This is a genomic window from Thermobacillus sp., from assembly GCF_003390775.1.
GTDB classification, from domain to species: domain Bacteria; phylum Bacillota; class Bacilli; order Paenibacillales; family Paenibacillaceae; genus Thermobacillus; species Thermobacillus xylanilyticus.
The window spans coordinates 1-55,855 of sequence record NZ_QEWA01000044.1 but is presented as its reverse complement, the minus strand read 5'-3'; the positions used below and the strand labels follow the sequence as shown (position 1 = coordinate 55,855).

The following is a 55,855-nucleotide window of genomic DNA, read 5'->3' as shown; positions in this document are numbered from 1 at the left end:
CGAACACGCGAAGGAGCTGCTGGCGCGGGTGCAGGAGAAGTTCGACGTCCGGAGCGTCCGCCATGTGCTCATCGGCGGCGTCATCGGCGCGCATGTCGGACCCGGCACGTCAGCCGTCTTCATGTACAAGGCGTGAACGTGATGAATATCAGGCTGGACCAGATCCCGGTACGGCAGATCAAAGGCGTGAGCGCCCGGAAAGAAGAGGAGCTTCACGCCTTTGGCATCCGTACGGCGGCGGATCTGCTGGAATATTTCCCGTTCCGCTACGAGGATTACCGGGTGCGGGAGCTGGAAGAAGTCGGAGATGGAGAGAAGGCGACCATACAGGGCAAAATCGCGGCCCCGCCGGTCGTGCAGCGCTACGGCGGCAAAACCCGCATGTCCTGCCGCGTGGCGGCGGGCCGGATGCTCATTACGGCTGTCTGGTTCAACCGGCATTTCCTGAAGGATCAGCTGACGCCCGGACGGGACATTACGCTGACGGGCAAATGGGACCGGCACCGGCGCCAGCTCACGGTGGCCGAATCGGAGTTTCCCGACCGCGGGGCGTCGAAGACCGGCACGCTGCAGCCGGTCTACTCGGTCGGAGGCGGCATCACGCAAAGCTGGATGCGCAAGACGATCGCGCAGGCGCTGCAGCAGTTCGGCCATCTCGTGCCGGAAGTGCTGCCGCACGAGCTGATCCAGCGGCACGGGCTGATGCCGCGCAGGGAAGCGGTAATGCGGATCCACGCGCCGGGCAGCGCGGAAGAAGGCCAGGCCGCGCGCAGGCGGATGGCGTATGAGGAGCTGTTCCTGTTCCAGCTCAAGCTGCAGGCTTACCGCGCGCATACGCGCCGCAAGCGGGACGGCATCGCGCATACGGCGGACAACGCGGCGATCCGCGCGTTCGCGGCGGGACTGCCGTTCGAGCTCACCGACGGGCAGAAGAAAGCGGTGAACGAGATTCTGCACGACATGCGCCAGCCGTATTGCATGAACCGGCTGCTGCAGGGTGACGTCGGCTCCGGCAAGACGGTCATCGCGGCTATCGCGCTCTATGCCGCCGTGAAGAGCGGGCATCAGGGGGCGCTGATGGCGCCGACCGAGATATTGGCCGAGCAGCATCTGCGCACGCTGGAGAAGCTGTTTGCGCCGCACGGCATCCAGGTGGCGCTGCTGACCGGCAGCCTGACCGAGCGGCAGCGGCGGGACGTGCTCGCCGGGCTGCAGATGGGCATGATCGACGTCGTCGTCGGCACCCATGCGCTCATTCAGGAAGATGTCCATTTCCGCAGCCTCAGCCTGGTCGTGACGGACGAGCAGCACCGGTTCGGCGTCGGCCAGCGCAGCATTCTGCGCCGCAAGGGGATCCATCCGGACGTGCTGACGATGACGGCGACGCCGATTCCCCGGACGCTGGCGATTACGGTGTTCGGCGACATGGACGTCTCGACGCTGCGCGAGCGTCCGAAAGGGCGGGTGCCGATCAAGACGTACTGGGTCAGGCACGACATGCTGGACCGCGTGCTCGGCTTCATCCGGCGGGAAGTGGCGGCGGGGCGGCAGGCTTACATCATCTGCCCGCTGATCGAGGAATCGGACAAGCTGGACGTGCAGAACGTCATCGATCTGCATCAGCAGATGCAGCAGGCCTTCCCGGATCTCAAGGTCGGGCTGCTGCACGGCCGGCTGACCGCGGCGGAGAAAGACGCGGTCATGCGCGAGTTCGCGTCCGGCGAAGCGCATGTGCTCGTCGCGACGACCGTCGTCGAGGTCGGCGTCGACGTGCCGAACGCGACGCTGATGGTCGTGATGGACGCCGACCGGTTCGGCCTGTCGCAGCTGCACCAGCTCCGGGGACGCGTCGGACGCGGGTCGTACGCGTCCTATTGCGTGCTGATCGCCGATCCGAAATCGGAGACCGGCCTTGAGCGGATGCGGATCATGACGGAGACCGACGACGGGTTCGAAGTGTCGCGGCGCGACCTGGAGCTCAGGGGACCGGGCGATTTCTTCGGCACGAAGCAGAGCGGCCTGCCGGATTTCAAGGTGGCGGATCTGTCGTCCGATTACGCGCTGCTGGAGACGGCGCGGGACGACGCGGCGGAGTTGGTGTCGCGGGAGGCCTTCTGGCACGATCCCGCCTGCGCGCGGCTGCGCGAGATGTTGATGCGGGATCCGGTCTTTCAGGGCGAACAGCTCGATTGAATTATTTTCGGCCGAAATTTGCGGCGGATGACAACTGCGCGGTGCGGACGTCATATCCTGAAATGACGGCCCCGGCCCGGCCGGACCGTCAATGCGATGGAGGTGCCGCGCGTGGGTTATCAGCAGTACGGCATTCGGCCCGAGTTGGTCGAGCGCGTCAAACGGAAGATGAAAAATCCGGCAACCAAGGAGCGGATGAAGGCGCTGCTTAACGGCGTGACCAAGTACGACCTTCAGGATCGGGCGAAGGTGCGCCGTCTTGTGCGCTCGGCGGCCGCCATCCTGAACGAGCCGCTCACGTCCGACCTGGAAGAGCGGATCATCGCATTCGTGATCGCGCAGCGGATCGATCCGAACAACACGCTGCATCTGCTCCGGCTGTGGAGCATGTTCCGTTAGGGCGCTGCGGGTCAAGCGGGTCGGACAGCGAAAAAACTTCCTCTGTTCCGGGATTCGTCACACGGATCCGCGGACGGAGGAAGTTTTTCCTTTATATGCCCTATGCCGTCCGTTCTCAGGATTTGGCGAGCGGCTCGATCAGGGACGGATCGTCGACCTTGACGCTGCCGACCGCTTTTCCGACCGGATACGCTTCGAGCTCGGACGCCGGATAAGGCGCGTACAAATGCCGCAGCGCTTCGGGATCGCGCACGCTGCGGTCCAGCCAGAGCGCCTCGTCTTCCGGACGCAGGATGACCGGCATCCGGTTGTGGATGGGCGCCATCAGTTCGTTCGGTTCCGTCGTCAGGATCGCCACCGTGCTGATGCGCCGCCCGTCCGGCGCGGTCCATGTCTCGTACAGGCCGGCCATGCTGAAGATACCGCCGCCGCGCAGCACGATGCGAAGCGGCTGCCGGCTGCCGTCCGGCTCCGTCCGCCATTCGTAGAAGCCGTCCGCCGGCACGAGGCAGCGCTTCGTTCGGAGCGGCCCGCGGAAGGCCGGCTTGTCCGCGGCCGTCTCCGCGCGGGCATTCAGCAGGCGGCTGCCGATTTTCTCGTCCTTCGCCCAGGACGGGATGAGTCCCCACCTCAGTTCCCCGAGCCGGCTCGTCCGGCCGTCGCTGATGACGGCAGGCACCATCTGCCCCGGCGCGACGTTGTATTTCGGCCGGTGGTACGGAATGTTCGTCACGCCGATCATGTACCGCACCATCAGCTCTTCCAGCGTCACCGTGATCGTGTAGCGGCCGCACATGCGCGATTCTCCTTTGCGTTCTTCTCTTGAGGCCATTATAGCGTCTTGCGGCGTGCCGCCGCCACTGCCTGCGCATGCGCGCCCGCTGAACCTTACAGAAAAATACTGTTGATACACAAACATAAGTTCGTGTATTTTGAATATGATAAGAACATACGTTCTTGTCTCGGGGGAGGACGGGGCGATGGCGCGGAAACAGCGGGTGATCATGCTGGCGGACTGCCAGTCGTTCTATGCCAGCGTCGAGAAGGCGAAACATCCCGAGTACGAGGAGAAGCCGCTTGTTGTGGCGGGCGATCCCGAGCGCCGTTCGGGCATCGTGCTCGCCGCCTGCCCGCTCGCGAAGGCGCGCGGCGTCACCACCGCCGAACGGCTCGGTGAAGCGCTGGGCAAGTGCCCCGACTTGATCGTGGCGAAGCCGCGCATGCAGGAATACATTGAGTATTCCCTGCTCATCACGCGCATCTACGAGTCGTTCACGGACATGGTCGAACCGTACAGCATCGACGAGCAGTTCCTCGATCTGACCGGATCGGCCCGCCTGTTCGGCGGACCCGAGGAGGCGGCCCGCCGGATCCAGAAGCAGGTGCTGGAGCAGACCGGCGTCTACGTCCGGTTCGGCATCAGCACGAACAAGGTGCTGGCGAAGATGGCGTGCGACAACTACGCGAAGAAGCATCCGACCGGCATTTTCCGGCTCGATCCGGATCGTCTCGAGCAGACGCTGTGGCAGCTGCCGGTCGGCAAAATGTTCATGATCGGCTCGCGCATGACGGCGCACCTGAACCGGATGGGCATCGAGACGATCGGCGACCTGGCGCGGGCGCCGCTTTCCCGGCTGCGGGCGCGTTGGGGGATCAACGGCGAGATGATCTGGCGCATCGCGCGCGGGTGCGACGATTCGCCGGTGACGCCGGACACCCACATCGGGCAGAAAGGCATCGGCCACCAGATGACGCTGCCGCGCGATTACGAGACGCGGGAAGAACTGCGGGTCGTGCTGCTCGAGCTGTGCGAGCTCGTCTGCCGGCGCATGCGGGCCAAGGGGAAGATGGGCCGGACGCTGGCCGTCGGCTGCCAGGGCGCCGACTTCGACCGGCCGAGCGGGTTTTTCCGGCAGATGACGCTGCCGTATCCGACCCAGGCGACAAACGACGCCTACCGGTTCGCGTGCGAACTGTTCGACCGGCATTGGGACGGCCTGCCGGTGCGGAAGGTCGGCGTCGCGATGACCGGTCTGCAGGACGACCGGGAATATCAGCTGCTGCTGTTCGACCACCGGGAGAAGTACCGCGCCCTCGAACAGGCGACGGACCGGATCAAGGACAAGTACGGCGACGATTCGATCATCCGGGCCGTCTCGCTCACCGAGGCCGGGCAGGCGAGGGACCGGGCGCGCAAGATCGGCGGCCATTACAAATGACGCCGGAGCGGCATGCGCAGGGCGGCGGAGCACGGTCGGCGGCCTCGCGCAGACGGCGGTCCGGAAAGTTCGGGCCGGCTCCCGGGAGCGGAAAGGCGACAGGAGCGGGTCGGAAGAAAGGCGGCAAGTGCGGGTCAGACGTCGGCTAATCATCAACAGAGGATCAGACATCGAAGAGAGGATGGCGGACAGCAATGGCAAAACCGCGCGTGAACAAATTGACATCCGGGTACAATCTGCTCTGGGAATCGAGCCGGATGATGCTGCCCGAACACAAGGAGCGTATCAATGGCCACCGGGAGTCGCTGAACCGCAAAGAGCGCCCCGTGCTTGACGAACAGGAGATGGAGGAGCTGGCGCTTCGGATCGGCGAATCGCTCGAGACGGGCCGGCCGGTCACGCTGAAGCTGTACGGCGAGTATGCGGACCGGGAGGTGACGGGCGTCGTGACGAAGGTCGATCCGCAGGCCGGACGGATCCGGCTGCGCACGGCGCTGGGGGACATGTGGGCGAAGATGCGGGATGTGATCGGCGCGGAATAAAAAAATCCTCATTTATCCTCCATAGTTTGTCTATACCGCTTAGCACCAAATCCCATAGACTGTAGCATCTCAGGCAAGCAGGGGGTGAATGGGATGGGAGTTTTCCTCGATCAACGCAGCTCAATGAACTCCAACACGGTCGGTGCTCCGAACGTACCGCTGAGCGCTACGCCGACGCTGTTCGGCATCATCGGGCTTCAGACGCAGAACGCGCCGAACACGATTATCGCGCTGGACGGCATGGTCGGCATCAGCGGCGACATCGGCGACACGTTCACGGTTGACATCGTCCGCGGCTCGACGTTCAACCCCGCCAATGTCATCTTCACGTTGACCGGGACGGTGAGCGTAACGGGCACGACGGAAGTGCACTCCTTTACGGCACAGGATCTGCTGGCGCCGCCGGCTGCGGAGACGGTCTACACGGCCTTTATCTCGGGCACGACGACGGCCGTGCGGAACGGCCCGGAAGTGTTCCGGGGCATCGCCTCGACCGCCTGAGTGCGCCGCCCTGCGCAAGAACCCCGGTTTTCGGGAAGAACCCCGGCTCCCGGGGTTCTTGTTCATATTGCCAAGCGCAAAAGGACGCCCGATTCAGTTCGGGCGTCCTTTTGTGATGATATGGAGCGCTTTGCCGAAGTCGAGCGCGACTTTGCCGGTCTGTTCGGCGGTGCGCTGAGCCAGCACGACGGCGTTGACGCCGCAGGAGAACAGCGCGATGTCGTACAGGTTGCGGTTGTCGGAAAGAAATTTGAGCGCCTGTTCCATCTGGGAATAGTCGGAGAACGGATAGGTCAGCGTGACGCGGATGCCCCGGAAACGGTTCTCGATGACCCGCTTCGCCGCGTCGGCATGGTGCGTCACGACCGCGATCCGCTTGCCGGCAAGCGTCTTCCAGAACATCGGATCCGTCGCCAGCATCCGGTTCACGCAGGCGTGGCAGACCGCTTTCGGCACGATGCGGAAATGTCGGAATACGCGATCCGTCAACTTGCGCTTCAGGTAGTCCGGCGCGTGGATCGTCCGGTCGCCGAAGGGCAGAATGCCAACGATGTCGGCTTTGCGGATCGACTCGGCGACGGCGTCGCGCAAGGGCAGGTTCGGCAGCCGCAGCCCTTTCTTGCCTTCGTTTGCTTTCACGGCCCACGGCTCTTTCAGCACGGCGTCGATCGGCCAGACGGTCTGCTGGGCGAGCACGAGATTCTCGCCGTCCCCTACGCGGACGAGCGACAGCGGCGATTTCGTCTTGAGCGCATGCGCAATGCGCTGCAGCACCTGCGCTTGCATCAGCTGCGTTCGATCCACGATGTATCATTCCTCCCGAAGGACAGAGATGGTGCGGGATTCATTTTTCAGTATATGTCCGGCTTGCCGAGGGGCATGGATGTCCGCCGCCGACTGCGGCCTGCGGCCGGATTTGGACGAATGGACGAGATCAATCAACCATGCGGCCGGCGCCTTGCATTCATACATTGAACGAGGAACAAGCAAGGAGGTTGAACATGGCCAGGCGAGTCGTCATCGAGATCAATTTCAACAACTACGGCATTGTCCCGGATCGGCTCAAGCCGGTATGGATCCGCAACCGGATCGCCATCTTCCGGCGATATACCCTCCGCTGTCTGCAGCGCCAGACGAACCCCGACTTTCTCGCGCTGCTGAAAGTTGCGGAAGAATCCGAGCCGCTGCTGAACGGACCGCTGCGCAAAGACTGGGAGGACTTCCCCCCGAACGTGCGGTTCGGCTCGGAGCGGACCTGCGTCGAAGCGATACGCGCGTTCACATCCGGTTGTGACGAATTGTTCGTGGCGCGGCTCGATTCCGACGATCTGTACCGCAGAACGTTCGTGCAGCTGCTCATGGACTGGAAGCCGAAGCCGGGCACCGTCGCCCTGATCAATCAGAACGGCTACATGTGGGACACGATCGAGAACGTGATGGCCGAGGTGTACCATTTTTCGCCGCAGTTCTATACGTACATCTACAAGACGAAGGACTATCTGGACGGTTACCGCGTGAAGCTCCCCGGCAAAGGCCACGGCTTTGTCATCAAGCTGCCCCACGAGCTGCTGCCGGGGCGGAACTACGTGAACATCGTGCACGGCGCCAACGCGTCGAGGAAAAAAGTGCCGGCAAAGGGCAGGCTGAGCGAACAGCAGATGAAAGCCGTGCTGAGCGAATTCATCTAAGCCGCCCGCCGGCTGAGAAGGGAGACGAGGGCATGTACAGCGGCAGCACCATCCTGGTGACGGGCGGGACGGGGTCCTGGGGACGCCATCTCGTCCATACGTTGCTTCACAAATACGACCCGCGGGAAGTTCGGGTGTTCTCCCGCGGCGAGCATCGGCAAGTCGAGATGGAACGGGAGCTCGGCTCTGACGGGTGCGTCAGGTTCATCATCGGCGATGTGCGGGATTACGACGCCGTTCATGACGCCTGCCGCGGCGTCGATATTGTCTTCCATCTCGCGGCGCTGAAGCATGTGCCGATCTGCGAACGGCAGCCCGACGAGGCGTTCCGGACGAACGTGCTCGGAACCGAGAACGTCATCCGGGCTGCCATTGCGCAGCGGGTCCGGAAGGTTGTGGACGTATCGACGGACAAGGCGGTCGACCCGGTGAACGTGTACGGCATGACGAAGGCGATCGCCGAGAAGCTGACGCTCAGGGCGAACAGGCTGACCGACGCAACGCGGTTCGTCTGCATCCGCGGCGGCAATGTGCTTGGCACGAACGGCAGCGTCGTGCCGTTCTTCCTGGAGCGGATACGCCGCGGCGAGGATCTGCCGATTACGCACCCGGAGATGACGCGTTACTTCATGACGCTGCCCGAAGCGATCGGCCTGCTGCTGCGCGCGGCGGAGGCGGCGCTGGGCGGCGAGACGTTCGTCATCCGCATGCCGGCCTGCCGCATCCGCGATCTGGCGGAGGTGATGATCGAGCGGTCGGGCGCGGATGTGAGAATACGGGAAATCGGCATCCGGGAGGGCGAGAAGCTGCACGAGACGCTCGTGTCCGCGCGCGAAGCGCTGCATGCGCGGCATTACGACGACGAAGTGCTCGTCATTCTGCCGCCGTCCCCCGAACCCGAACTTGCGCGCAAATATGCCGCCTGCCGGCCGGCGAAGCCGCAGCCGTACCGCTCGGACGACGAACTGCTGGACAAGGCGGGCATCGCCGGACTGCTGGATGCCGGCGGGTTCTGAGGCGGCATGGGGACTGACGGCGCCATCAAGGCGGAGAGGAGGCGCGATATGGATACTCATGATCGGCCCGCTGCGGCCGTGGTCGGACTCGGCTATGTCGGGCTTCCGATGGCCGTGGCGCTGGCGAAGGCCGGATACCGGGTGTACGGACTGGATGTCGACGAGGAGAAAATCAACCGGCTGAACGCGGGCAAGTCGACGGTGATCGGTATCGACGACGAGACGATCCGCTCCGTCCAAGGCGAATTCACCGCCGGCGGCGACTACGCTGCCGTTTCACGGGCCCAGACGATTGTGATCTGCGTGCCGACGCCGCTGACGGCGGAGCGCGAGCCGGATCTGACGTTCATCCGCTCGGCGGTCGCCGCCATGCTGCCGCATCTGAAGCGGGGAACGCTGGTCGTGCTCGAGAGCACGACGTACCCGGGCACGACGGATGAGCTCATCCGCCGCGTCGTCGAAGAGGCACGCGGCTGGCGGGTCGGCGAAGATTTCCATCTCTGCTACTCGCCCGAGCGGATCGACCCGGGCAACCGCGTCTATCGGCTGGACAATTCGCCGAAGATCGTCGGCGGCGCGACGCCGGCCTGCCTCGAAGCGGGCGTGAAGTTCTACCGCTCGATCGTGCAGCAGGTCGTGCCCGTCAGCTCGACGGCGGCGGCCGAAGCCGCCAAGCTGTTCGAGAACACGTTCCGCAATGTCAATATTGCGCTCGTGAACGAATTTGCGCTGCTCTGCGAACGGCTCGGCATCAGCGTATGGGAAGTGGTGCGGGCGGCGGCGACGAAGCCGTTCGGCTTCCTGCCGTTCTGGCCGGGTCCGGGGATCGGCGGCCACTGCATACCGGTCGACCCGATCTACCTGAACTGGACGGCGAAGCGATACGGCCGGCCGATGAAGCTGATCGAGCTGGCGGACGAGGTGAACCGGCGGATGCCGCAGCACGTCGTCGAGCGGGTGACGGAGCTGCTGAACCGGGAAGGGAAGCCGGTGCGCGGCGCGCGCATCGCGCTGATCGGCATCGCGTACAAACCGGATGTCGACGACGTGCGGGAATCGCCCGCCCTGGACATTCTGGACGAACTGGCCGCCCGGCAGGCGGACGTCGTCTGCTGCGATCCGCTCGTGCCGTCGTTCCGCCATCGCAGACGGACGTTCCGGACGGTGAGCCTTACGCCCGAACTGCTGGCCGGCCTCGATCTGGCGGTTATCCTGACCCGGCATGCTTCGGTCGACGTTCGCCTGATCGCGGAGCATGCGCCGCTCGTGCTGGATACGAGGAATGTGCTCGACGGCTTCGAAAGCGGACATATCGCCCGGCTGGGAGAGCCGTCTCTCGGGCTGCCCGCCGCGCAGGGGTGAGATCCATGGTCAATGAAGATCAAGTCAACCAGCGGTACTACGGTAAGGCGGGCTCCAGCGCGTCGCACGAAGCGACGCGCGCCCGCATTCATTGGATGTGCAGGCATGCCAGACGCAAAAGGGTGCTGGATGTCGGCTGCAGCCAGGGCATCGCCTCGATTCTTCTTGGCCGCGAAGGGTATGAGGTGCTCGGCATCGATCTGGAAGACGAGGCGATCCGCTATGCGCGGGCGGAGCTGGCGAAGGAGCCCGCCATCGTCCGGTCGAACGTCCGCTTCATGACGGCGGATGCGACAAAGCCGCACGACTGGGGCCCGTTCGACACGGTGCTGCTCGGCGAAGTGCTCGAACATTTCACCCAGCCGGAGCGGGTGCTGGCCAATGTCTCGGGCTGGCTGGCGGACGGCGGCGTCTGCATCATCACCGTGCCGTTCGGCCTGCACGCGTTCCATGATCACAAGCAGACGTTCTACGCGGGACGGCTCGCGGAACTGACCGACCCGTATTTCGACGAGCTTACGATGGAAGTGCATCACCGCTACCTCTGCTATGCCGGCCGCAAGCGGTCGCTCAGGTTCCGCAGACCGGACAACGCCGACCGCTTGAAGCGTCTGATCCGGCTGGACGAGGAACATTTCCTCGCCTACGAGCGGCAGTATCAGCAGGGGGCGGGGAAAATGAGAGGCATGATCCAGAGCCAGAACGCGCGCATTCAGGCGCTGGAGGAGCAGTTGAAACAGAAGGACGGCCGGATCGAAGGGCTCATCCGCCAGCTGAGGGACCTGCAGCGGCAGCTCGCGGAAGCGCGGAAGAAACGGTCCGAACCCGGGAAAGGAGGGAGGACGTGACGACGATCAGTCTGTGCATGATCGTCCGCGACGAGGAAGCGGTGCTCGGCCGGTGTCTCGCATCGGTCGCTCCGGTCGTCGACGAGCTTGTCATCGTCGATACCGGTTCGACGGACCGCACGAAGGAGGTGGCGGCCTCCTTTGGCGCGCGCGTCTGCGATTTCGAGTGGGTGGACGATTTCGCGGCGGCGCGCAACTTCGCGTTCGACCAGGCGTCATGCGAGTTCATCATGTGGATGGATGCGGACGACGTGCTGCCCGACGGGGAGCGGGAAAAATTCGCGGCGTTCAAGGCGCAGATTCCGGATCACGCCAACGCCGTGCTCATGCCGTACTGGCTGGCGTTCGACGCGGCGGGAAGGCCGACGGTCGCGACGCGCCGCTGCCGGCTCGTCCGGCGGGGCCGGGGCTATCGCTGGCACGGACGGGTGCACGAGTATCTGGACATCTCAGGCGCCCATGCCATCGCTGTCGATATCGGCATCGCGCATTATCGCACCACCCGGGACCATTCGGACCGGAATCTGCGCATCTACGAGCGGATCGCGGCCGAAACCGGCGGTCTCAAGGGGCGCGATCTCTATTATTACGCGAACGAGCTGGCGGACGCCGGACGTTTCGGGGAGGCGGCGGAAGCCTATCGGGCGTACCTGGCTGAGCCGGCCGGCTACCGGGAAGACAAGGTGACGGCCGCGCTCAGGCTGTCCGACTGCTGCCGGCGTCTGGGCGATCCGGCCGGCCGGATCGACGCGCTGCTCCGCTCGTTCCTGTTCGACGCGCCCCACGCGGAAGTGTGCTGCGCGCTCGGCGGATGGTTCGAGGAAGCGGGGGACTGGCGGACGGCCGCCTATTGGTACGAGCGGGCGCTGGACGCGCCGCTCGCCGAAGGCTGGCTCGGCGTCGTCAACAACGCCTGCCGCACGTGGCTGCCGCATGCGCGGCTCACCATCTGCTACGGGCAGCTCGGCCGCTGGGCGGATGCGGCAAGACACAACGAAGCCGCGCTCGGGTGGCTGCCGGACGATGAAGGGCTGAAGGCCAACCGGCGCATTCTGGAGGAAAAGCTGCGGGAAGGCGCCTGATACTCCGCCCGCACTTGCGCATTCGCGCCCGTCTGCTATAATGAGCGTGACGACAACCGAACAGAAGCCCCGGGGAGCTGGGACAGCCGGCTGAGAGGGTATCCGGACGCGATACCGACCCTGTAACCTGATCTGGATAATGCCAGCGTAGGGAAACGTCAAGCAGCGCGCCGCATGCGTCAGACCGCATGCCGAGCCGCAACGCTCATGCGCACCGAATCGAAGGCGCCTTCCGGTCAGGGGGGCGCCTGTCGTCTGTTGTCGCGACAACAGATGCAAGGACGGGAGAGGACCGGAATGCGAAGGAAAAGAAGAAAAAGCTGGGGTCTGCTCGCACTCGCGCTGCTGCTTGTTCTGGCCGGCTGCGGCGGGGGAAGCGGCAATGACGGAGGAAACGGCGGAAACACCGAAAACGGCGGTAATGCCGCCAATGCGGGCGGAGCCGCGGACGGATCGGACAAGCCGCTCCAGAAGGTGCGGGTCGTGCTCGACTGGTCGCCGAACACGAACCATACGGGGCTGTATGTCGCGCGGGACAAGGGATTTTTCGCCGAGCAGGGACTTGATGTCGAGATCATCCAGCCCGGCGAAGCGGGCGCCGATCAGATGGTCGCCTCCGGCGAAGTCGAATTCGGTGTCAGCTACCAGGAAGCGGTCACCCTCGCGCGGACGAACGGCGTGCCGATCGTGTCGATCGCGGCCGTCATCCAGCACAACACGTCCGGCTTCGCTTCGCCGGCGGAGAAGAACATCAAGACGCCGAAAGATTTCGAAGGCAAGAAATACGGCGGCTGGGGTTCGCCCGTTGAGGAAGCGGTCATCGACTCGATCATGCAGGAAGACGGCGGCGACGTAAGCAAAGTCGTGTTCGTGAACGTCGGCGACACCGATTTCTTCACCGCGGTGAAGCGGGACGTCGATTTCTTCTGGATTTTCTACGGCTGGACCGGCATCGAGGCGGAGCTCCGCGGCGAGGAACTGAACATGATCTACCTGACCGATTACAGCGAAAAGCTCGACTATTATACGCCGGTGCTTGCAACGAGCGAGAAGCTGATCGAGGAGAAGCCGGATCTGGTGAAGGCGTTCGTCGCCGGCGCGGCCGCGGGGTACAAGTTCGCGATCGAAAGTCCCGAGGAAGCGGCCGACATTCTGATCGCCGCCGAGCCCGACCTGAACGCGGAGCTCGTCAAGGCGAGCCAGAAATGGCTCAGCGCGAAGTATCAGGACGATGCGCCGCGCTGGGGCGAGCAGAAGCTGGAAGTATGGAAAAACTACGCCGAATGGATGGCCGAGCACGGCGTGATGGAAGGCGAGTTCGATCCGGAAGCGGCATTCACGAACGAGTTCCTGCCGGAGTAAGTCGGTGAGGGCGTTCGAAGCACAAAGGAAGAAAGCGGGGAATCCGGCATGGCCGACGCACTGTTGAGCATTCAGATTCTGCCCCACACACCCGGCGGGGAAAGCGTCATCCCTTACGTGGACCGAGCGATCGACGTGATCAAGGCATCGGGGCTGCCCTACCGGGTCGGGCCGCTCGAGACGACGATCGAGGGCGATCTGGACCGGCTGCTTCCGCTCGTGAAGGCGATGAACGACGCGCTGATCGAGGCGGGATGCCCGTCCATCATTTCGCAGGTGAAGATTTACTACAATCCGACCGAAGGCGCCTCGATGGCGCGCCTGCTGGAGAAATATCCCGATGGGCAATAAATGGATGAGAGGATGGCCGCCGCTGGCGGTCATCGCATTATGCGCCGCCGCCTGGGAAGCGGCGGTCCGTCTGTTCGCGATTGAGCCGTACATTCTGCCGAGCCCGTCTGCGATCGTGCGCGAAGCGATGCAGCCGAACGTCTGGCCGCGGCTTCAGATGCACACGCTGGCCACCGTCTGGCGGACGCTGACGGGCCTTGCGCTCGGCGTCCTCGGCGGCATTGTGCTGGCTGCTGCGATTCACCTGACGCCCGGCGCCCGGCGGGCGCTGGCGCCGCTGCTCGTCCTGTCGCAGAGCGTGCCGGTCATCGTGCTCGGACCGCTGCTTCTCATCTGGCTCGGGTTCGGCGAGGAGCCGAAAATCGTCCTCATCATGCTCGTCTGCTTCTTCCCCGTGACGGTCGCGATGCTGACCGGGCTGCGCGAGAGCGACCCGGCGCTGCTTAGCTATCTCGCGATGATCGGCGCCGGCCGGTGGACGATCTTCACGAAGCTGGAGCTGCCGAACGCGGTGCCCTACCTGTTCTCGGGCTTCCGCATTGCGGCCGCATACAGCGTGACGACGACGGTCGCAGCGGAGTGGCTCGGCGCAAGCAGCGGGCTCGGCTATTACATCAAACTGTCCTACAGCGGGTTCGAGACGGCGCGCATTTTCGCCGGGACGATCATCATCATCGCGTTCAGCATGCTGATGTTCGGCGCCGCGGCGCTCGCCGAGCGGCTGGTCGTCCGCTGGCGGCCCAAGGCGGAGAGGAGGAATGACCATGCCTCCGGCGCTTGAAGTGCGCGATGTCGTGAAGCGGTACGGAGATACGGAGGTGCTGGCCGGCGTCTCGCTGACGGTCGAAGACGGCGAATTCGTCTCGCTGATCGGGCCGTCCGGGAGCGGCAAGAGCACGCTGTTCCGGGTGATCGGCGGGCTGGAGCCGGCTCAGCGCGGGGAGATTTTCATCGACGGACGCCGGACGAACGGGGAGCGCGGGCTGATCGCCTATATGCCGCAGCAGGCGTCGCTCTTGCCGTGGCGGACGGTCGCCGGCAACATCGAGCTGGCGCTCGGCATCGCCGGCGTTCCGCGCGGCGAAGCGAAGAGCCTCACGCGGGAGTGGCTGGGCCGCGTCGGCCTTGCGGACTATGCGGACGCCTGGCCGCACACGCTGTCCGGCGGCATGCAGCAGCGCGTCTCGTTCATCCGCGCGCTGCTCAGCCCGCAGAAGCTGATGTGCCTGGACGAGCCGTTCGGCGCGCTGGACGCGCTGACGCGGCAGCATATGCAGGAGTGGCTGCTGTCCATGTGGGAAGCGAACCGGCGCGCGGTGCTGCTGGTGACGCACAGCATCGAGGAGGCGCTGCTCCTGTCGGACCGGATCGTCGTCCTGTCGGCGCGGCCGGCGTCCGTGCTGCGCGAGTTCGCCGTGCCGTTCGGACGGCCGCGCGGCGGGAAGCTGTGGAAGACACCGGAATTCGCCGAGCTCAGGGACGCGATTTACGATTTGCTGAAGCCGGCTGCTGCGGGCGGACCGGACGGAGCGTAAGCGGATCTGCAGTCTGGAAAAGATGCGGGTCGGTTTTTGCGGATCAAGTGCCGGGGATGCGGGTTCCGTTTTCCGGCGCAAGGTGTGAAGGAGGCGGAAAGCATGGCGAAGGAGCGGGAGGCGTTTGGCTGGATCGACGCCCATATTCATGTGGACAAGTACGAACCTGAGGAGCGGGAACGGCTGCTGGCCGAGGCGTATGCCGCGGGCGGCGAGGCGGTCGTGGGCGTGTCGATGAATCTTGAATCGAGCCGCGAGAACCGGAAGCTTGCGCTCCGGCATGCCGGCCGGTACATGCCGGCCTACGGCCATCATCCGGAAATTCCGCTGCCCGAGCCGGACGAGGAAAAGGAGTTGTTCGCCTGGATTCGCCGTCTCCACGAGGCGGGCGAACGCTTTGCGATCGGCGAAGTCGGCTTGCCGTACTACACGCGGACCGAAGCGGAAGCGGCCGGCCGTCCGTTCAACGAAGGCCCGCACCTTGCGCTGCTCGACCGGTTCGCGGCGCTCGCAGCGGAGCTGGACCGGCCGATCGTGCTGCACGCCGTCTACGAAGATGCGGAGAAAGCGTGCGACATTCTGGAGCGGCATGGCATGAAGCGGGCGCATTTTCACTGGTTCAAGGGTCCGGAGGCGACGATCCGCCTGATGATCGCACGCGGCTGGCATGTGTCCGTGACGCCGGACGTCGTGTACGAGCCGGAGATTCAGGCGCTGGTGCGCGCATATCCGCTGGAGCTGCTCATGGCGGAGACCGACGGACCGTGGCAGCACGAAGGGCCGTTTGCCGGCCGGCCGACGACCCCCGCGATGGTGCGGGATGTCATCCGCGCTGTCGCGGAGCTGAAAGGCCTGGGTGTGGAGGAGACGGCCGCCGCGATGCTCGCGGTCACGAAGCGGTTTTACGGTATTTGACGTGATTGGAGACGGTGAGCGCGCCGAAATGGGCCGTCACTTCATGAACAGGCGCACGAGGTACATGACGGCCGACAGCACGACGCTGATAAGGATGCAGGTGACGATCGGGAAATAGAACCGGACGTTCTCCTTCTCGATCGCAATGTCGCCGGGCAGCCGGCCGAGCGGAATCGATTTGCCGACGAGCATCCAGATCAGCCCGACGAGGAACAGCACGGCGCCGGCGGCCATCAGCAGTTTGGGCATGGATGGCATCGTTTTTTTCCCTCCCGACGCAGATGATTCTATCCGCTATCAGCATAACGGATGCCCGGAGCGGTTGCAATTCCGCGGGATCTCGCCGGATCGCGGAAGGGGAATCTTCGACGGATCGTTCTGCAACAAATTGTAACGCAATTGTTATCCATCCGTAACCTTCGATTCCACAGGGCGACAACTTCCGCACATGCGCCTATTTATAATGAAGGAGCAGGAAATCCATGGAATAATAGATGGAGGGATTGCGATGGGCGAACAAGAACCGGCAAAGATCGACCTCGAGCTCGAAGACGCCGCGGAAGAGGCGGCGGAAGCCGAACAAGCCGCTGCCGAAGCTGAGCAGGCCGCTGCGGAAGCCGAACAGGCTGCGGCGGAGGAAGCGGGCGACTCCGGGGAAGCGGAAGAAGAGGAGGGCGACGGCGCGGAAGAGGCGTCCGCCGACGGCGATGACGCCGGCGACTCCGGCGAATCTGGATCCGAATAAGAAAGCGCTTAAATTACATTGCAGCCGAGTCCATCAATCCCGAACCCCGCGGCATTTGGGCCGCGGGGTTTTGTCGTGCTTGGCGAAGCCGGTCAGGGCGGGCTCGTGAAACACAAAACGTGTGAAAAGCAAAAAAAGCGGGGCTCCCTCACGAGAGCCCCAGCATGGGAGAGGAGAAACCGGACGAAGAGCTTATGGGGAAACGTAAGTCTTCTCCGCGGTTTTCGCGGCATCTCTCGACGCCGCTGTCTACATGATGTCCCGTACGGGGCAAAATATACATGCCGGACAAAAATTTTTTTCGCGCGGCGCAAATCCCCGTCGTTCCCGTTTCCCTTGCGCGGGAGTGATTTTGTGGTACGATTAGGACAGACTGCGGACTTTCGGGGGGCGTAAGACGTGAGGGTCATTGCGGGCACGGCGAAGGGAACGCCGCTCAGGGCGGTACCCGGCATGAACACGCGCCCGACGACAGACAAGGTGAAAGAAGCGATCTTCAGCATGATCGGCCCGTATTTCGACGGCGGAGCCGCGCTGGACCTGTTCGCCGGAACCGGCGGACTCGGCATCGAGGCGCTGAGCCGCGGCGCGGACCGGGCCGTCTTCATCGACGCGGACCGGCAGGCCGTCGCCGTCATCCGCCGCAATGCCGAGGCGGCGCGCATGGCGGAGCGGTCCGAAATCTACTGCAACACGGCGGAGCGGGCGCTGCGCATACTCGCCAAGCGCGGGGCGGTGTTCCGCTACGTTTTTCTTGATCCGCCGTACCGGATGAAGAGCGCCGGCGAGCTGATGGCCGAGATGGAGGAGCGCGGGCTGCTCGAGGACGGCGCGATCGTCGTCGTCGAGCACGAGGCGGATCATCGCTATCCGGAAACCGTCGGCGGCTTGACGCTGCGCAAGCGGGCGACATACGGCGAGACCGCCGTCTCGATCTATCACTACACGAGGGCTGCGGATGCGGCCGAGGAGGAAAGCGATGAAGGATCATGAACCGACCCGGCGGACTGCCGTCTATCCCGGCAGTTTCGACCCGGTGACGCTCGGTCACATGGACATTATCCGGCGGGCGGCGAAGCAGTTCGACAAGCTGATCGTCGCGGTGCTGAACAACACGAGCAAAAATCCGCTGTTCTCGGTCGAGGAGCGCAAGGCGCTGCTGGAAGCGGCGACGTCGGATCTGCCGAATGTCGAGGTCGACAGTTTCCGCGATCTGCTCGTCCGCTACATGAAGACGCGGAACGCCGACGTCATCATCCGGGGCATCCGGTCGGTGTCGGATTTCGAGTACGAGCTGCAGCTGGCGTCGACCAACCATCAGCTCGACAGCAGCATCGAGACAATTTTCATGATGACGAATCCGAAGTATTCGTACCTGAGTTCCAGCATTGTGAAGGAGATCGCGATGTTCCACGGGGATGTCGGCGATCTGGTGCCGCCCGAAGTGGAAGCGGCGCTGAGGACGAAGTTCGTGTCCGCAGCACCGCCGTCGGACAAGCCGAGCTCCGGCTGAGGGCGGACAGGAAGGCCAGGCCGTCAGCGGCCTGGCCTTCGCGCAGCCAGCAGCCGGGACGCCGCCAGCATCAGCAGCAGGGTGAGCGCGAGCACGGAGGCGCAGGCCGGGATCGCCCGCCAGAGCAGCGGCGCAAGGCGGGCCGCGCCGGACGGTTCGGCCAGCAGGCGGAATGCGGCCGACGCATCGTCCGCGCCGAGTCCGGCCAGCCAGACGAGCGGTTTCCATGCCAGCGCGGCGGTCAGGAAGGCGAGCGCCGCATGCAGCAGCTTGGCCGCGGCCAGATGCAGGAACCGGAGGCCGGCCGAAGCGGCGATGCCGTGGGTGGCGAGCAGGCCGGTGATGCCGGTCCAGCTCAGGACGGCGGCGATTACCGCGGCGCCCGCCGGCGCGCCGAACCGCTCGATCATCCCGGCGGCCGCGAAAGCGCCGAGATGCGCTTCGTAGATGCCCGGGAACGCGGCGAATTCGAGCAGGTCCGGCAGCACCCGCTCGAGCAGGCGGATCATCACCGACCCGAGGATGACAAGCCCGCCGACGGCCATCAGCTGCTGCACGCATTGCGCGATCGATTCGCCCATCGCCTGGCCGAATCCGCGGCCGTCCCGCCGGCGCGCTTCGCGCATCGCGGCGGCGGCCCGGGCCAGGAGGTGCCGGCCGTCCTCCGGTGCGCTGCGGACGGCGGCAGAACCGGCCGCCCGGTCGAGCCTTGCCAGCAGCCATCCCGCGGCCAGGGCGGACAGCCAGACGGAGACGGCGATGGCGGCGCCGAATTCGGGGCGCTTGAGGAAACCCGCCCCGACGACGATCAGCATCAGCATCGGATTGGGCATGTGGGACAGCGCCAGCAGGCGCTGGCATTCGCGGTCGGTCAGGGCGCCGTCCCGATGGAGCCGCGCCGCTGCGCCGGCTCCGGCGGGAAAGCCGCTCGACCAGCCGACCGCGGCCGCCCAGCCGGCGCTGCCCGGCAGACGGAAAACGCGCCGCATGACCGGCTCGAGCAGCACGCCGGCCGCATGGACGACCCCGAGCGCAAGGAGCAGTTCCGACAGCGCCAGGAACGGAAGCAAGCCGGGAAACACCAGGTTCCACCAGATGGACAGCCCCTGCAGCGCGGCCTGGAACGAATCGCCGGGATAGCGGACGATCAGCAGGGCAAGCGCCAGCAGGGCGGCGCCGAGCGCGGCGGATCGGTACATGCGTCCATCCTCCTTCGCGGATGCGGGTGTGCAGCCATACGGCAAAATGACGAGATTAGTTCAATGTACGTGGACAGGCAGGCGAATAGACCATGCGGAGAGGGGGAGCGGTGATGCCGGGGTCGGACGCATCGGGCGCGGCGAAGGCGGCGCTGCGATGGGGAATTGCCGCGGCGGCGGCCGTGCTGCTGTTCGCGGTGCCGGTGCCTTACGTGCTGTACGAGCCGGGCGTGGTCGTGCCCGTCGACGGGCTGGTGACGGTGGACAAAACGAACCGCCAAGACCCGCGCCTCAAGCCGGATCAACCGGACCTGCGCGCTCCATCGCACGGGGACGTTCAAGGCGAATGGCTGCTGACGACGGTGTATCTGGAGCCGCGCGCCACGTTATGGTCGGTTGTAAAGTCCGCATGGCAGGCGGACCGGGAAGCCTACACGAAGAAGTCGGTGTTTCAGGGCGGCAGCGCGGAGGAATACAAGGCGCGGATGGACGTGCTGATGGCGGAATCGCAAAGCAAAGCGGCGGAGGCGGCCTTCAGGCTGGCCGGCGTGCGGTATGAATCGGAGCCGGTCGGGGTGTACGTTGCGCGGGGGGCCGGACCGCTCAAAGCCGGCGACCGGATCGCGGCCGTGGACGGCGCCGATGTGGACGGGCTGGCCGCACTGACGGATGCGCTGCGAAGCCGCGCAGGCCGCGAAGCAGAGCTGACCGTGCAGCGCGGCGGCACCGAGACAGCCGTGCGGCTGGCCGTGGACGGCGCCGATGCGGAGACGCCGGCGGACATGCTCGGCGGCGCGGAGCTGACCGAAATCATCGCCGTCCGGCCGGCGGATCCCGCCGTAAGCGTCACAATCGATGCCGGCCAATTCGGCGGGCCGTCCGCGGGCCTCGTGCTTGCGCTCCATATCTATGAGCGGTTGACCGGGGAATCCCTGACGGGCGGGCGGCGCATCGCCGCCACCGGCACGATCGGGCCGTCGGGCGAAATCGGCGCGGTAGGCGGCATCAAGTTGAAGGCGATTGCCGCCTCGCGCGCCGGCGCCGACCTGTTCCTCGTGCCGGAGGAAAGCGCAGCGGCAGCCGCCGCGGCAGCGGAAGCCGCGGGCGGCGGCATGGCCGTCGCCGGCGTCAATACGCTGGAAGAGGCGGTCCGCCTGCTCCGCAATTATGGCGATCAGGAAGACCGCACGATGATCGGCGGCTCATAGTAATCGCGCAGCAGCGCCCGCGGATCGGCGGCGCCGGCGGCGAGGGCGTAGACGCCTGTCGCTCTTGCGTCCAGCTCCAGATAGCGCGCCCCCGCGCCGCCCAGCCCAGCGCCTTCGCCGCCCGCCGCGCTCAGCAGGACGGGCAGCTTCGCGGCTTTCCGCATCCGCTTGAGCAGCTCCTGCCCTTTCGGCGTGAAGCCGAGCACGCGGATGTAGGCGAGCCCTTCCCGCAGCGCGGCCGGGCGCCAGTCGTCCTTGCGGATGCCGAGCAGGACGGCGGTGAGCGCGCGCTGCAGCCGGGTCCGGGTGTAGCGCTTCGTCTTGAGCAGACCGATCAGCTCGTCGACTTCGAGCCGTTCCAACGCCGGCAGCGCGCGCCGGATCCGGTGCTCGAGCCCTTCGCCGATGTCGCGATAACCGGCCAGCTCCTCCGCGCCCAGGCGCACCAGCAGGTGGAACAGCTGCTCCTTGAGCGCCGGCCAGCCGACCGGCGCCCGGCCGGCTTCCCATTCGCGCCGGAGCACGTCCAGCGTGACCGGCGGCACGTAAGAAGCGATCGCCTCCGGCCGTCCGCGCCCGAAGATGAGCCGGCGCAGCGCCGTCGCGCTCGCGATGGAGCCGGCCGGCGCATCGGCGTCGTGGTAGCCGGCCTGCACGCGGCGGATCGTATGCGGCTCCATCCGGCTGCCCAGGCGCCTCCATGCGATCAGGTAATGGAGGCCGAGCGTGTTGTTCGGCTGCTCCAGCGGAAACGCGGCAGCCTCGCTGTCGCCGCGGGCCGCGAGACAGAAGCGCAGCGCGGCGCTGTACGCGTCCGGGAAGCTGAGGCCTGCGGAGAGCCCTTCGGCGATCCGGCCGCGCAGATCCGCGGGCTCGTCCGCGGCGAGTTCCGCGATGCGCCGCAAGGCGTCGATGTCGCCGCTCTCGCTGCCGAAGCAGAAGCAGTCGACGACGCCCGTCGCGTCGAGCAGGCCGACGGCGCCGTATGCGAACCATTCAGCCGCGCTCGTCGCGTAGGCGACGGGCAGCTCGATGACGAGGTCGCACCCGCCGCGCAGCGCCGTTTCGGCGCGGGCCCATTTGTCCATCAGCGCGGGCTCGCCCCGCTGCAGGAAATGGCCGCTCATCACCGCGACGACCGCATCCGCGCCGGTTGCGCGCACGGACTCTTCCAGGTGATGCCGGTGGCCGTTATGGAACGGATTGTATTCGACGATGACGCCGACGGTCCGCATCGTTTTCCCCCTCGCGACGCATAACAAGACTTGATCTGCTATAACAATATCACGCGGTGAAAATGTTGACAAAACGCGAAGCGGATCGCTATAATTACTTTTGTTTGTTTGGAGTGATCCTGTGAGAATTCATGTGCATGAGCTGATCACAAGCGGCGCTTCGCGGACGATCCGTGAGACGCTGGACGCGTCGGCCCTGTTCGCGGGAAGACGGGACGTGCTCTCCGCCGGTCCGCTCCATGTCGATCTTGAGGCGCGGGGCGTCGAAGAAGGCATGGCCGTCGTCGAAGGCGGGCTGGCGATCGACGTGACGATGCCCTGCTCGCGTTGTCTGAAGCCGGTTCGGGTCAGCGTCACCGTACCGTTTCAGGAGCACTTCAAGGTAAGCACGGGACCGCAGACCGAAGAAGAAGAGGATCGGTTCATTGCGGTCAAGGACAATGATGTCGATTTGACGCCGTATGTGGAGGAAGCCGTGCAGCTCGAGCTGCCGCTCGTTCCGCTCTGCGCGGAAGACTGCAAAGGCCTCTGTCCCGAATGCGGCAAGGATTTGAACGAAGGGGAGTGCGGTTGCGACCGCACGCCGATTGATCCGCGGCTGGCCGCGCTGAAAGACCTGTTCCCGCGCTGACGGGGAAGTCCGGCACGCCGCAGGCGGATCATCCCGATTGGCGCGTCATTCGAAGGAGGTGGGACAGATGGCAGTACCATTCAGGAAAACGTCCAAAGCTCGCCGTGACAAGCGCCGCACGCATTTCAAGCTGGCGGTCCCGGGCATGGTCAAATGCGATCAATGCGGAGAGCTGAAGCTCGCGCATCACGTTTGCAAAGTGTGCGGTTATTACAAGACGAAAGAGATCATCAAGCAATAATGAACGAAAAGCAAGCACTTCATCAGCCGGTGAGGTGCTGTTTTTTTGACATCCGCGCCGTTTTGGGGAAGCGGTTTTTCCGGATTGCTTCCGGCGCGGCTTTTCATTATACTGATTTAGTACCTGGTTTTAAGAGGGGCCCTCAGTCGGATGGGCTGCGCCCATTCCGCAACAAACGCAGACCAAAAAGGCGGTGCTTCCCTGTGGAACGTCTGCCCAAGAAGGAGCGGCACCAGCGGCTGGCCCGTCTCATCGAGGACAATCCGTTCATCACGGACCGCGAGCTGACGCGGCTGCTGAAAGTCAGCATCCAGACGATCCGCCTCGACCGGCTGGAGCTCGGCATCCCCGAGCTGCGCGAGCGGATGAAGCTGATGGCCGAGCGGTCGTTCGACGCCGTCCGCTCGCTGCCGCTGCACGAAGTGATCGGCGAAATCGTCGATCTCCAGCTCGACAAGAGCGGCATCTCGATCTTCGAAATCCGGGAAGAACACGTCTTCTCCCGCACCGGCATCGCGCGCGGCCATCATCTGTTCGCGCAGGCGAACTCGCTGGCCGTGGCCGTCATCAACGACGAAGTGGCCTTGACGGCGACGGCCGACATCCGGTTCATCCGCCAGGTGAAGCTGGGGGAAAAATGCATCGCGAAAGCGTACGTGCGTTCCTCGGGCAAACGGAAGGCGAGAGTGGAAGTGTTTACCTATGTCGGGGAAGAGACGGTTTTCCAGGGCGATTTTCTGATCGTTCGATCTGCCGGAGCGCTGCAGGATGGAGGAGGGGATCGGCTTGCGGATCGCGATTGATGCCATGGGAGGAGATCTTGCGCCGGAGGAAGCGGTGCGGGGCGTGCTGGAGGCGGCGGCCGAATGGCCGGACACGAAGCTTGTGCTCGTTGGCAACGAAGGGCGGGTGAAGCCGCTTCTGGCAGGCCAGGCGCCGCCGAACGTGGAACTGCGCCACGCGTCCGAGACGATCGGGGCTGACGAGGAGCCGGTGCGCGCGGTGCGGCGCAAGAAAGACGCATCCATGGTCGTCGCGGCCCGCATGGTGAAGGAGGGCGAAGCCGACGCCATGCTGTCCGCCGGCAACACCGGCGCGCTCATGACCGCCGGGCTGCTCGTCGTCGGACGGATTCCCGGCGTCGACCGGCCGGCGCTCGCGCAGACGATCCCGTCGGCGGACGATGTCGGCGTGCTCGCCCTCGATCTCGGCGCCAATGTGGACGCGCGCCCCGAACATCTCCACATGTATGCGGTGATGGGCAGCCTGTACCGGCAGCTCGTGCACGGCATGGAGCGGCCGCGCGTCGGCCTGCTCAACATCGGCACGGAGGAAGGCAAGGGCAGCGAGCTGGCGAAAGAAGCGTTCGCCCTGCTCAGCGGCGAGGCCGGCATCCGTTTCACCGGCAACGTCGAAGCGCGGGACGTCCTGCAGCGGGCGTGCGATGTGCTCGTATGCGACGGATTTTCCGGCAACGTGATGCTGAAATCGTTTGAAGGCGCGGCCGCGCTCATCATGGGCGAGGTGAAGCAGGCGTTTACCAAAAACCTCCTCACCAGGCTGGCCGCGGCCGTCATGATGCCGGGACTGAGAGGGCTCCGGCGCAAGATGGACTACAAGGAATACGGCGGCGCGCCGCTGCTGGGACTCAGCGGCGTCGTCGTCAAATGCCACGGCTCGTCAGACGCGCGGGCGTTCCGCAACGGCATCCGCCAGGCGCGCGACGCGGTCCGGCACGGGCTGATCCGCGCGATCGCGGACCATATCAGCGGGAAGGAAGGATCTGGCGGATGAAGGCAGTAGGCATACTCGGCACGGGCAAGTATGTGCCCGACCGGATCTTGACGAACCACGACCTCGAGAAGATAGTCGAGACGAACGACGAATGGATCGTGACGCGGACCGGCATCCGCGAGCGGCACATCGCGGCGGAGAACCAGGCGACGTCCGATCTGGCCTATGAGGCGGCTGTCCGGGCGCTGGAAGCGGCGAAGCTGGCGCCGGAGGACCTGGACCTGATCATTGTCGCGACGATCACGCCGGACATGTTCTTCCCGTCGACGGCCTGCATCCTGCAGGACAAACTCGGGGCGCGCAAGGCCGCGGCGTTCGACCTGTCGGCGGCCTGCTCCGGCTTCATCTACAGCCTGGCGACGGCGACCGGCATGCTGAAGAGCGGCATGTACCGGAACGCGCTCGTCGTCGGCGCGGAATGTCTGTCGCGCATTACGGATTATACGGATCGGAACACCTGCATCCTGTTCGGCGACGGCGCGGGGGCGGTCGTGCTCGGCGAAGTGCCGGAAGGCCGCGGATTCCGCTCGTTCGAGCTGGGCGCGGACGGCTCCGGCGGACCGCTGCTCAAGCTCGCCGGCGGCGGCTCGCGCATGCCGGCATCGGCCGAGACGGTGAGCAGCAAGGCGCATTACATCTACATGGCCGGCAACGAGGTGTTCAAGTTTGCGGTGCGCATCATGGGCAGCGCTGCTGAAGAAGCGCTCCGGAAAGCGGGTATCGACAAGAAGGACGTCGACCTGCTCGTGCCGCACCAGGCGAACATCCGCATCATCCAGGCGGCGCTCAGCCGGCTGGAGCTGCCGGAGGAGAAATGCATGATCAACCTCGACCGCTACGGCAACGCCTCCGCGGCTTCGATTCCGATCGCGCTGGCGGAAGCGGTCGAGCAGGGACGGGTAAGCGAAGGGGATTGCCTCGTGCTGGTCGGATTCGGCGGCGGGCTGACCTGGGGCGCGTCCGTCCTCATCTGGTAGGAAGCGAGGGTTACCGAGATGGGCAAAATCGCATTCGTGTTCCCCGGCCAGGGCGCGCAGGCGGTCGGCATGGGGAAGGACGCGTACGACGCGTCCCCGGCGGCGCGCGCCGTCTTCGAAAGGGCGGATTCTGCGCTTGGATTTGCGCTCAGCCGGATCATTTTCGAAGGTCCCGAGGACGAGCTCAGGCAGACGGAGAACACGCAGCCGGCGCTGCTTACGGTGAGCGCTGCGCTGCTTGAGCTGATCGCAGGCCGCGTCAGGCCGGACTATGTGGCCGGCCACAGTCTGGGCGAGTACAGCGCGCTCGTCGCGGCCGGCGTCCTGTCCTTCGAGGACGCGGTGCGCGCGGTGCGGCTGCGCGGCGAATTCATGGAAGCGGCCGTGCCGGGCGGGCAGGGCGCGATGGCGGCGGTGCTCGGCGCCGAACGCGAGGCGCTGCGGTCGCTGTGCGAGGCGGTCAGCGCCGAGACGGGGCTCGTCGTGCTCGCCAATGTGAACTGCCCCGGACAGATCGTCGTATCCGGCACGGCGGAAGGCGTGCGGGCGGTCGCGGAGCGCGGGAAGGAAGCGGGCGCGAAGCGGGTCATCCCGCTGGAAGTGAGCGGCCCGTTCCATTCGCCGCTCATGCAGCCGGCGGCGGACCGGCTGGAGCAGGTGCTGGCGGAGCTGACGATGCGGGACGCCGAAGTGCCGGTCATCGCCAACGTGACGGCGGAGCCGGTGACGTCGGCCGAAGAAATCCGCGGCCTCCTGAAGCGGCAGGTCACCGCGCCCGTCCTGTGGGAGGACACCGTCACCCGCCTGGTCGGCCTCGGCGTCGACACGTTCGTCGAGATCGGCTCGGGATCGGTGCTGACCGGGCTTATCCGGAAGACGGACAAGTCGGTAACCGTTCATACCGTGAACAGCCTGGCCGCGCTGGACGCCGCGCTGGCCGAACTGGCGCCCTGAGCTGACGAAGGCGCCCGAAATCCGAGAGGAGGGTCCGCATATGTTCGCGTCTCTGGAAGGGAAGAAGGCGCTCGTGACGGGCGCATCCCGCGGCATCGGCCGCGCGATCGCGATCGCGCTCGCGGAAGCCGGCGCCGACGTGGCGATCAACTATGCCGGCAGCGCGCAAGCCGCGTCCGAGACGGCGGCCGCCGTGGAAGCGCTCGGCCGCAAAGCCTTGCTCGTGCAGGCGGATGTCGGCAAGCTCGACGCGTTCGAGCAGATGGTTGCGCAGGTTCTGGAAGCGTTCGGTTCGCTTGACATTCTCGTGAATAACGCCGGCATCACGCGGGACAATTTAATGATGCGCATGAAGGAAGAAGATTTCGATCAGGTCATCGAAACGAACCTGAAAGGCGTGTTCAACGGCATCAAGGCGGTGACCCGGCCGATGATGAAGCAGCGCTCGGGGCGGATCATCAACATTTCGTCCGTCGTCGGCGCGATCGGCAACGCCGGTCAGGCCAATTACGCCGCCGCGAAAGCCGGCGTGATCGGCCTGACGAAGTCGGCCGCGCGCGAGCTCGCTGCCCGCGGCATCACCGTCAACTGCGTCGCGCCCGGCTTCATCGAGACGGACATGACGGACAAGCTGCCGGAGGACATCAAGAACCAGATGTTCGGTCAAATTCCGCTGGCGCGCTTCGGGCAGGCGGCGGAGGTTGCATCCGTCGTCCGGTTCCTGGCGTCCGACGCCGCATCGTACATGACCGGCCAGACGATTCATGTCGACGGCGGCATGTACATGGGCTGAGTCCGGACAGGCTATGGCAATTTGCCGGACAATCCCTTATAATACCGAGAAGAGGAGGTGAGCCGGATGTCCGACGTTTTTGAACGCGTGAAGCGTATTGTCGTGGATCGGCTGGGCGTGGACGAGGCGGAAGTAACGCTTGAAGCAAGCTTCAAGGAAGACCTCGGCGCGGATTCCCTGGATGTCGTAGAGCTTGTCATGGAACTGGAAGACGAGTTCGATATGGAAATATCGGACGAAGACGCGGAGAAAATCACCACGGTGGGTGAAGTCGTCCATTACATACAATCGCATTCTTAGTTCCGCAAGTCCCGTTGACAAGACGGGACTTCGCTCCATTTCCGACAGTCCGTCCGCGCATTGCGGTATGCGCTTGCAGTATGCACACGGTCGGCGCGGCTCAGCGCACCCGCGGCCAACGCGCCGCCTTTTGGATAGATGCCGTTGACAGAGGTGAAACATTTGAAGCACAGAGTTGTCGTTACCGGCATGGGAATCGTAACCTCGCTCGGCAGCGATCTGGAGACGTTCTGGAGCAATCTTGTCGCCGGCAAGTCCGGCGTATCGCGGATTGAATCGTTCGACGTGTCGGAATATCCGACGCAGATCGCTGCGGAGATCAAGGATTTCAACCCGGAAGACCATATCGACAGGAAAGAAGCGCGCCGCATGGACCGGTTCGTGCAATTCGCCGTTGCGGCGGGCAAGATGGCGGTGCAGGACGCGGGTCTGGAGCTCGGCGTCAACGTCGATCCCGAACGGGTCGGCGTCATTGTCGGCAGCGGCATCGGCGGGCTCGGCACCTGGGAAGAACAGCACAGCATTCTGCTTGAGAAAGGGCCGAAGCGCGTCAGCCCGTTCTTCATTCCGATGATGATCGCGAACATGGCCTCCGGCCAGATCTCGATGAGCATCGGAGCGAAGGGCCCGAACACCACGGCGGTCACCGCATGCGCGACGGGCACGCACTCGATCGGCGATTCCTTCAAGCTGATCCAGCGCGGCGACGCGGACGCGATGATCTGCGGCGGCGCGGAGGCGACGATCCGCCCGACGGGGCTGGCCGGCTTCTGCTCCATGCGCGCCATGTCGACCCGCAACGACGAGCCGGAGAAGGCGAGCCGCCCGTTCGACGCGGAACGCGACGGCTTCGTGATGGGCGAAGGCTCCGGCGTGCTCGTGCTCGAATCGCTTGACCATGCCGTCAAGCGCGGCGCCCGCATCTATGCGGAAGTGATCGGTTACGGCATGAGCGGCGATGCGTATCATATCACCGATCCGGATCCGGACGGCGCCGCGCGGTGCATGCAGCGCGCGCTGAAGGATGCCGGCATCGAGCCGGAGGCGATCGACTACATCAATGCCCACGGAACGTCGACGCCCGTCGGCGACCGCTCGGAGACGATTGCGATCAAGAAGGCGTTCGGCGATCATGCGTACAAGCTGGCTGTCAGCTCGACGAAATCGATGACCGGCCACTTGCTCGGCGCGGCCGGCGGCATTGAGTCGGTCATTCTGGCGCTGACGCTGAAGAACGGCGTGATCGCGCCGACGATCAATCTGGAGCATCCGGATCCCGAATGCGACCTGGACTACGTGCCGAATGCCGCGCGCAAGTCGGACGTCAAGACGGCGCTTTCGAACTCGTTCGGCTTCGGCGGCCACAACGCGACGATCGTGATGAGGAAATATGAAGCCTGACCGATTCGATCAGCTGCAGCAACAGCTCGGCATCCGGTTCAAGCGAACCGGACTGCTCAAGCAGGCATTCACCCATACGTCCTATGTGAACGAGCACAAGAGCGGCAACGCGCAGGACAACGAACGGCTCGAATTTCTGGGCGACGCCGTCATGCAGCTTCTGGTGTCCGAACATCTGTATCTGATGCATCCCCGGCGTCCGGAAGGGGAACTGACGCGGATGCGCGCGTCGATCGTCTGTGAGCCTTCGTTCGCGAAGTTCGCGGAGACGCTGGACCTGGGGCGGTACGTGCTGCTCGGACGCGGTGAAGAGCAGCTCGGCGGACGCACGCGGCCGGCGCTGCTTGCGGATCTGTTCGAGTCGTTCATCGGCGCGCTGTATCTCGATTCCGGGCTGGAAGCGGTGCGCGAGTTTTTGAAGCGGCACATCTTCCCGCTGATCGACGGCGGCGACTATCTGCCGGTGAAGGACTACAAGTCCAGGCTGCAGGAGCGCGCGCAGCATCGGGCGCTCGGACCGGTCGAATACGTCATTGACGAGGAACGCGGACCGGCGCACGACCGGGAATTCGTCGTCGGTGTACTGGTCGGCGGCGTCCGGTACGGAACCGGCGTCGGACGCACGAAGAAGGAAGCGGAGCAGCAGGCGGCGGCCGAAGCGTGCCGCTTGATCGGAAGCGGCGAGACTTGAGGCGGTCCGTCTGACCAGCGGCGGTACCCCCGGCATGCCGGCGAACGGCTTCGAACGATTCGTTCGAAGCCGTTCGCCGGTTCATGGCGTCCGCACGCGGCGTGCCGGTCTTGAGCGGGCTGTGTTACACTTGATGCCAGAGGTGAAGGCACGGACATGTTCTTGAAACGGATCGAACTGGCCGGATTCAAATCGTTCGCCGACCGGACGGAAATGGAATTCGTTCGCGGCATTACGGCGGTCGTCGGACCGAACGGCAGCGGGAAGAGCAACATCTCCGACGGCATCCGGTGGGTGCTCGGCGAGCAGAGCGCCAAAAGTTTGCGCGGCGGCAACATGCAGGATGTCATTTTCGCCGGCAGTGACTCCCGGAAGGCCGTGAACTACGGCGAAGTGTCGCTGACGCTCGACAACACGAGCCGCACGCTGCCGCTCGAATACGACGAGGTGACGGTCACCCGGCGCGTTCACCGAAGCGGCGAAAGCGAATATCTCATCAACAAGCAGAAGTGCCGGCTGAAAGACATCACCGAGCTGTTCATGGATACCGGCATCGGCAAGGAAGCCTATTCGATCATCGGTCAAGGACGGATCGAAGAAATTTTGAGCACGCGGTCGGAGGACCGGCGGGGCATTTTCGAAGAAGCGTCCGGCATTGTGAAGTACAAGGCGCGCAAGCGCGAGGCGCAGAAGAAGCTCGAAGATACGGAGCAGAACCTGCTCCGCATCCACGATCTCGTGTCCGAGCTGGAGGGACAGCTTGAACCGCTCCGCGAACAGTCGGAGAAAGCGCTGCGCTACAAGGATCTCCGCGAACAGTTGAAGTCGAAGGAGATCTCGCTCTACGTCCATCAGATCGAACATGTTCATGCTAACTGGAAGGAACTGGGTGAAAAGTTGGAGCGGCTGCAGCAGGAGCAGGCCGAACTGATGGCCGTCGTCAGCAAGCATGACGCGGTCCTCGAACAGGATCGGCTCAAGCTGCGGCAGATCGAAGAAGAAATTGAGCGGCTGCATGCGGATCTGCTCCGCATCAGCGAAGAATACGAGAAATGCGAAGGCCACGGCGAAGTGCTGCGGGAGCGCCGCCGCAACCTCGAACAGAACCGGAAGCAGCACGAGGAGACGATCGCTTCGCAATCGGAGCGGATCGCGGCGCTGACGAAGGAAGAGGCGGACCTTCGGGCGAAGGCCGCCGCCCTCGAGGAGACGCTCCGCGGGCAGCGCGAGAAGCTGGCGCAGGAGGAAGCGAAGCTGTTCGGCGCAAGCGGCGCGGCCGACGCGGACGCGGAAGAAAAGCTGAAGAGCGAGCTTCTCGATGTGCTGTCCACGATGGCTTCGCTGCGCAACGAGATCCGGTATGCGGAGCAGCAGCGGGAAGCAGCGGAGCGCCGCCTGCAGCGGCTCGGCGAGGAAGAAGCCGAGGGCGCCGGCGAGCTGGACAAGCTGGCCGCCCGGCGGGAGGAGCTCTTGGCGCTCGTTCGGGAGAACGAAGCGGCGCTCGAGACGCTCCGGAAACGGCTTATCGCCGAGACTGAGCGGCGGCAGGAGCTGCAGCGCTCGCTGGAGGAGACGCAGACGCTGCTGCGCCGATGGGAGCAGAAGCGGGATGCCAGCGCGTCCCGGCGCGACACGCTGAAAGAGATGCAGGACAGCCTGGACGGCTTCATGCAGGGCGTGCGCGAAGTGCTGAAGGCGGCGCGCCGCGGCGCGGGCGGCCTGGCCGGCGTGCACGGCGCGGTGGCTGAACTGATCCGCGTGCCGGAGAAGCTGGAGATCGCGGTAGAAACGGCGCTCGGCGGGGCGCTGCAGCACATCGTCATGGATGACGAGCGGTCGGCCCGCCAGGCGATCGCCTACCTGAAGCAGCGCCAGCTCGGCCGGGCGACGTTCCTGCCGCTCGACGTCATCCGCGGGCGGAGCGTGCCGGAGCAGGACCGGCGCGCCGCGGAATCGGTCGAAGGCTACGTCGGGATCGCGTCGGAACTCGTCGAATGCGATGCCCGCTATGCGCAGATTGCGGCGAACCTGCTCGGCAACGTCCTGATCGCGGAGACGCTGGAGCAGGCGAACAAGATCGCCGCGCGCTGCGGCTACCGGTTCCGGGTCGTTACGCTCGAGGGCGACATCGTGAACGCGGGCGGTTCGATGACGGGCGGCAGCCTGCAGAAGCGGGGCGGCAGCCTGCTCGGCCGTCAGCGGCAGATTGAAGCATTGAACGAGGAAATCCGCGAAGCGGAGACGCAGCTGGAGAAGCTTCGCGGCAAACTCGACGATCTGCGCAAGGAACTGTCCATTTGCACCCAGAACATCGAGGATGCGCGCGGGCAGTCCGAGACGCGTCGGATCGAGGAACAGCAGTTCCGGTCGGCGTTGCAGCAGGTCGAGCAGGATGAGCAGCGGCTCAGGGAGCAGCTCAAGCTGAAAACCGACGACCGCGGCAGCCAGCTCAAGGAGCTGGAAGCTTTGGATGCGGCCAAGGCGGCGGCCGAAGCGAAGCTCGCGGAGATGGCGGCCGAAGAAGCGCGCCTGCAGCAGGCGATCCGCGATGCGGAAGAGCGGCGCCGGGCGAACGAGTCCGCGCGGGAGGAGCTGCAGGGGCAGCTTACCGAGCTGAAGGTTGCCGTCGCGAAGACGGAACAGGAGAAGCAGTCGCTCGCCGAACAGACGGCGCGGCTCCGCGGCGAAATCGCGCGCGGCAAGCAGGAGCTGGCCGCGCTGCGCGAGACGGAGGCGCTGCAGGCGGACGAGCTGCAGCGGCTGGAAGAAGAAACGGTGAAGCAGACGGAGACGCTGAACGAACTGCGGCTGCAGAAAGAGCGCTGCGCGGAGACGATCGATCTGAAGCGCGCGGAGCGGGCCGAGAAAGTGCGCATCCTCGAAGAAGGGGAGAGCGAGACGAAGGAGCAGCGCGCGAAGCTCCGTCAGGTGGAGGAACAGGTGCGGCAGACCGAGATTGCCGCGAACCGGCTTGACGTCGAGCTGGACAACCTGCTGCGCTCGCTCAGCGAGGAATACGAACTCGGGTTCGAGCTCGCGAAGGAGCGGTATCCGGTGCCGGAAGATCCGGCCGCCGCGCAGCAGGAGGTCCGCGAACTGAAGCGGCAGATCTCGCTGCTCGGGGAAGTGAACCTCGGCGCCATCGAAGAATACGAGCGGGTGAAGGAACGGTATGAGTTTCTCAGCGCGCAAAAGGACGACCTCATCGAAGCGAAGTCGGCGCTCTACCAGGTCATCCGCGAGATGGACGAAGAGATGGGCCGGCGCTTCCGCACGACGTTCGAGGCGATCCGCAGCCATTTCGGCATCGTGTTCAATCGGCTGTTCGGCGGCGGCCGTGCGGATCTCGTCCTGCTCGATCCGGACAATCTGCTGGAGACGGGCATCGACATCGTCGCGCAGCCGCCGGGCAAGAAATTGCAGAACCTGCAGCTGCTCTCGGGCGGCGAGCGCGCGCTGACGGCGATGGCGGTACTGTTCGCGATTCTGCACGTCAAGCCGGTGCCGTTCTGCGTGCTCGACGAAGTCGAAGCGGCGCTGGACGAAGCGAACGTGACGCGGTTCGCGCAATATCTTCGTGAATTCTCCGAGCAGACGCAGTTCATCGTTGTCACGCACCGAAAAGGGACGATGGAAGAAGCGGACGTGCTGTACGGGGTGACGATGGAGCAGGACGGCGTGTCCAAGCTCGTCTCGGTGCGGCTGGAGAACGGCGAGCCGGTATCGGCGTGATCCGGGCATTTGCCGGAACCGCGGCCGGGCCGTCCGGTCCGGGTGAAATGGAAAGGTGGTACAACAGTGAGCTTTTTCAAGAAATTGCGCGAGAGCATCTCGGCGAAGGCCGAAGCGGTCACGAACAAGTTCCGGGAAGGGCTCGGGAAGACCGCTTCCGCCATCGCGGGCAAAGTGGAAGAACTGGTGCTCCGGCGCAAGAAAATCGACGAAGCGTTCTATGAAGAACTGGAAGAAATTCTGATCGGCGCCGACGTCGGCGTGACGACCGTCATGCGGCTGACCGACGAGCTCCGCGAGGAAGTGCGGAAGCGGAAAATCGAGGATGCGTCCGAACTGCAGCCGATCCTGTCCGAGAAGCTGGTCGCCCTGCTGCGCGAGGGCGCGGACGAAGGCCTCAGAATGGCCGAGTCGGGCACGACCGTCATCCTGTTCGTCGGCGTGAACGGCGTCGGCAAGACGACGACGATCGGCAAGCTGGCGCACCGCTTCAAGAGCGAGGGGAAATCGGTCCTCATGGCGGCGGGCGATACGTTCCGTGCCGGGGCGATCGACCAGCTCGAGGAGTGGGGCCGGCGCGTCGGCGTCGAAGTGGTGAAGCAACAGCCCGGAGCCGATCCCGCTGCCGTCATGTACGACGCGATCCGCGCCGCGAAGCAGCGCGGCGTTGACGTGCTCTTGTGCGACACGGCGGGCCGTCTGCAGAACAAGACGAATCTGATGGAAGAGCTGAACAAAATCTATCGCGTCATCCAGCGGGAGATGCCGGGCGCGCCGCACGAGGTGCTGCTCGTGCTCGACGCGACGACGGGACAGAACGCGCTCAGCCAGGCGAAATTGTTCGGCGAGAAAAGCGGCGTCACGGGCATCGTGCTCACGAAGCTGGACAGCACGGCCAAGGGCGGCATCGTCGTTGCGATCCGCAGCGAGCTCAAATTGCCGGTGAAGCTCGTCGGCCTCGGCGAGAAAATGGACGATCTGCAGGAGTTCGACGCGGAGCAGTTCGTCCATGCGCTGTTCGCCGGCGCGATCGACAAGGAAGCCGAAGCCGGAAGCGCGGGTTGAGCGGCCTCGGCGGCCAACGCCCCGAAACAGACGCAGGGCCTTCGGATATTTCAGCGAAAATCGCAAAAACCCGTTTTTCGAGCGAATAGAGGAATTGATTTCCTCTATTTTTGCATTTGCCGCAGTTTCGGTGCGGCAAAGTGCGGTTGCTTTCCGGCATTTCACCTGACAAGGTGATCGGATTGACACGCCGGGCGCCTTGAGGTATGATGAGGAAGTTGATCAAGGTGTAAAGGTCTTTTCCTTGAAAGACAGGATTGGCGCCCGCCCGGGAGGACGGCGCCTGCCGTTTGCCGGAAAGGAGGGGCTGACTTCGGCGATGCGCGAGTCGGAAGCCCTCGAGAAGACGAACCGGATCAATATGTTGTTCGACTTTTACGAACCGCTGCTGACCGACAAGCAGCGGATGTTTCTGAAATATTACTTTCACGACGATTACTCGCTGGGCGAGATCGCGTCGGAATTCAGCATCAGCCGGCAGGCCGTCTACGAGCATATCAAGCGGGCGGAAGAGATGCTGGAAAACTATGAAGGACGGCTCGGGCTGCTCGCCCGCCATGAACGGCTGACGTCGCTGCTCGAGGAGCTTGAGCGGGCGGTGGCGGCACTGCCGGAAGGGGCGGGCGCGGAAGCCGTTCGGACGGCGTTGGCCAGACTTCGTCTGGCCGTCGAGAACGGCTGAGGATTCATACGGCAGGGGGCGAAGCGGATGGCCGCATTCGAAAGTTTGACAAGCCGGCTGCAGAGCGTGTTCGGGAAGCTGCGGGGCAAAGGCAAGGTAACCGAAGATGACGTGAACGAGGCGATGCGCGAAGTCCGGCTGGCGCTGCTGGAAGCCGACGTCAACTTCAAGGTGGTCAAAGACTTCATCGCCAGGGTGAAGGAGCGCGCGATCGGCCAGGAAGTGGTCAAAAGCTTCACGCCCGGCATGGTCATCATCGATATCGTCAACAAGGAATTGACCGAACTGATGGGCGGCACCCAGGCCAAGCTGGCCAAGGCCGCCAAACCGCCGACCGTCATCATGATGGCGGGGCTGCAGGGCGCCGGCAAGACGACGGCCAGCGCGAAGTTGGCGCTGATGCTGCAGAAGGGCGGACAGAAGCCGCTGCTCGCGGCGTGCGACATTTACCGTCCGGCGGCGATCAAGCAGCTGCAGGTGCTGGGCGGTCAGATCGGCGTGCCGGTGTTCTCGCTCGGCGACAAGGTGAATCCGGTGGACATCGCGCGGCAGGCGCTGCAACATGCGAAGGATGAAGGCCGCGATTATCTGATCATCGACACGGCCGGCCGGCTTCATATCGATGAAGCGCTCATGGAGGAGCTGCGACAGATCCATGAGGCCGTGAAGCCGGATGAAGTGCTGCTCGTCGTCGACGCGATGATCGGGCAGGAAGCGGTCAACGTCGCGCAAAGCTTCCACGAACAGCTCGAGCTGACGGGCATCGTGCTGACGAAGCTCGACGGCGACACGCGCGGCGGCGCGGCGATCTCGGTCAAGGCCGTCACCGGCTGTCCGATCAAGTTCGTCGGCATGGGCGAGAAGATCGAGCCGCTCGAGCCGTTCCATCCGGACCGGATGGCTTCCCGCATTCTCGGCATGGGCGACATGCTGTCCCTCATCGAGAAGGCGCAGATGGCGATTGACGCCGAGAAGGCGGCCGAGATGGAGCGCAAGATGCGCGCCGCCGAGTTCACGTTCGAGGATTTCCTCGAACAGATGGCGCAAGTTCGCAAGCTTGGTCCGCTCGACCAATTGCTGGAAATGCTGCCTGGCATGGGCAAGCTGAAGCAGCTGAAAGACATCCAGATCGACGAGCGGCAGATCGCCCGCGTCGAAGCGATCGTGAAGTCGATGACGACCGAGGAGAAGCGCAATCCGGAGATTCTGAACCACAGCCGCCGGAAGCGCATTGCGGCGGGCAGCGGCACCACGGTCGCGGATGTGAACCGGCTGATCAAGCAGTTCGACGACATGCGCCGCATGATGAAGCAGTTCTCGACGATGATGGGCCCGAAAGGCCCGAAGGGCGGAAAAGGCCCGAAAGGCTTGAAAGGCATGAAGGGCATGCTCGGCCGGGGGCCGCGGTTCCCCTTCGGCTGATCCTGCGACCCGAGCTTTTGAAGGAGGTGAATTCGCATGGCAGTCCGCATTCGTCTGAAGCGCATGGGTGCGCACAAGAAACCGTTCTACCGCGTTGTCGTATCCGATTCCCGTTCGCCGCGGGACGGCCGTTTCATCGATGAGATCGGCACGTACAACCCGGTTGCCCAACCGGCTCAACTGAACATCGATGAAGAGAAAGCGCTGAAATGGCTGCAAAACGGCGCGCAAGCGTCCGATACGGCGCGCAGCCTGCTCAGCAAGGCCGGCGTTCTGAAGAAGTTCCATGAACTGAAGCAAGGCAAGTAAGCTAGCCTCACGGGAGGAGGCCGACGATGAAAGAATTGATTCAGGTGATCGCCAAGTCACTGACGGACCATCCGGACGATGTGCGGGTCACGGTCCGGGAAGAAGACCGCGGCACGGTGTACACCTTGTCCGTCCATCCCGACGACATCGGGAAAGTGATCGGAAAGCAGGGCCGAATCGCGAAGGCCATCCGAACGGTCGTCTCGTCGGCCTCCGCAAGGGATAAACGCCGCGTCATTGTGGATATTGAATCTTGATCTCAGGTTCGGCTCGTCTGGTGCCGGATCGGTCAGGGGCCGGGACGCATGAGTCCCGGCCTTTGCACGCGATCGGCCGCGGATCAGACGGGCCGCCCGTGCGAAAGGAGCGGCCCCACGCGTGTCAGACAAGTGGCTCAAGGTCGGCAGACTGGTGAACACCCACGGCATCCGGGGCGAGGTCAAGGTGCTGCCGTCGACCGATTTTCCCGGCGAGCGCTTCTCTCCCGGCAGCCGCCTGACGCTGCATGCCCCCGATTCGTCCGCCGCCGTGGAAGTCGAAGTCGCATCGGCGCGGGAGCATAAAGGGCTGTACATCGTAAAGTTTAAACAATACGACAACATCAACCAGGTGCTCCCGTACAAAGGATGGACGGTCAAAGTTCCGGCATCGCGCCGCGTTCCGCTCGCGGAAGGAGAATACTACTTCCATGACATCATTGGTTGCACGGTCGTGACGGAGGAAGGCGAGGAACTCGGCCGGATCAGCGAGATTCTCCGTCCCGGGGCGAACGATGTCTGGGTCATCGAACGCCCGAAGGGCCGCCCGGTGCTCATCCCGTATATCGCCGATGTGGTGCTGGATGTCGACGTCGAGGCAAAACGGGTGACGATTCACCTGATGGAAGGGCTGATCTGACCGATGCGGATCGATGTGCTCACGCTGTTTCCCGAAATGTTCGAGGGCGTGTTCGGAGCGAGCATCATCGGCAAAGCCCGGGAGAAGGGGATCGTCGAGCTGAACACCGTCAATTTCCGCGACTATGCGAACAACAAGCACAACACGGTGGACGATTACCCGTACGGCGGGGGAAGCGGCATGGTGCTCAAGCCCGAGCCGATTTTTGCCGCGGTCGAAGATCTGATCCGGTCGGACGAGCCGCGTCCTCGCATCATCCTGATGTGTCCCCAGGGCGAGACCTTCACGCAGCGCAAGGCGGAAGAGCTCGCGGCCGAGCGGCGCCTTGTGTTCATCTGCGGACATTACGAAGGATACGATGAGCGCATCCGCGAACATCTCGTGACGGACGAACTGTCGATCGGCGACTACGTGTTGACCGGAGGCGAGCTGCCCGCGATGGTCGTCATCGACGCGATCGTGCGGCTCTTGCCCGGCGTGCTCGGCAATGAGTCGTCCGCGGCGACGGACTCGTTCCAGGCCGGTCTGCTCGAATATCCGCAATATACCCGGCCGGCGTCGTTCCGCGGCTGGGATGTGCCGGAGGTGCTGCTCTCCGGCCATCACGGGCGGATCGAGGAGTGGCGGCGCAGGCAGTCGCTGCTGCGCACGCTGAGACGGCGGCCGGATCTGCTCGAACAGGCCGATCTTACGCCGGAGGAGCAGCAATTCATCGAGGAAGAGCGGCGCCGGATGGCGTCTGAATCCTTGAGCGGCCGGGAAACGGAGCGGGACCGGGGTCAGTGAAAAATGGTTGTATTTGCAGCCGCGCTGTGGTAAAATTTCAAATGTTGTTTGCGATATCAGGACGGTCCGCTGTCAGCGCAGACCCGGCACGGGAAGATGCCGGCGAGCTTGCATGAACGTCCTTGGGGAAGGAGGTACGTCCGATGAATCTCGTACAAGCGATTACGCAAGAGCAGCTCCGCAAGGATATTCCGGACTTCCGCCCGGGCGACACCCTGAAGGTGTACGTCAAGGTTATCGAAGGTTCGCGCGAGCGGATTCAGCTGTTCGAAGGTGTGGTCATCAAGCGCCGGGGCGGCGGAATCAGCGAAACGTTCACGGTCCGCAAGATTTCGTACGGGGTCGGCGTCGAAAGAACGTTCCCGCTGCACACTCCGAGGATCGAGAAGATCGAAGTAGTGCGCCGCGGCAAAGTGCGCCGTGCCAAGTTGTACTATCTGCGCGACCTGCGCGGCAAGGCAGCGAGAATCAAAGAACGTTGAGCATGGTGAAACGGAGGGGGCTTGCTTTCGACAAGTCCCTTTTGCTTTAGAAAGATAAGCTTGTGACGGACATTTCAAGGCGCCGAAAGGTGGTGGGCGGATGGACCGAACCGAAACGCATGACGCCGAATTGCCGAAGGCTGAACAGACGGGAAGCGGGCAGCCGGATCGCGGGCAGGATCAAGCCGAACCGCGGGAGGGAAGCCGGTTGTACAAGGAAATCGTGGAGTGGATCAAGGCGCTCGCGATTGCCGGGCTCCTGGTCTTTGTCATCCGCTGGTTTCTTTTCGCGCCGTTCATCGTGGACGGTCCGTCGATGCAGCCGAACTTTGAAACCGGCGAGCGGTTGATCGTGAACAAGATTCTGTATGATTTTCGGGAGCCGAAGCGCGGCGAGGTCGTCGTGTTCCACGTGCCGGAAGAGAACCGCGATTTCATCAAGCGGGTCATCGGCGTGCCCGGCGACAGCGTACGGCTTGAAGGCGACGATCTGTACATAAACGGCGTCAAATTCGAGGAGCCTTACATACGTGAAGCGATCGAGCGGGCGCGGGCCGCGGGCGAACCGGCGTTCAACCTGGGAGACGATTTCCCGAATGCGATCGTTCAGGAAAGCACCGTGCCGGAAGGGATGATTCTCGCTTTCGGCGACAACCGGCGCAACAGCAAGGACAGCCGGATGATCGGATTCGTTCCGCTCGAGAACGTGATCGGCAGGGCCGATTTTGTCTTCTGGCCGATCGGCAAAATCGGGTTCATCGATCATTCGGCTCCGGTTCCGGCTGCGGAGTAAAGCGGCGGTCTGCATGCGCGCGCCGCTTTCTGCCGCCAGCGCTGAAAGAGTGGGGGCAGCATGACGATCCAATGGTTTCCGGGCCACATGACCCGGGCAAGAAGGCAGATTCAGGAGAAATTGAAGCAGATTGACGCGGTGATCGAACTGCTCGACGCGCGGGTGCCGCATTCGAGCCGCAATCCGATGATTGACGAGATTCTGCGCGGCAAACCGTGTCTCGTCGTGCTGAACAAGGCCGATCTGGCGGACCAGCGGGCGACGGAAAGATGGATCGCCGCGTTTCGCGAAGACGGGCTGGACAGCATCGCCGTGGACGCCGCAGGCGGACAGGGCATCAAGGAAATCTCCGCGCGGGTGAAGAAGCTGGTCGCGCCGCAATGGGAGCGCATGGTTGCGCGGGGCGTCGTCAAGCCCCGGGCGGTGCGCGTGCTGATCGTCGGCATCCCGAACGTCGGCAAGTCGACGCTGATCAACCGGCTGGCCGGCCGAAGCGTCGCGGCGACCGGCGACCGCCCCGGCGTCACCAAAGGCCAGCAATGGATCAAGGTCGGCGGGGAAATGGAACTGCTCGACACGCCGGGCATTCTGTGGCCGAAGTTCGACGACCAGACGGTCGGCATGCGGCTGGCGGTCATCGGCTCGATCCGGGAAGAGATTTTGAACCTGGAGGAAATCGCTTTTTTTGCCGTGCGGACGCTGGCCGGGAAGTATTGGGACGCGTTCGTGCAGCGGTTCGGACTCGAAGGCGGTCCGCCGGAAGATCCGGACGATCCCGAGCAGATCGTCGATGTGCTGGAGCGAATCGGCCGGAAGCGCGGCTGCCTTGTGAGCGGCGGACGCGTCGATCTGGAGAAGGCGTCCGGCGTGCTGCTGCGCGATCTGCGTTCGGGCAAGCTCGGCCGGATCACGCTGGAGGAACCGGAAGAGTTCCGGTGACCGGCACCGCGGGCGGACGTCCGGATTTCGGATGGGACCGGAGGGCGTCCGTTTTGCTTGAAAGATAAGAATTTATAAGCTGCTCGCTTATAAATGGGCTTATCTTTTTACGCAAAACGGGTGCATCCGCCCATAAGGTGCGGCGCCGGCCGTTTTGCTTAGGAGAGGAGAGGCGCTGTCCATGGAACAGACGGATATGCTGGCGCAGGAACGGGAGCTTGCGCAGCGAGGCTACCGGGCGATCGCCGGCGTCGATGAAGTCGGCCGCGGCTGCCTGTTCGGCGACGTGGTGGCGGCCGCCGTCATTCTGCCGCCGGATCTGCATCTTCCGGATGTGAACGATTCGAAGAAGCTTACCGCGAGACAGCGCGAGCGATGCTATGACGCGATCGTCGAGCAGGCGGTGGCTTGGTCGGTCGCCCGCGTCGGTCCGGAGGAGATCGACCGGATCAACATCCGGCAGGCGTCCCGGCTCGCGATGAAGCTGGCGGTGGAAGCGCTGAGCGTGAAGCCGGACCATTTGCTGGTCGACGCCGAGACGATCGACCTGGACGTGCCGCAGCTCGCCGTCGTCCATGGCGACGCGCGCTGCCAGTCGATCGCCGCCGCGTCGATCATTGCCAAGGTGACGCGCGACCGGCTGTGCACGGATGAATGGGACCGCATGTATCCGGAATACGGCATTGCCATACATAAAGGTTACGCGACGAAGCTGCACCGCGAACGATTGCTGGAGTTCGGACCGAGTCCGATGCACAGGCGGTCGTTCCTCGGCAAGCTGCTGGACGAGCAGTTGACTTTGTTCTGATTGCAATCCGCCTGCGGGCGGCCGAAAACCGCCTGCGGGCGGTTTTTGTATTCTTCAGCCCGAAGCCGGTTCAGCCGATATAGAAACCATAAGAAAGAAGGGGGATGCTGACGATGTTGGTGAGCCAATTGATGCGCGGCATGCTCGGCGAGCCGCAGCCGGACCAGGCGAAGGCGCTGGAACTGCGGATCGGCCAGGTCGTGCGCGGCGTCGTGCTGCAGCTGCTGGACGGGCAGGATGCGCTCGTGTCGCTCGCCGGCGTGCAGGTGCGCGCGCGTCTGGAGTCGCCGCTGGCTCCCGGGCAGTCCGCGCTGCTGCAGGTGATGCCCGAATCGTCAGCCGGCACCATCGTGCTCCGGCAGGCCGACGCCGGCAACGCGCAGCCGACGGAAGCGACGCTGCGCGAGCTGATGCGGCTGCTCGGTCTGCCGGACAAGCGGTGGGCCGCGGAACTTGCGCTCGACTTGCGCCGCGGCGGCTATCCGGTCAACCGCGAGACGGGGGAGGCGCTGAAGCAGGCCGCGGCCGCCCGTCCGTCGGATGTGCCGGAAGCGGAATGGATGCAGGCGGCGGTGACGGCGTGGAAGCGCGGGCTTCCCGTGACGGAGAGCACGGTCGCCGCGCTGCGGCAGGCGATGTTCGGCAAGCCGCTGGGCGAGCTGCTGGCTTCGCTGCGCGGGCAGCTGGAGGCTTTGGCCCGGCAGGGATCGGCCGCGGGCGGCGCAGCCGGACCTGACGCCGGCGGGACGCTGCCGGCAGCGGCGGCGCGCGTGCTTGCGCTGCTTGCCGAAGGCGAGGCGCTGCTCGCCGGCCCGGCCGGCCGTGCGGGCGTGCAGGCCAATCCGGCAGGCGTGGCGATGGCCGGCGGGGCGGCCGGTTCGCCCGGCGCGGCGGGCGCTGCGGGAGCGGGCGCGTCCGTGCCGGCCGGACAAGCGCAGGCCGGACAGGCGTTGTCCGGCCAGATGCCGCCCGGTCCGGCACCGCAGGGAGGCGGTGCACCCGGCGGCGCTCCGGCGGGAACGGGCGCCGCTTCCGGCGCGGGGCAGCCTGTGTCTGCGTCGGGAGCCGCCGGCCACGCCGCAGGCGGAGGCGCGCAGCAGGCGTCTGCCGCGGCAGGGAACGCGCAGCTGCAAGGCGCTGCCGCAGGCGCCCGGACCGCCGCGGGCGCCGCGCAGGCGCAGCACGCTGCCGCGCCGCAGAGCGGCAACTGGATTCACGGCCTGCTGAAATGGCTCGGCGTCGATTACGAGAAGCAGCTGTCGCAGCTGACCGGCGCGCGCGGTGAAGCCGCCGGCGGGCGGCAGGATGCGGCGCCGCGGACGGCGGGAGATGCACAATCCGGCGCTGCGGCGGCCGGCAGAGACGCGGCGGCCGGGCCCGGACCGGGCGCCGGCCTGCCGGGCACCGCTGAGCGGATGGCGCCGCAGATCGGGCGGGGTGTCGTCCCGTTCCTGCCGCAGAACGCCGAGCAGCAGCCCGCCCCGGCCGGTGGCGCGGGCGAGACGCTGAAGCAGGCGCTGCTGTCGCTTGCGGCGTCCGACGATGCGCCGGCCGCGCTGCGCGAAACCGCGCAGCAGCTCGTGCAGCAGATCACCGGCCAGCAGCTGCTGCTTGCGCCGGAGAAGAACGGCGCGCTGTTCTCCCATATGACGCTGTTCATTCCGTTCCAGGGGGAAGACGGCGGCACGACGGCCCAGATCACGATTCAGTCGCGGCGCGGGCGGAAAGGGGAACTCGATCCCGACAACTGCCGGCTGCTGTTCGACCTCAGGATGAAGCATCTCGGCGACACGGTCGTCGACGTGCAGGTGGTGGACCGGTTTGTCAGCCTGAACCTGTGGAACGACCATCCGGCCGTGAGCCGGCTGGTGGAATCGGCGCGGGATGAGGCGGCGGAGGCGCTGGGCCGGGCCGGATATCAGCTTTCGTCGATGCGCGTGAAGCCGTTTCCGGACACGGCAAGCCGGACCGCCGCGAAAGAATCAGCCGCGAGTGCGCCTCCCCCGGACCCGGCGGTTTACGCAGGCAAGCCGTACAAAGGGGTGGACTACCGCGCATGAAGAAGCCTGATCATCAGCCGCTGCGTAAAGCGGTGGCGCTGAAATATAATCCGGCCGAACATTCGGCTCCCGTCGTAACCGCCAAGGGGCAGGGACATGTCGCGGAGCGCATTCTGGAACTGGCGCGCGAAAACGGCGTTCCGATCCAGGAAGAACCTTCGCTCATCGAGGTGTTGTCCAAGCTCGACATCGACCAGGAGATCCCTCCCGAACTCTATGCGCTTGTCGCGGAAGTGCTCAGCTTCGTCTACCGGGCCGACCGCCGGATGAAAGCATGGGAAACCGCGCATGGATAAGCGGAGAGAGACCGGCAGGCGCGGCGAGGAAGCGGCCGCCCGCTATCTTGCGGCGAAGGGCTATCGCCTTCTGAACCGCAACTGGCGGTGCCGGCTGGGCGAACTGGACATTGTGGCGGAGGACAAGGGGACGATTGTCTTTGTCGAAGTCCGGACGCGCGCGGCGCACGGCCGGTTCGGCACGCCCGCCGAATCGGTCGATATTCGCAAGCAGCGCAAGCTGGCCGCGGTCGCCCAGGTGTATCTGGCGCAGACGGGACGACAGCACGCGCAGGTCCGATTCGACGTCATTGCCTGCACGGTCAGATCAGACGGGGAGATGGACATCGAACATATTCCGGGTGCAATGTAGCCGCCGGTCCGCATGCGGACCGGCGGTGATTGCACATTCAGAAGTCTGTCTTGCGGTCGAGGAAGCGGTAATGGATTGCCTCCGCGACATGATCCGCGCCGACGGCGTCCTGGTCGTCAAGATCCGCGATCGTTCGCGCGAGCTTGAGGACGCGTTCATGGGCGCGCATGCTGAAGCCGAGGGCGCGGTATGCGGAATCGAGCAATTTCGCGGTGTCGGGCCGCAACTTGCACGCATCCCGCAGGGCGCGGCCGGTCAGATCGCAGTTCCACCTGACGCCGGTCGCCGCGGCGCGTGCCTGCTGCCGCTCCGCGGCCGCCATGACGCGCTCGCGCATCTTCGCGGTCGTCCAGCCGTCGGGCTTGGCGGTGTGCAGCACCGGCCGGGGCACTTCGACCTGCAGATCGATCCGGTCGAGCAGCGGCCCGGACAGCCGGGAGCGGTAGGCCGCGATGCGTCCCGCCGAGCACGTGCAGCGCTGGTCCTCCGTCTCGTGCAGATGGAAACCGCACGGACACGGATTCATCGAAGCGGCCAGCATGAAGCGGGCCGGGAACCGGAACACCGCCCGGGACCGGGCGATCGTCACCTCGCGGTCCTCCAGCGGCTGGCGCAGCGCTTCAAGCGCCTGGCGCGAGAACTCGGGCAATTCGTCGAGGAACAGGACGCCCTCGTGCGCCAGCGTCACTTCGCCGGGCCTCGGCACGGACCCGCCGCCGATGAGCCCGCCGGCCGAAATCGTATGATGGGGCGAGCGGAACGGCCGGCTGCGGATGAGCGACACGTTGCCGGTGCCGAGCTTTCCGGCCGCGCTGTAGATTTTCGTGACGTTCAGCGCTTCTTCTTCCGTCAGCGGGGGCAGGATGCCGGGCAGACGCCTCACGAGCATCGTCTTGCCCGTCCCGGGCGGTCCGGACAGCAGCAGATTGTGCCGCCCGGCCGCGGCGGTCAGCACCGCCCGCTTCGCCGTCGGCTGGCCGATCACGTCGGCGAAGTCGAGATCCGCCTGCAGCGGGTCGTCGCCGCCGTTCGCACGCATCTGCCCAAGGCCGGGTCGCTCAGCGGCGAATCGCAGCGCATCCCAATCTTTGCCTGCGAGCTGCGACAGGTGCGTGACGGCGTACAGGTCCATGCCGCCGATCAGCGCGGCTTCGGCCGCGTTGCCCGCGGGCAGCAGCACCCGCCGGATGCCGCGCCGCTTCGCCTGCTCCACCATCGGCAGCACGCCGGGAACGGGCCGCACCTCGCCTGACAGCGCCAGCTCGCCGATGACGAGCGTGCCGGCGAAGGGGCCGCCGTCCAGCTGGCCGCTGACGATCAGAATGCCGGCGGCGATCGCAAGATCGAACGCCGTCCCTTCCTTGCGCTGATCGGCCGGCGCAAGATTGACGGTGATGCGCTGCAGCGGGAACTGAAAGCCGCAGTTCTTCACGGCGGCGCGCACCCGCTCCACCGATTCGCGGACGGCGGGATCGGGCAGTCCGACGACGTTCACCTGCGGCAGGCCGGGCGAAATATCGGTCTCGACGTCGATCCAGAGCGCCTCCACCCCCTGGACGGACGCGCAGCATACGTTCGCATACATGCAGAAAAGCACCCCCATCTCCGGATGAAGGTGCTTCCTTACGCTCCGTACGTATTTCATCAAATTCCAATTCGATTCCAATTTAGCGGATGCGCGCTGTCTTGTCAATCCGCCCTCTGCATCAAGCCTTCCGGCTTCTTCTTGTTCATGGCGGCTTTCCGAATTTTTTTGACAAACTTGTCGACTTTCATGTTTGCAACCGATCGAACAGATGCGGCTCCACCGTGCCGTACATGTGATAAGGCCCGGATGCCGCGCGGCCTTTTTTCACCTTCCAGACGCCCACTCCGGGGTTGTATGGCCAATAAAAACCTTCGGTCGTTTCCGTCAGCAGCAGAACCGCCATCCGAAGCGCCCGCGGCCAACGGTTGTTCCGGCAATTGCGAGCCTGCACATCCGCCCAGCCAGACGGCGAGTCCCGGAACCGCCGTCAAGGTGATGACAAAAATTTCATCGCATGGCCTCCGGAAGAATTTGGTTCTCTCACCGATTATAACATGCGGGCAAGCGGCGGTTTCTTTTCACCTGTGGCGTTTTCGTGTCAAATTCGTTCTCCCTTTTGTTCGCGCAATGAGATCATTCCGATAGCAAAAAGTGTTCGTTCGCCCCGACAAAAATAAGGCAACCGAGGCGAATTCGTGATACAATAGGGTTGTTTGTGTACATACTGTGACTTGTATTTCGGCTGCGGCGCGCCTGCTTCCGGATCATCCGGACCGTAAGCGCTGCCGCTGACGCTCAAGGAGGATTTCGGCATGAATATTCACGAGTATCAGGGCAAGGAAGTCTTGAAACAGTACGGCGTCGCCGTGCCGGAAGGCCGCGTGGCGTTCACGGTCGACGAAGCCGTCGAAGCCGCCAAGGAGCTCGGAACGTCCGTCGTCGTCGTGAAAGCGCAGATCCATGCGGGCGGCCGCGGCAAAGCGGGCGGCGTCAAGGTGGCGAAGTCGCTGGATGAAGTGCGCCAGTACGCGTCCGAACTGCTCGGCAAAGTGCTCGTCACGCATCAGACCGGGCCGGAGGGCAAGGAAGTGAAGCGGCTGCTCATCGAGCAGGGCTGCGACATCAAGAAGGAATACTACATCGGCGTCGTCGTCGACCGCTCGACCGGCCGCGTCGTCATGATGGCGTCAGAAGAAGGCGGCACGGAGATCGAGGAAGTCGCCGCGCGCACGCCGGAGAAGATTTTCAAGGAAGTGATCGACCCGGTCGTCGGCCTGCAGCCGTTCCAGGCGCGCCGTCTGGCGTTCAACATCAACATTCCGAACGAGCTCGTCGGCAAGGCGGTCCAGTTCATGACGGCGCTGTACAACGCGTTCGTGGACAAGGACTGCTCGATCGCTGAGATCAACCCGCTCGTCGTCACCGGCGACGGCAACATCCTTGCGCTTGACGCGAAGCTGAACTTCGACTCCAACGCACTGTACCGCCATCCGGACATCGTGGCGCTGCGGGACCTCGACGAAGAGGACGAGAAGGAAATCCAGGCGTCCAAGTTCGACCTGAGCTACATCGCCCTCGACGGCAACATCGGCTGCATGGTGAACGGCGCCGGCCTCGCGATGGCGACGATGGACATCATCAAATATTACGGCGGCGAGCCGGCCAACTTCCTTGACGTGGGCGGCGGCGCATCGAAGGAGAAAGTGACGGAAGCGTTCAAGATCATTCTGTCCGACCCGAAGGTCAAGGGCATCTTCGTCAACATTTTCGGCGGTATCATGCGCTGCGACGTCATTGCGGAAGGCGTTATCGCCGCGGCTCGCGAACTCGGCCTCGATCGTCCGCTCGTCGTGCGGCTGGAGGGCACGAACGTCGAGCTTGGCAAGAAGCTGCTGAACGAATCCGGCCTGAACATCACGGCCGCCGACTCGATGGCCGACGGGGCGCAGAAGATCGTCGAACTTGTAAAGTAAAGGCCTACCGATCCATTACGATAGAGGATGTGAACCTTCGATGAGCATTCTGGTGGACAAGAATACGAAAGTCATCACCCAGGGCATTACCGGCAAGACGGCGCTCTTTCACGCGAAAGGCGCGCTTGACTACGGCACGCAAATGGTCGGCGGCACGTCGCCGGGCAAAGGCGGCACGACCGTCGAAATCCAGCTCGAGAACGGCACTGTCACGAAGCTGCCGGTGTTCAACACGGTGCGCGAAGCGGTGGATGCGACCGGCGCAACCGCTTCGGTCATCTACGTCCCGCCGGCGTTCGCGGCCGACGCGATCATGGAAGCGGTCGACGCGGAGCTGGAGCTCGTCATCTGCATTACGGAAGGCATCCCGGTCCTGGACATGGTCAAGGTGAAGCGCTACATGGAAGGCAAGAAGACGCGCCTCATCGGGCCGAACTGCCCGGGCGTCATCACGCCCGATGCGTGCAAGATTGGCATCATGCCGGGCTACATCCACACGAAAGGCCATGTCGGCGTCGTATCGCGCAGCGGCACGCTGACGTATGAAGCGGTGCATCAGCTGACGACGCGCGGCATCGGGCAATCGACGGCCGTCGGCATCGGCGGCGACCCGGTCAAAGGATCGGAATTCATCGACATTCTGAAAATGTTCAACGAAGATCCCGACACTTACGCGGTCATCATGATCGGCGAAATCGGCGGCACGGCCGAAGAAGAGGCGGCCGAGTGGATCAAGGCGAACATGACGAAGCCGGTCGTCGGCTTCATCGGCGGCGCAACCGCGCCTCCGGGCAAGCGGATGGGCCATGCCGGCGCCATCATCTCCGGCGGCAAGGGTACGGCGGCCGAAAAAAAAGCGAAGCTCGAATCGTGCGGTATCAAGGTGGCGCCGACGCCGGCCGAGATGGGCGCAACGCTCGTGTCGGTGCTCGAAGAGCGCGGGCTGCTCGAGAAGTGCATCACCCGCAAATAAGCGGTTGAACTGATCAGAGAGGGACAACCTATCGGATCCGCGGTTGCTCAAACCGCAGGAAGGCAGGCAGCCTTCCCGGCTCCCGGCATGCACGGGAGAAGGGAAGGCTGTTTGCTTTGCAATCACCCAAATCATGATGCGCCGCTTGCATTCTGTTTTCGCGTGACGCACAATAGGATGAGAATGCGTGCGGCCCATGGAAAGGAGTTCGGTCATGGGTCAAGGATGGGCGCGGCGGGACATTCTGCTTGCCCTGCACGAGACGGAGGGCGTGGGGCCCGCCACGATCCGGAAGCTTCGCAAGCGGAAGCTCCTGGAAGCCTGCGTGCAATTCTCGGAAGAAGAGTGGATATCGTTCGGATTGCCGCCGCTGCGCGCGGCCGCCGTCCGGCGCTCGCTGTCGCGTCCGTTCGCGGAGGAACGGAAACGGCTCTACGCCGGCATGGGCGTGGAATGGGTGACGGTCGAGGACGAGGATTATCCCGAGCTGCTGCGCCACTTGAAGAATCCGCCCGCCGTCCTCTACGTGCAGGGACGCAAGGAATTGCTGAACTATCCGGCATACGCGATTGTCGGAACGCGCCTCCCGACCGCATACGGCCGGCAGGCGGCGCGGATGCTCGCCGAGCGGCTGTCCGACGTGGGCATCACGATCGTCAGCGGACTCGCCCGCGGCATCGACGCCTGCGCCCACGAAGGCGCGCTTCGCGGCACCGGCAGTACAATTGCGGTGCTCGGCACGCCGATCGGCACCATCTATCCGCCGCAGAACGCGCAGCTTTACCATCGGATCGCCGAGCAGGGACTGCTGGTTTCGCCTTTTCCTCTTGGTACGCCCGGCCATCCGGGACTGTTCCCGGCGCGCAATGCGGTCATCGCCGGCATGACGCGGGGCACGATCGTCGTCGAGGCGGCGGAACGGAGCGGCTCGCTCATCACGGCTGAACTGGCGGAGGGATTCCACCGCGAGCTGTTCGCCGTCCCCGGCATGATCGGCTCGCCGAAGAGCGTCGGCACGAACATGCTGATCAAGAGCGGCAGAGCCAAGCTGCTGACGGGTCCGGAAGATGTGATGGCCGATCTGTGGCTCACCGAAGCCGGCCTTGAGAGCCGGCGCAGAGTGCTTGATGCTGCGCGCCGGGCGGCGGAAGGGATGACGGAAGAGGAGCGGCGCATCGTGGAGCTGCTCAGGGAAGGGCCGAAGACATCCGACGAACTGGCAGAGCTCACCGGCATTCCGTTTGGACATTTACATGCTCTTCTGATAAATTTAACAGTAAAACGCAAAATCGAGCAGCATCCGGGTTCCCTGTACTGCGTCCGATGAATTCGGAACCTGAACCCGCAGAGGAGAGGCTGATCTATGGCTGATTCGCTTGTCATTGTCGAATCGCCGGCGAAGGCGAAGACAATCAGCAAATATCTCGGCAGCAAATATATCGTGAAAGCGTCAATGGGCCACATCCGCGACCTGCCCAAAAGCCAGACCGGCGTAGAGATCGAAAACGGCTTCCAGCCGAAATACATCACGATCCGCGGCAAGGGCAGCGTGCTGAAAGAGCTGAAAGACGCGAGCAAGAAAGTGAAAAAAGTGTATCTTGCGGCGGACCCCGACCGCGAGGGCGAAGCGATCGCCTGGCATCTCGCCCATTATCTCGAACTGGACGAGGGGGAAGCATGCCGTGTCGTGTTCAACGAGATCACGAAGCAGGCGGTCAAGGATGCGTTCAAGTCGCCGCGTCCGATCAACATGGATCTGGTCAACGCCCAGCAGGCCCGGCGCATCCTCGACCGGCTCGTCGGATACAAGATCAGTCCATTATTATGGAAGAAAGTGAAGAAAGGCCTGTCCGCGGGACGCGTCCAGTCGGTCGCGGTCAAGCTGATCATCGACCGCGAGAATGAGATCAATTCGTTCGTGCCGGAAGAGTATTGGACGATTACCGCGCGGCTGGTTCAGGAGGGCATGCCGTTCGAAGCGAAATTCCACGCGCTGGACGACGAGAAGAAGGAGCTGCCGAACGAGCAGGAAGTGCAGCGGGTGCTGGCCGCGATCGAAGGCCAGCCGTTCGTCGTCACCGAGGTGAAAGAGCGCGAACGGCTCCGCAATCCGGCGCCTCCGTTCATTACGAGCACGCTGCAGCAGGAAGCGGCACGCAAACTCGGTTTCCGCGCGGCGAAGACGATGTCGATCGCCCAGCAGCTCTACGAAGGCGTCGACATCGGCAGGGAAGGCTCGATCGGGCTGATCACGTACATGCGCACCGACTCGACCCGCATTTCGCCGGTCGCCCAGGAAGAAGCGAAAGCCTACATTGTGGAGAAGTTCGGCGCGGAATATGCGCCGGAACAGTTCCGCGTCTACGCGAAGAAGAATTCGAACGCGCAGGATGCCCACGAAGCGATCCGGCCGACGTCGATCCACCGCGATCCGGAAACGGTGAAGCCTTATCTGACGAAGGACCAGTACCGCCTCTACAAGCTGATCTGGGAACGGTTCACCGCCAGCCAGATGAGCTCCGCCGTGCTCGACACGATGACGGTCGACATCAAGGCGGGACGCGCGACGTTCCGGGCGACCGGTTCGAAGATCAAGTTTCCGGGCTTCATGAAGGTGTACGTGGAAGGGAGCGACGACGGCCCCTCCGACGAGGAAAATCTCCTTCCGCCGCTTCGGGAAGGCATGACCGTCGAGCGCACGGCCATTGAGCCGAAGCAGCATTTCACGTCGCCGCCGCCTCGGTATACGGAAGCCCGCCTCGTCCGGGCGCTTGAAGAACTCGGCATCGGGCGGCCGAGCACGTATGCGCCGACGCTGGAGACGATCCACAAGCGCGGCTACGTCGCGATCGAGGACAAGAAGTTCGTCCCGACCGAGCTCGGCCTGCTCGTCAACCAGCTGATGGAGGAGTTTTTCCCCGAAATTCTGAACGTCGAGTTCACCGCCCACATGGAAGATGATCTCGACCATGTCGAGGAAGGCAAGAAGGATTGGGTGGAAGTCCTGTCCGAATTTTACGAACCGTTCTCGAAGCGGCTGAAAATCGCCGAGGACGAAATGCGGGAAGTGGAGCTGCAGGAAGAAGTATCGGACGAGACTTGTGACAAGTGCGGCCGGCCGATGGTCTACAAGATGGGCCGGTTCGGCAAGTTTCTCGCCTGCTCCGGCTTCCCGGAATGCCGGAACACCAAGCCGATTCTGAAAGATATCGGCGTCTCCTGCCCGAAGTGCGGGGAAGGCCGAATCATCGAACGGCGAAGCAAGAAAGGCCGAATTTTCTACGGCTGCGACAAGTACCCCGGTTGCGACTACGTGTCGTGGGACCGTCCGACGGACAAATCGTGTCCCGTATGCGAAAGCCGGTTGGTCGAAAAGCGCAGCCGCTCCGGCGGCAAGCTGCTGTGCCCGGATTGCGGCCACAGCGAGGAGATGCCGGAAGAACAGGAACAAGCCTAGCCGGCATCGGGCAATGCCCGATGCCGCTGTCCTGTCCGGCGTCTGTGAAAGGAGCATAGCGACAGTGGGGAGCAACCATGTGACCGTGATCGGCGCGGGACTTGCGGGAAGCGAAGCCGCCTGGCAGATCGCTTCCCAGGGCGTGCCGGTCACCCTCTATGAGATGCGGCCGGCTAGACAGACGCCCGCGCATCACACGGACAAATTTGCAGAGCTGGTATGCAGCAACAGTCTGCGCGCGAACGGACTGACGAACGCGGTCGGCGTGCTGAAGGAAGAGATGCGCCGGCTCGGATCGCTCATCCTCCGTTCGGCCGACGCCCACGCCGTACCGGCGGGGGGCGCGCTGGCTGTCGACCGGGACGGGTTCTCGGCGGCGGTGACCGACAGCATCCGGAACCATCCGCTGATCGAGGTGCGGAACGAAGAGGTGACGGAGATTCCGTCAGACGGCATCGTCGTCGTCGCCACCGGTCCGCTTACGTCTCCGGCGCTGTCGGATCGCATCCGGGGGCTGCTCGGCGAGGAGTACTTCTACTTCTACGACGCGGCCGCTCCGATCGTCGAGCGGGACTCGATCGACATGGAGAAAGTGTACATGGCGTCCCGTTACGGCAAAGGGGAAGCCGCATACCTGAACTGCCCGATGACGGAGGAGCAGTTCAACGCCTTCTATGACGCGCTGGTGACGGCGGAGAAGGCGGAGCTGAAGGAATTCGAAAAGGAGGTCTATTTCGAAGGCTGCATGCCGATCGAAGTAATGGCCGCGCGCGGCCGCCAGACGCTGCTGTTCGGGCCGCTGAAGCCGGTCGGCCTGCCCGACCCGCGAACGGGGAAATTGCCCTATGCCGTCGTGCAGCTCCGGCAGGATAACGCCGCCGGCACGTTGTACAACCTGGTCGGCTTCCAGACCCATCTGAAGTGGGGAGAGCAGAAGCGGGTGTTTGGCATGATTCCGGGGCTCGAGCAGGCGGAGTTCGTCCGGTACGGCGTCATGCACCGCAACACGTTCATCAATTCGCCGAAACTGCTGAAGCCCACTTACCAGTTCAAGGGCAGGGAGACGCTGCTGTTTGCCGGTCAGATGACCGGCGTTGAAGGCTACGTCGAATCCGCCGCTTCGGGGCTGCTGGCCGGCATCAACGCGGGGCGGCTCGCGCGCGGACTCGACCCGGTCGTACCGCCGCCGGAGACGGCGCACGGCAGCATGGCGCATTACATCACGACCGCCGATTTCCGGAATTTTCAGCCGATGAACGCCAATTTCGGGCTGTTCCCGCCGCTTGCGGTACGCATCCGGGGGAAGAAGGAGAAGAACGAAGCGATTGCCCGGCGCGCGCTTGAAGCGCTGGAGGCGTTCAAGCGCACGCTGGCCTGACGATTGCATCATGCGCTGCGAGAAGCAGCGAAAGGAGTGAGACGCGATGGACACGACGTTCCACGCCACCACAATATGCGCCGTCCGCCATGTAGGCCGCGGCGCCATTGCAGGCGACGGCCAGGTGACGTTCGGCGGCAACATGGTGATGAAACATACGGCGAAGAAGGTGCGTCGGCTGTACCGCGGACAGGTTATCGCCGGATTTGCCGGCGCGGTGGCGGATGCGATCACCCTGTTCGAGAAGTTTGAAAGCAAGCTCGAGGAGCATCAGGGCAACCTTCAGCGCGCCGCCGTCGAAATGACGAAGGAGTGGCGGTCCGACCGGGTGCTGCGGCGGCTGGAAGCGATGATGATCGTCATGGACGCTTCCGGACTTTTGCTGCTGTCCGGCGGCGGCGAGATCATCGAGCCGGATGACGGCATTCTGGCGATCGGTTCCGGCGGCGGATTCGCGCTGGCGGCCGCGCGCGCCCTGAAGCGGCATGCGCCGGGCCTCACGGCGGGCGAGATGGCCAGGGCGGCGCTGGAGACGGCCGCCGACATTTGCGTATATACGAACCGGCAGATCATCCTTGAAGAAATCTAATTCCTTGCCGGTCAAGCGGCAGGCGATCGGAGGGAACCCAGATGAGCAGCGAAGCGCTGACACCGCGTCAGATCGTCGCGGAACTCGACAAATACATCGTGGGGCAGAAAGCCGCCAAACGCGCCGTTGCGGTTGCACTGCGCAATCGTTACCGTCGCAGCAAGCTGGATGAGTCGCTGCGGGATGAGATCGTGCCGAAGAACATCCTGATGATCGGTCCGACGGGAGTCGGCAAGACGGAAATCGCCCGGAGACTGGCGAAACTGGTCGGCGCGCCGTTCGTCAAGGTGGAAGCGACGAAGTTTACGGAAGTCGGCTACGTGGGACGCGACGTGGAGTCGATGGTGCGCGATCTCGTCGAGACGGCGATCCGGATGGTCAAGGCCGAGCGGACGGAACAGGTGCGGGACAAGGCGGAGCGTCAGGCCAACGAACGGCTCGTCCAGCTGCTTGTGCCGAGCGGGCACAAGCCGAAGAGCAGCCGCAATCCGCTCGAGATGTTGTTCGGCCAGCAGGGAGGCACGACGCAGGAAGAGCCCGAACTGGATACGGCCATTGCCGAGCGCCGGAGAGTGGTGCGCGAGCGGCTGGCCGCCGGCGAGCTGGAGAACGAGCTGGTCGAGATCGAAGTGGAGGACGCAGGTCCCAACATGCTCGACATGCTGCCCGGGCAGGGGATGGAGACGTTCGGCATGAACATGCAGGAACTGTTCGGCCATCTGCTGCCGAAGCGGGTGAAGAAGCGCAAGCTTCCGATCAAGGAAGCGCGCAAGGTGCTCATCCAGGAAGAAGCGAACAAGCTGATCGACATGGACGACGTCATCGCGGAATCGACGCGCCGTGCCGAACAATCCGGCATCATTTTCATCGACGAAATCGACAAGATCGCCAGTCCGTCGCGCGGTACGGGCCCCGACGTGTCCCGCGAAGGGGTGCAGCGCGACATTCTTCCGATCGTCGAAGGCTCGACCGTCATGACGAAGTACGGTCCGGTGAAGACCGACCACGTGCTCTTTATCGCCGCGGGAGCCTTCCATATCGCCAAACCGGCGGATCTCATCCCTGAACTGCAGGGTAGATTTCCAATCCGGGTGGAGCTGTCCAGCCTTTCGCTGGACGATTTCGTGAAGATCCTGACCGAGCCGAAGAACGCGCTGACCAAACAGTATGCCGCGCTGCTCGAAACGGAAGGAATTCACATCGAATTTACGGATGAAGCGATCCGTGAACTGGCACAGATCGCGGCCGACGTGAACCAGCGAACCGAAAATATCGGTGCCCGGCGGCTTCATACGATATTGGAGAAGCTGCTCGAAGATCTGTCGTTCGAGGCGCCTGAGCTCAACCTCGAGCATTTCGTGATCACGCCGGAATATGTCCGGGAGAAAGTCGGCGATATTGCGCAGAACCGCGATCTTAGCCAATATATTCTATAATGCTCCGGCAACGCCGCCCGGGCGGAGTGCTGCCGGCTGCGGAGATCTCGGGAGGATCAGGCATGACATTGTTAGCTAGTTGCTCCTGAAAAAGTCCGATCGTGAACATCACCTCATCCCCATCCTTTTTCAGGACTGCCCATTTACCTTATTCTTCCTTATTTTGCTGCCTTCGCGAGCATTTTGGCCGCTCTGTCCAGGTT

At 64.2% G+C, this 55,855-nt stretch carries 59 protein-coding genes and 1 riboswitch (1 of these 60 cut by a window edge); of the genes, 52 read left to right on the top strand and 7 right to left on the bottom strand.

The features are described 5' to 3' along the window. From C6W55_RS13225 to C6W55_RS13215, 3 genes are all read left to right on the top strand, one after another. Positions 1-136, top strand: partial view of a DegV family protein gene (locus tag C6W55_RS13225; RefSeq protein WP_286893088.1) — the 3' end only. It extends 716 nt beyond the left edge of the window; the window shows 136 of its 852 coding nt (coding positions 717-852); the start codon falls outside the window, past its left edge; its stop codon occupies positions 134-136. Positions 137-141: 5 nt separating this feature from the next. Continuing rightward, positions 142-2,193, top strand: coding sequence for an ATP-dependent DNA helicase RecG (recG, locus tag C6W55_RS13220; protein WP_286893087.1), 2,052 nt, complete (start codon positions 142-144; stop codon positions 2,191-2,193). 111 nt (positions 2,194-2,304) lie between these two features. Further along, positions 2,305-2,592: a stage VI sporulation protein F gene (locus C6W55_RS13215; protein WP_213483292.1), complete on the top strand. Its 288-nt coding sequence runs from the start codon at positions 2,305-2,307 to the stop codon at positions 2,590-2,592. A 115-nt stretch (positions 2,593-2,707) separates the two neighbouring features. Here C6W55_RS13215 and C6W55_RS13210 read toward each other — a convergent pair whose 3' ends face one another. After that, positions 2,708-3,388 carry an SOS response-associated peptidase gene (locus tag C6W55_RS13210; protein ID WP_286893086.1) on the bottom strand — a complete coding sequence of 227 codons (681 nt, stop codon included), beginning with the start codon at positions 3,386-3,388 and terminating at the stop codon, positions 2,708-2,710. Positions 3,389-3,572: 184 nt separating this feature from the next. Here C6W55_RS13210 and C6W55_RS13205 point away from each other — a divergent pair, with 184 nt between their 5' ends. The 3 genes from C6W55_RS13205 to C6W55_RS13195 all read left to right on the top strand — a co-directional run bounded on the left by C6W55_RS13205 (position 3,573) and on the right by C6W55_RS13195 (position 5,854). Next, positions 3,573-4,811 carry a DNA polymerase IV gene (locus C6W55_RS13205; RefSeq protein WP_286893085.1) on the top strand — a complete coding sequence of 413 codons (1,239 nt, stop codon included), beginning with the start codon at positions 3,573-3,575 and terminating at the stop codon, positions 4,809-4,811. Between the two features lie 194 nt (positions 4,812-5,005). Next, the gene (locus C6W55_RS13200; protein WP_213483290.1) at positions 5,006-5,353 is read left to right on the top strand and encodes a YolD-like family protein; all 348 of its coding nucleotides are present in this window, start codon (positions 5,006-5,008) and stop codon (positions 5,351-5,353) included. A 93-nt stretch (positions 5,354-5,446) separates the two neighbouring features. Beyond that, entirely contained in the window at positions 5,447-5,854 is a 408-nt protein-coding gene (locus C6W55_RS13195) for a hypothetical protein (RefSeq protein WP_015255030.1), read from the top strand. Positions 5,855-5,947: 93 nt separating this feature from the next. Here C6W55_RS13195 and C6W55_RS13190 read toward each other — a convergent pair whose 3' ends face one another. Continuing rightward, the gene (locus C6W55_RS13190; RefSeq protein ID WP_286893084.1) at positions 5,948-6,658 is read right to left on the bottom strand and encodes a GT-D fold domain-containing glycosyltransferase; all 711 of its coding nucleotides are present in this window, start codon (positions 6,656-6,658) and stop codon (positions 5,948-5,950) included. Positions 6,659-6,855: 197 nt separating this feature from the next. On the opposite strand from C6W55_RS13190, the gene C6W55_RS13185 reads away from it, so the two are divergent. The 10 genes from C6W55_RS13185 (at position 6,856) to C6W55_RS13140 (ending at position 16,013) form a co-directional block, all read left to right on the top strand. Beyond that, positions 6,856-7,542, top strand: coding sequence for a glycosyltransferase (locus tag C6W55_RS13185; RefSeq protein WP_286893081.1), 687 nt, complete (start codon positions 6,856-6,858; stop codon positions 7,540-7,542). A gap of 32 nt (positions 7,543-7,574) precedes the next feature. Beyond that, entirely contained in the window at positions 7,575-8,558 is a 984-nt protein-coding gene (locus C6W55_RS13180; protein ID WP_015255027.1) for a polysaccharide biosynthesis protein, read from the top strand. Positions 8,559-8,606: 48 nt separating this feature from the next. Next, entirely contained in the window at positions 8,607-9,920 is a 1,314-nt protein-coding gene (locus C6W55_RS13175) for a nucleotide sugar dehydrogenase (RefSeq protein ID WP_015255026.1), read from the top strand. A gap of 5 nt (positions 9,921-9,925) precedes the next feature. Further along, positions 9,926-10,768, top strand: coding sequence for a class I SAM-dependent methyltransferase (locus C6W55_RS13170; RefSeq protein WP_015255025.1), 843 nt, complete (start codon positions 9,926-9,928; stop codon positions 10,766-10,768). Then, complete coding sequence (locus tag C6W55_RS13165) at positions 10,765-11,850, top strand: glycosyltransferase family 2 protein (protein WP_286893077.1); 1,086 nt, start codon at positions 10,765-10,767, stop codon at positions 11,848-11,850. The genes C6W55_RS13170 and C6W55_RS13165 overlap by 4 nt, the downstream gene beginning before the upstream one ends. A gap of 61 nt (positions 11,851-11,911) precedes the next feature. Further along, a riboswitch (TPP riboswitch) is annotated at positions 11,912-12,021 on the top strand. A 126-nt stretch (positions 12,022-12,147) separates the two neighbouring features. Beyond that, positions 12,148-13,212, top strand: a complete 1,065-nt coding sequence (locus tag C6W55_RS13160) for an ABC transporter substrate-binding protein (protein ID WP_286893075.1) — start codon at positions 12,148-12,150, stop codon at positions 13,210-13,212. 48 nt (positions 13,213-13,260) lie between these two features. Beyond that, on the top strand, positions 13,261-13,563 hold the full coding sequence (locus C6W55_RS13155; protein WP_015255022.1) for a thiamine-binding protein: 303 nt from the start codon (positions 13,261-13,263) through the stop codon (positions 13,561-13,563). Then, on the top strand, positions 13,553-14,344 hold the full coding sequence (locus C6W55_RS13150) for an ABC transporter permease (RefSeq protein ID WP_286893072.1): 792 nt from the start codon (positions 13,553-13,555) through the stop codon (positions 14,342-14,344). Before C6W55_RS13155 ends, C6W55_RS13150 begins: the two co-directional genes overlap by 11 nt. Beyond that, positions 14,328-15,098, top strand: a complete 771-nt coding sequence (locus C6W55_RS13145) for an ABC transporter ATP-binding protein (RefSeq protein ID WP_015255020.1) — start codon at positions 14,328-14,330, stop codon at positions 15,096-15,098. The genes C6W55_RS13150 and C6W55_RS13145 overlap by 17 nt, the downstream gene beginning before the upstream one ends. A 102-nt stretch (positions 15,099-15,200) precedes the next feature. Continuing rightward, a complete protein-coding gene (locus tag C6W55_RS13140; RefSeq protein WP_015255019.1) occupies positions 15,201-16,013 on the top strand; it encodes a TatD family hydrolase in 813 nt (270 codons plus the stop codon). A gap of 36 nt (positions 16,014-16,049) precedes the next feature. Here the strand turns inward: C6W55_RS13140 and C6W55_RS13135 are convergent, their stop codons facing one another. After that, positions 16,050-16,271 carry a DUF2905 domain-containing protein gene (locus C6W55_RS13135; protein WP_015255018.1) on the bottom strand — a complete coding sequence of 74 codons (222 nt, stop codon included), beginning with the start codon at positions 16,269-16,271 and terminating at the stop codon, positions 16,050-16,052. Between the two features lie 250 nt (positions 16,272-16,521). On the opposite strand from C6W55_RS13135, the gene C6W55_RS13130 reads away from it, so the two are divergent. From C6W55_RS13130 to coaD, 3 genes are all read left to right on the top strand, one after another. Next, positions 16,522-16,758: a hypothetical protein gene (locus C6W55_RS13130; RefSeq protein ID WP_213483279.1), complete on the top strand. Its 237-nt coding sequence runs from the start codon at positions 16,522-16,524 to the stop codon at positions 16,756-16,758. Positions 16,759-17,157: 399 nt separating this feature from the next. Further along, entirely contained in the window at positions 17,158-17,751 is a 594-nt protein-coding gene (gene rsmD, locus C6W55_RS13125) for a 16S rRNA (guanine(966)-N(2))-methyltransferase RsmD (RefSeq protein ID WP_015255015.1), read from the top strand. Continuing rightward, positions 17,738-18,271, top strand: coding sequence for a pantetheine-phosphate adenylyltransferase (gene coaD, locus C6W55_RS13120; protein WP_286893068.1), 534 nt, complete (start codon positions 17,738-17,740; stop codon positions 18,269-18,271). Before rsmD ends, coaD begins: the two co-directional genes overlap by 14 nt. Positions 18,272-18,294: 23 nt before the next feature. Here the strand turns inward: coaD and C6W55_RS13115 are convergent, their stop codons facing one another. Beyond that, positions 18,295-19,470: a nucleoside recognition domain-containing protein gene (locus tag C6W55_RS13115; protein WP_213483278.1), complete on the bottom strand. Its 1,176-nt coding sequence runs from the start codon at positions 19,468-19,470 to the stop codon at positions 18,295-18,297. Between the two features lie 113 nt (positions 19,471-19,583). Between C6W55_RS13115 and C6W55_RS13110 the strand changes: the two genes are divergently transcribed. Next, positions 19,584-20,678 (top strand): S16 family serine protease, encoded by a 1,095-nt coding sequence (locus C6W55_RS13110; protein WP_286893065.1) that lies wholly within the window; start codon positions 19,584-19,586, stop codon positions 20,676-20,678. Here C6W55_RS13110 and C6W55_RS13105 read toward each other — a convergent pair. Further along, positions 20,645-21,913: a nucleotidyltransferase gene (locus C6W55_RS13105; RefSeq protein WP_286893063.1), complete on the bottom strand. Its 1,269-nt coding sequence runs from the start codon at positions 21,911-21,913 to the stop codon at positions 20,645-20,647. The two genes, C6W55_RS13110 and C6W55_RS13105, sit on opposite strands and share 34 nt — an antisense overlap. A gap of 121 nt (positions 21,914-22,034) precedes the next feature. Here C6W55_RS13105 and C6W55_RS13100 point away from each other — a divergent pair, with 121 nt between their 5' ends. The 25 genes from C6W55_RS13100 to C6W55_RS12980 all read left to right on the top strand — a co-directional run bounded on the left by C6W55_RS13100 (position 22,035) and on the right by C6W55_RS12980 (position 44,318). Continuing rightward, a complete protein-coding gene (locus C6W55_RS13100; RefSeq protein WP_286893061.1) occupies positions 22,035-22,544 on the top strand; it encodes a YceD family protein in 510 nt (169 codons plus the stop codon). Between the two features lie 67 nt (positions 22,545-22,611). Continuing rightward, positions 22,612-22,785, top strand: a complete 174-nt coding sequence (gene rpmF / locus C6W55_RS13095) for a 50S ribosomal protein L32 (RefSeq protein WP_015255009.1) — start codon at positions 22,612-22,614, stop codon at positions 22,783-22,785. 203 nt (positions 22,786-22,988) lie between these two features. Further along, on the top strand, positions 22,989-23,588 hold the full coding sequence (gene fapR / locus C6W55_RS13090; RefSeq protein ID WP_286893058.1) for a transcription factor FapR: 600 nt from the start codon (positions 22,989-22,991) through the stop codon (positions 23,586-23,588). Then, complete coding sequence (plsX, locus tag C6W55_RS13085) at positions 23,572-24,579, top strand: phosphate acyltransferase PlsX (RefSeq protein ID WP_286893056.1); 1,008 nt, start codon at positions 23,572-23,574, stop codon at positions 24,577-24,579. The genes fapR and plsX overlap by 17 nt, the downstream gene beginning before the upstream one ends. After that, complete coding sequence (locus tag C6W55_RS13080) at positions 24,576-25,556, top strand: beta-ketoacyl-ACP synthase III (protein ID WP_286893053.1); 981 nt, start codon at positions 24,576-24,578, stop codon at positions 25,554-25,556. Before plsX ends, C6W55_RS13080 begins: the two co-directional genes overlap by 4 nt. Before the next feature lie 18 nt (positions 25,557-25,574). After that, entirely contained in the window at positions 25,575-26,510 is a 936-nt protein-coding gene (gene fabD / locus C6W55_RS13075) for an ACP S-malonyltransferase (protein WP_286893051.1), read from the top strand. A gap of 40 nt (positions 26,511-26,550) precedes the next feature. Further along, positions 26,551-27,303, top strand: coding sequence for a 3-oxoacyl-[acyl-carrier-protein] reductase (fabG, locus tag C6W55_RS13070; RefSeq protein ID WP_286893049.1), 753 nt, complete (start codon positions 26,551-26,553; stop codon positions 27,301-27,303). Between the two features lie 66 nt (positions 27,304-27,369). Continuing rightward, positions 27,370-27,603 (top strand): acyl carrier protein, encoded by a 234-nt coding sequence (acpP, locus tag C6W55_RS13065; RefSeq protein ID WP_015255003.1) that lies wholly within the window; start codon positions 27,370-27,372, stop codon positions 27,601-27,603. A 162-nt stretch (positions 27,604-27,765) separates the two neighbouring features. Beyond that, entirely contained in the window at positions 27,766-29,004 is a 1,239-nt protein-coding gene (gene fabF / locus C6W55_RS13060; RefSeq protein WP_286893046.1) for a beta-ketoacyl-ACP synthase II, read from the top strand. Continuing rightward, positions 28,994-29,695: a ribonuclease III gene (rnc, locus tag C6W55_RS13055; protein WP_015255001.1), complete on the top strand. Its 702-nt coding sequence runs from the start codon at positions 28,994-28,996 to the stop codon at positions 29,693-29,695. Before fabF ends, rnc begins: the two co-directional genes overlap by 11 nt. A 156-nt stretch (positions 29,696-29,851) precedes the next feature. Next, positions 29,852-33,427, top strand: coding sequence for a chromosome segregation protein SMC (gene smc / locus C6W55_RS13050; RefSeq protein ID WP_286893044.1), 3,576 nt, complete (start codon positions 29,852-29,854; stop codon positions 33,425-33,427). Between the two features lie 66 nt (positions 33,428-33,493). Then, positions 33,494-34,492, top strand: coding sequence for a signal recognition particle-docking protein FtsY (gene ftsY / locus C6W55_RS13045; protein WP_213483984.1), 999 nt, complete (start codon positions 33,494-33,496; stop codon positions 34,490-34,492). A 319-nt stretch (positions 34,493-34,811) separates the two neighbouring features. Continuing rightward, a complete protein-coding gene (locus C6W55_RS13040; protein ID WP_015254998.1) occupies positions 34,812-35,174 on the top strand; it encodes a putative DNA-binding protein in 363 nt (120 codons plus the stop codon). Positions 35,175-35,201: 27 nt separating this feature from the next. Then, positions 35,202-36,596 carry a signal recognition particle protein gene (ffh, locus tag C6W55_RS13035; protein ID WP_286893040.1) on the top strand — a complete coding sequence of 465 codons (1,395 nt, stop codon included), beginning with the start codon at positions 35,202-35,204 and terminating at the stop codon, positions 36,594-36,596. A 36-nt stretch (positions 36,597-36,632) separates the two neighbouring features. Next, positions 36,633-36,905 (top strand): 30S ribosomal protein S16, encoded by a 273-nt coding sequence (gene rpsP, locus C6W55_RS13030; RefSeq protein WP_286893038.1) that lies wholly within the window; start codon positions 36,633-36,635, stop codon positions 36,903-36,905. A gap of 26 nt (positions 36,906-36,931) precedes the next feature. Beyond that, on the top strand, positions 36,932-37,162 hold the full coding sequence (locus tag C6W55_RS13025; RefSeq protein WP_015254995.1) for a KH domain-containing protein: 231 nt from the start codon (positions 36,932-36,934) through the stop codon (positions 37,160-37,162). A gap of 121 nt (positions 37,163-37,283) precedes the next feature. Continuing rightward, a complete protein-coding gene (gene rimM, locus C6W55_RS13020; protein WP_286893037.1) occupies positions 37,284-37,802 on the top strand; it encodes a ribosome maturation factor RimM in 519 nt (172 codons plus the stop codon). 3 nt (positions 37,803-37,805) lie between these two features. Continuing rightward, complete coding sequence (gene trmD, locus C6W55_RS13015) at positions 37,806-38,588, top strand: tRNA (guanosine(37)-N1)-methyltransferase TrmD (protein ID WP_286893035.1); 783 nt, start codon at positions 37,806-37,808, stop codon at positions 38,586-38,588. Between the two features lie 143 nt (positions 38,589-38,731). After that, positions 38,732-39,070 carry a 50S ribosomal protein L19 gene (gene rplS / locus C6W55_RS13010; protein ID WP_286893034.1) on the top strand — a complete coding sequence of 113 codons (339 nt, stop codon included), beginning with the start codon at positions 38,732-38,734 and terminating at the stop codon, positions 39,068-39,070. 100 nt (positions 39,071-39,170) lie between these two features. Beyond that, positions 39,171-39,863 (top strand): signal peptidase I, encoded by a 693-nt coding sequence (gene lepB, locus C6W55_RS13005; protein WP_286893031.1) that lies wholly within the window; start codon positions 39,171-39,173, stop codon positions 39,861-39,863. A gap of 60 nt (positions 39,864-39,923) precedes the next feature. After that, on the top strand, positions 39,924-40,802 hold the full coding sequence (ylqF, locus tag C6W55_RS13000) for a ribosome biogenesis GTPase YlqF (protein WP_286893028.1): 879 nt from the start codon (positions 39,924-39,926) through the stop codon (positions 40,800-40,802). Positions 40,803-40,983: 181 nt separating this feature from the next. Next, a complete protein-coding gene (locus C6W55_RS12995; RefSeq protein WP_286893025.1) occupies positions 40,984-41,610 on the top strand; it encodes a ribonuclease HII in 627 nt (208 codons plus the stop codon). A 104-nt stretch (positions 41,611-41,714) separates the two neighbouring features. Next, positions 41,715-43,670, top strand: coding sequence for a hypothetical protein (locus C6W55_RS12990; RefSeq protein WP_286893024.1), 1,956 nt, complete (start codon positions 41,715-41,717; stop codon positions 43,668-43,670). Continuing rightward, positions 43,667-43,966, top strand: a complete 300-nt coding sequence (locus C6W55_RS12985) for an EscU/YscU/HrcU family type III secretion system export apparatus switch protein (RefSeq protein WP_286893022.1) — start codon at positions 43,667-43,669, stop codon at positions 43,964-43,966. Before C6W55_RS12990 ends, C6W55_RS12985 begins: the two co-directional genes overlap by 4 nt. Further along, entirely contained in the window at positions 43,959-44,318 is a 360-nt protein-coding gene (locus tag C6W55_RS12980) for a YraN family protein (RefSeq protein WP_286893020.1), read from the top strand. Before C6W55_RS12985 ends, C6W55_RS12980 begins: the two co-directional genes overlap by 8 nt. A gap of 37 nt (positions 44,319-44,355) precedes the next feature. Here the strand turns inward: C6W55_RS12980 and C6W55_RS12975 are convergent, their stop codons facing one another. Together C6W55_RS12975 and C6W55_RS12970 are read right to left on the bottom strand one after the other, a co-directional pair. Next, positions 44,356-45,903 carry a YifB family Mg chelatase-like AAA ATPase gene (locus C6W55_RS12975; RefSeq protein ID WP_286893018.1) on the bottom strand — a complete coding sequence of 516 codons (1,548 nt, stop codon included), beginning with the start codon at positions 45,901-45,903 and terminating at the stop codon, positions 44,356-44,358. A gap of 187 nt (positions 45,904-46,090) precedes the next feature. Further along, on the bottom strand, positions 46,091-46,249 hold the full coding sequence (locus C6W55_RS12970; RefSeq protein ID WP_286893016.1) for a hypothetical protein: 159 nt from the start codon (positions 46,247-46,249) through the stop codon (positions 46,091-46,093). A 409-nt stretch (positions 46,250-46,658) separates the two neighbouring features. On the opposite strand from C6W55_RS12970, the gene sucC reads away from it, so the two are divergent. The 7 genes from sucC (at position 46,659) to hslU (ending at position 55,652) form a co-directional block, all read left to right on the top strand. Next, on the top strand, positions 46,659-47,819 hold the full coding sequence (sucC, locus tag C6W55_RS12965) for an ADP-forming succinate--CoA ligase subunit beta (RefSeq protein WP_286893014.1): 1,161 nt from the start codon (positions 46,659-46,661) through the stop codon (positions 47,817-47,819). Positions 47,820-47,859: 40 nt separating this feature from the next. After that, positions 47,860-48,792 carry a succinate--CoA ligase subunit alpha gene (sucD, locus tag C6W55_RS12960; protein WP_286893011.1) on the top strand — a complete coding sequence of 311 codons (933 nt, stop codon included), beginning with the start codon at positions 47,860-47,862 and terminating at the stop codon, positions 48,790-48,792. A gap of 214 nt (positions 48,793-49,006) precedes the next feature. Then, entirely contained in the window at positions 49,007-50,119 is a 1,113-nt protein-coding gene (gene dprA, locus C6W55_RS12955) for a DNA-processing protein DprA (RefSeq protein ID WP_286893009.1), read from the top strand. A 36-nt stretch (positions 50,120-50,155) separates the two neighbouring features. Next, entirely contained in the window at positions 50,156-52,249 is a 2,094-nt protein-coding gene (gene topA, locus C6W55_RS12950) for a type I DNA topoisomerase (RefSeq protein ID WP_286893007.1), read from the top strand. Between the two features lie 64 nt (positions 52,250-52,313). Continuing rightward, complete coding sequence (trmFO, locus tag C6W55_RS12945; protein WP_286893005.1) at positions 52,314-53,627, top strand: FADH(2)-oxidizing methylenetetrahydrofolate--tRNA-(uracil(54)-C(5))-methyltransferase TrmFO; 1,314 nt, start codon at positions 52,314-52,316, stop codon at positions 53,625-53,627. 46 nt (positions 53,628-53,673) lie between these two features. Then, the gene (hslV, locus tag C6W55_RS12940) at positions 53,674-54,216 is read left to right on the top strand and encodes an ATP-dependent protease subunit HslV (protein ID WP_286893004.1); all 543 of its coding nucleotides are present in this window, start codon (positions 53,674-53,676) and stop codon (positions 54,214-54,216) included. A 41-nt stretch (positions 54,217-54,257) separates the two neighbouring features. Then, positions 54,258-55,652 (top strand): ATP-dependent protease ATPase subunit HslU, encoded by a 1,395-nt coding sequence (gene hslU / locus C6W55_RS12935; protein WP_286893002.1) that lies wholly within the window; start codon positions 54,258-54,260, stop codon positions 55,650-55,652. Positions 55,653-55,855 lie beyond the last annotated feature (203 nt).

What these genes read in the sequence shown, in the direction of transcription:
- C6W55_RS12985 (WP_286893022.1), top strand. Translation starts at nt 43,667, where the DNA reads ATGAAGAAGCCTGATCATCAGCCGCTGCGTAAAGCGGTGGCGCTGAAA.
- fabD (WP_286893051.1), top strand. Translation starts at nt 25,575, where the DNA reads ATGGGCAAAATCGCATTCGTGTTCCCCGGCCAGGGCGCGCAGGCGGTC.
- fabG (WP_286893049.1), top strand. Translation starts at nt 26,551, where the DNA reads ATGTTCGCGTCTCTGGAAGGGAAGAAGGCGCTCGTGACGGGCGCATCC.
- C6W55_RS13130 (WP_213483279.1), top strand. Translation starts at nt 16,522, where the DNA reads ATGGGCGAACAAGAACCGGCAAAGATCGACCTCGAGCTCGAAGACGCC.
- C6W55_RS13040 (WP_015254998.1), top strand. Translation starts at nt 34,812, where the DNA reads ATGCGCGAGTCGGAAGCCCTCGAGAAGACGAACCGGATCAATATGTTG.
- sucD (WP_286893011.1), top strand. Translation starts at nt 47,860, where the DNA reads ATGAGCATTCTGGTGGACAAGAATACGAAAGTCATCACCCAGGGCATT.
- ylqF (WP_286893028.1), top strand. Translation starts at nt 39,924, where the DNA reads ATGACGATCCAATGGTTTCCGGGCCACATGACCCGGGCAAGAAGGCAG.
- C6W55_RS13105 (WP_286893063.1), bottom strand. Translation starts at nt 21,913, where the DNA reads ATGCGGACCGTCGGCGTCATCGTCGAATACAATCCGTTCCATAACGGC.
- C6W55_RS12970 (WP_286893016.1), bottom strand. Translation starts at nt 46,249, where the DNA reads ATGGCGGTTCTGCTGCTGACGGAAACGACCGAAGGTTTTTATTGGCCA.
- C6W55_RS13210 (WP_286893086.1), bottom strand. Translation starts at nt 3,388, where the DNA reads ATGTGCGGCCGCTACACGATCACGGTGACGCTGGAAGAGCTGATGGTG.
- C6W55_RS13025 (WP_015254995.1), top strand. Translation starts at nt 36,932, where the DNA reads ATGAAAGAATTGATTCAGGTGATCGCCAAGTCACTGACGGACCATCCG.
- C6W55_RS13200 (WP_213483290.1), top strand. Translation starts at nt 5,006, where the DNA reads ATGGCAAAACCGCGCGTGAACAAATTGACATCCGGGTACAATCTGCTC.
- rnc (WP_015255001.1), top strand. Translation starts at nt 28,994, where the DNA reads ATGAAGCCTGACCGATTCGATCAGCTGCAGCAACAGCTCGGCATCCGG.
- ffh (WP_286893040.1), top strand. Translation starts at nt 35,202, where the DNA reads ATGGCCGCATTCGAAAGTTTGACAAGCCGGCTGCAGAGCGTGTTCGGG.
- C6W55_RS13185 (WP_286893081.1), top strand. Translation starts at nt 6,856, where the DNA reads ATGGCCAGGCGAGTCGTCATCGAGATCAATTTCAACAACTACGGCATT.
- C6W55_RS12980 (WP_286893020.1), top strand. Translation starts at nt 43,959, where the DNA reads ATGGATAAGCGGAGAGAGACCGGCAGGCGCGGCGAGGAAGCGGCCGCC.
- C6W55_RS13175 (WP_015255026.1), top strand. Translation starts at nt 8,607, where the DNA reads ATGGATACTCATGATCGGCCCGCTGCGGCCGTGGTCGGACTCGGCTAT.
- C6W55_RS13140 (WP_015255019.1), top strand. Translation starts at nt 15,201, where the DNA reads ATGGCGAAGGAGCGGGAGGCGTTTGGCTGGATCGACGCCCATATTCAT.
- C6W55_RS13115 (WP_213483278.1), bottom strand. Translation starts at nt 19,470, where the DNA reads ATGTACCGATCCGCCGCGCTCGGCGCCGCCCTGCTGGCGCTTGCCCTG.
- C6W55_RS13150 (WP_286893072.1), top strand. Translation starts at nt 13,553, where the DNA reads ATGGGCAATAAATGGATGAGAGGATGGCCGCCGCTGGCGGTCATCGCA.
- rpmF (WP_015255009.1), top strand. Translation starts at nt 22,612, where the DNA reads ATGGCAGTACCATTCAGGAAAACGTCCAAAGCTCGCCGTGACAAGCGC.
- rpsP (WP_286893038.1), top strand. Translation starts at nt 36,633, where the DNA reads ATGGCAGTCCGCATTCGTCTGAAGCGCATGGGTGCGCACAAGAAACCG.
- C6W55_RS13145 (WP_015255020.1), top strand. Translation starts at nt 14,328, where the DNA reads ATGCCTCCGGCGCTTGAAGTGCGCGATGTCGTGAAGCGGTACGGAGAT.
- topA (WP_286893007.1), top strand. Translation starts at nt 50,156, where the DNA reads ATGGCTGATTCGCTTGTCATTGTCGAATCGCCGGCGAAGGCGAAGACA.
- C6W55_RS12975 (WP_286893018.1), bottom strand. Translation starts at nt 45,903, where the DNA reads ATGTATGCGAACGTATGCTGCGCGTCCGTCCAGGGGGTGGAGGCGCTC.
- C6W55_RS13155 (WP_015255022.1), top strand. Translation starts at nt 13,261, where the DNA reads ATGGCCGACGCACTGTTGAGCATTCAGATTCTGCCCCACACACCCGGC.
- hslV (WP_286893004.1), top strand. Translation starts at nt 53,674, where the DNA reads ATGGACACGACGTTCCACGCCACCACAATATGCGCCGTCCGCCATGTA.
- C6W55_RS13180 (WP_015255027.1), top strand. Translation starts at nt 7,575, where the DNA reads ATGTACAGCGGCAGCACCATCCTGGTGACGGGCGGGACGGGGTCCTGG.
- sucC (WP_286893014.1), top strand. Translation starts at nt 46,659, where the DNA reads ATGAATATTCACGAGTATCAGGGCAAGGAAGTCTTGAAACAGTACGGC.
- trmD (WP_286893035.1), top strand. Translation starts at nt 37,806, where the DNA reads ATGCGGATCGATGTGCTCACGCTGTTTCCCGAAATGTTCGAGGGCGTG.
- C6W55_RS13110 (WP_286893065.1), top strand. Translation starts at nt 19,584, where the DNA reads ATGCCGGGGTCGGACGCATCGGGCGCGGCGAAGGCGGCGCTGCGATGG.
- lepB (WP_286893031.1), top strand. Translation starts at nt 39,171, where the DNA reads ATGGACCGAACCGAAACGCATGACGCCGAATTGCCGAAGGCTGAACAG.
- C6W55_RS12990 (WP_286893024.1), top strand. Translation starts at nt 41,715, where the DNA reads ATGCTGACGATGTTGGTGAGCCAATTGATGCGCGGCATGCTCGGCGAG.
- C6W55_RS13170 (WP_015255025.1), top strand. Translation starts at nt 9,926, where the DNA reads ATGGTCAATGAAGATCAAGTCAACCAGCGGTACTACGGTAAGGCGGGC.
- C6W55_RS13195 (WP_015255030.1), top strand. Translation starts at nt 5,447, where the DNA reads ATGGGAGTTTTCCTCGATCAACGCAGCTCAATGAACTCCAACACGGTC.
- recG (WP_286893087.1), top strand. Translation starts at nt 142, where the DNA reads ATGAATATCAGGCTGGACCAGATCCCGGTACGGCAGATCAAAGGCGTG.
- hslU (WP_286893002.1), top strand. Translation starts at nt 54,258, where the DNA reads ATGAGCAGCGAAGCGCTGACACCGCGTCAGATCGTCGCGGAACTCGAC.
- dprA (WP_286893009.1), top strand. Translation starts at nt 49,007, where the DNA reads ATGGGTCAAGGATGGGCGCGGCGGGACATTCTGCTTGCCCTGCACGAG.
- smc (WP_286893044.1), top strand. Translation starts at nt 29,852, where the DNA reads ATGTTCTTGAAACGGATCGAACTGGCCGGATTCAAATCGTTCGCCGAC.
- coaD (WP_286893068.1), top strand. Translation starts at nt 17,738, where the DNA reads ATGAAGGATCATGAACCGACCCGGCGGACTGCCGTCTATCCCGGCAGT.
- rplS (WP_286893034.1), top strand. Translation starts at nt 38,732, where the DNA reads ATGAATCTCGTACAAGCGATTACGCAAGAGCAGCTCCGCAAGGATATT.
- C6W55_RS13160 (WP_286893075.1), top strand. Translation starts at nt 12,148, where the DNA reads ATGCGAAGGAAAAGAAGAAAAAGCTGGGGTCTGCTCGCACTCGCGCTG.
- C6W55_RS13080 (WP_286893053.1), top strand. Translation starts at nt 24,576, where the DNA reads ATGAAGGCAGTAGGCATACTCGGCACGGGCAAGTATGTGCCCGACCGG.
- C6W55_RS13135 (WP_015255018.1), bottom strand. Translation starts at nt 16,271, where the DNA reads ATGCCATCCATGCCCAAACTGCTGATGGCCGCCGGCGCCGTGCTGTTC.
- C6W55_RS12995 (WP_286893025.1), top strand. Translation starts at nt 40,984, where the DNA reads ATGGAACAGACGGATATGCTGGCGCAGGAACGGGAGCTTGCGCAGCGA.
- acpP (WP_015255003.1), top strand. Translation starts at nt 27,370, where the DNA reads ATGTCCGACGTTTTTGAACGCGTGAAGCGTATTGTCGTGGATCGGCTG.
- C6W55_RS13205 (WP_286893085.1), top strand. Translation starts at nt 3,573, where the DNA reads ATGGCGCGGAAACAGCGGGTGATCATGCTGGCGGACTGCCAGTCGTTC.